The organism is Spiroplasma endosymbiont of Polydrusus pterygomalis (assembly GCF_964030635.1).
Taxonomy (GTDB): Bacteria; Bacillota_I; Bacilli_A; order Mycoplasmatales; family Mycoplasmataceae; genus Spiroplasma.
The window spans coordinates 115,343-173,013 of record NZ_OZ034909.1 but is presented as its reverse complement, the minus strand read 5'-3'; the positions used below and the strand labels follow the sequence as shown (position 1 = coordinate 173,013).

The 57,671-nt window shown below is 25.8% G+C and carries 68 protein-coding genes and 1 pseudogene (2 of these 69 running past the window's edge); 23 read left to right on the top strand and 46 right to left on the bottom strand.

What is annotated here, in order from left to right; all coding sequences use genetic code 4:
* The 4 genes from dnaK to ACQH23_RS01050 form a co-directional block, all read right to left on the bottom strand.
* On the bottom strand, positions 1-1,398 hold the 5' portion of the coding sequence (gene dnaK, locus ACQH23_RS01065) for a molecular chaperone DnaK (protein ID WP_425378596.1). The gene continues 387 nt to the left of window position 1, outside the view; the window shows 1,398 of its 1,785 coding nt (coding positions 1-1,398); its start codon is at positions 1,396-1,398; its stop codon lies off the left edge, out of view.
* 29 nt (positions 1,399-1,427) lie between these two features.
* A complete protein-coding gene (locus ACQH23_RS01060) occupies positions 1,428-2,060 on the bottom strand; it encodes a nucleotide exchange factor GrpE (protein ID WP_425378595.1) in 633 nt (210 codons plus the stop codon).
* On the bottom strand, positions 2,053-3,108 hold the full coding sequence (gene hrcA / locus ACQH23_RS01055) for a heat-inducible transcriptional repressor HrcA (protein WP_425379276.1): 1,056 nt from the start codon (positions 3,106-3,108) through the stop codon (positions 2,053-2,055). The genes ACQH23_RS01060 and hrcA overlap by 8 nt, the downstream gene beginning before the upstream one ends.
* Positions 3,109-3,201: 93 nt before the next feature.
* On the bottom strand, positions 3,202-5,346 hold the full coding sequence (locus ACQH23_RS01050) for an ATP-dependent Clp protease ATP-binding subunit (protein WP_425378594.1): 2,145 nt from the start codon (positions 5,344-5,346) through the stop codon (positions 3,202-3,204).
* A 201-nt stretch (positions 5,347-5,547) separates the two neighbouring features.
* Between ACQH23_RS01050 and ACQH23_RS01045 the strand changes: the two genes are divergently transcribed.
* From ACQH23_RS01045 to ACQH23_RS01030, 4 genes are all read left to right on the top strand, one after another.
* The gene (locus ACQH23_RS01045; protein ID WP_425378593.1) at positions 5,548-5,910 is read left to right on the top strand and encodes a hypothetical protein; all 363 of its coding nucleotides are present in this window, start codon (positions 5,548-5,550) and stop codon (positions 5,908-5,910) included.
* Positions 5,911-6,143: 233 nt separating this feature from the next.
* The gene (locus ACQH23_RS01040) at positions 6,144-6,668 is read left to right on the top strand and encodes a hypothetical protein (RefSeq protein ID WP_425378592.1); all 525 of its coding nucleotides are present in this window, start codon (positions 6,144-6,146) and stop codon (positions 6,666-6,668) included.
* Between the two features lie 1,481 nt (positions 6,669-8,149).
* Complete coding sequence (locus ACQH23_RS01035; protein ID WP_425378591.1) at positions 8,150-10,564, top strand: ETX/MTX2 family pore-forming toxin; 2,415 nt, start codon at positions 8,150-8,152, stop codon at positions 10,562-10,564.
* A 31-nt stretch (positions 10,565-10,595) separates the two neighbouring features.
* Complete coding sequence (locus ACQH23_RS01030) at positions 10,596-11,087, top strand: hypothetical protein (protein ID WP_425378590.1); 492 nt, start codon at positions 10,596-10,598, stop codon at positions 11,085-11,087.
* Between the two features lie 45 nt (positions 11,088-11,132).
* Here the strand turns inward: ACQH23_RS01030 and ACQH23_RS01025 are convergent, their stop codons facing one another.
* From ACQH23_RS01025 to ACQH23_RS00990, 8 genes are all read right to left on the bottom strand, one after another.
* A complete protein-coding gene (locus ACQH23_RS01025; RefSeq protein WP_425378589.1) occupies positions 11,133-13,367 on the bottom strand; it encodes a spiroplasma phage ORF1-like family protein in 2,235 nt (744 codons plus the stop codon).
* Positions 13,368-13,379: 12 nt separating this feature from the next.
* Positions 13,380-13,616 carry a hypothetical protein gene (locus tag ACQH23_RS01020; RefSeq protein WP_425378414.1) on the bottom strand — a complete coding sequence of 79 codons (237 nt, stop codon included), beginning with the start codon at positions 13,614-13,616 and terminating at the stop codon, positions 13,380-13,382.
* Positions 13,616-13,996 (bottom strand): hypothetical protein, encoded by a 381-nt coding sequence (locus tag ACQH23_RS01015; protein ID WP_425378588.1) that lies wholly within the window; start codon positions 13,994-13,996, stop codon positions 13,616-13,618. Before ACQH23_RS01015 ends, ACQH23_RS01020 begins: the two co-directional genes overlap by 1 nt.
* A 1-nt stretch (position 13,997) precedes the next feature.
* Positions 13,998-14,819, bottom strand: coding sequence for a hypothetical protein (locus ACQH23_RS01010; RefSeq protein ID WP_425378587.1), 822 nt, complete (start codon positions 14,817-14,819; stop codon positions 13,998-14,000).
* A gap of 318 nt (positions 14,820-15,137) precedes the next feature.
* Positions 15,138-15,386 (bottom strand): hypothetical protein, encoded by a 249-nt coding sequence (locus ACQH23_RS01005; RefSeq protein ID WP_425378586.1) that lies wholly within the window; start codon positions 15,384-15,386, stop codon positions 15,138-15,140.
* A gap of 186 nt (positions 15,387-15,572) precedes the next feature.
* On the bottom strand, positions 15,573-15,776 hold the full coding sequence (locus tag ACQH23_RS01000; RefSeq protein WP_425378418.1) for a DUF2649 family protein: 204 nt from the start codon (positions 15,774-15,776) through the stop codon (positions 15,573-15,575).
* Between the two features lie 230 nt (positions 15,777-16,006).
* Complete coding sequence (locus ACQH23_RS00995; RefSeq protein ID WP_425378585.1) at positions 16,007-16,237, bottom strand: hypothetical protein; 231 nt, start codon at positions 16,235-16,237, stop codon at positions 16,007-16,009.
* Positions 16,237-16,386 (bottom strand): hypothetical protein, encoded by a 150-nt coding sequence (locus ACQH23_RS00990; protein WP_425378584.1) that lies wholly within the window; start codon positions 16,384-16,386, stop codon positions 16,237-16,239. Before ACQH23_RS00990 ends, ACQH23_RS00995 begins: the two co-directional genes overlap by 1 nt.
* Before the next feature lie 647 nt (positions 16,387-17,033).
* Between ACQH23_RS00990 and ACQH23_RS00985 the strand changes: the two genes are divergently transcribed.
* From ACQH23_RS00985 to ACQH23_RS00935, 11 genes are all read left to right on the top strand, one after another.
* A complete protein-coding gene (locus ACQH23_RS00985; protein WP_425378583.1) occupies positions 17,034-17,312 on the top strand; it encodes a hypothetical protein in 279 nt (92 codons plus the stop codon).
* A 231-nt stretch (positions 17,313-17,543) separates the two neighbouring features.
* Entirely contained in the window at positions 17,544-17,717 is a 174-nt protein-coding gene (locus ACQH23_RS00980) for a hypothetical protein (RefSeq protein WP_425378582.1), read from the top strand.
* 262 nt (positions 17,718-17,979) lie between these two features.
* Positions 17,980-18,219, top strand: coding sequence for a hypothetical protein (locus tag ACQH23_RS00975; protein WP_338955090.1), 240 nt, complete (start codon positions 17,980-17,982; stop codon positions 18,217-18,219).
* A 516-nt stretch (positions 18,220-18,735) separates the two neighbouring features.
* Entirely contained in the window at positions 18,736-19,053 is a 318-nt protein-coding gene (locus tag ACQH23_RS00970; RefSeq protein ID WP_425377632.1) for a hypothetical protein, read from the top strand.
* Between the two features lie 9 nt (positions 19,054-19,062).
* Positions 19,063-19,230 (top strand): hypothetical protein, encoded by a 168-nt coding sequence (locus ACQH23_RS00965; protein ID WP_425377670.1) that lies wholly within the window; start codon positions 19,063-19,065, stop codon positions 19,228-19,230.
* Between the two features lie 13 nt (positions 19,231-19,243).
* Entirely contained in the window at positions 19,244-19,534 is a 291-nt protein-coding gene (locus ACQH23_RS00960) for a hypothetical protein (RefSeq protein WP_425377634.1), read from the top strand.
* Positions 19,527-19,673 (top strand): hypothetical protein, encoded by a 147-nt coding sequence (locus ACQH23_RS00955; protein ID WP_425377635.1) that lies wholly within the window; start codon positions 19,527-19,529, stop codon positions 19,671-19,673. The genes ACQH23_RS00960 and ACQH23_RS00955 overlap by 8 nt, the downstream gene beginning before the upstream one ends.
* 2 nt (positions 19,674-19,675) lie before the next feature.
* Positions 19,676-20,452, top strand: a complete 777-nt coding sequence (locus ACQH23_RS00950; protein WP_425377636.1) for a hypothetical protein — start codon at positions 19,676-19,678, stop codon at positions 20,450-20,452.
* A 2-nt stretch (positions 20,453-20,454) separates the two neighbouring features.
* Entirely contained in the window at positions 20,455-21,321 is an 867-nt protein-coding gene (locus ACQH23_RS00945; protein WP_425377637.1) for a recombinase RecT, read from the top strand.
* Complete coding sequence (locus ACQH23_RS00940; RefSeq protein ID WP_425377638.1) at positions 21,306-21,776, top strand: hypothetical protein; 471 nt, start codon at positions 21,306-21,308, stop codon at positions 21,774-21,776. The genes ACQH23_RS00945 and ACQH23_RS00940 overlap by 16 nt, the downstream gene beginning before the upstream one ends.
* A 4-nt stretch (positions 21,777-21,780) precedes the next feature.
* Positions 21,781-21,960 (top strand): hypothetical protein, encoded by a 180-nt coding sequence (locus ACQH23_RS00935; RefSeq protein ID WP_425377639.1) that lies wholly within the window; start codon positions 21,781-21,783, stop codon positions 21,958-21,960.
* A 25-nt stretch (positions 21,961-21,985) separates the two neighbouring features.
* On the opposite strand, the gene ACQH23_RS00930 is transcribed toward ACQH23_RS00935, so the two are convergent.
* From ACQH23_RS00930 to ACQH23_RS00905, 6 genes are all read right to left on the bottom strand, one after another.
* Positions 21,986-22,318 carry a hypothetical protein gene (locus ACQH23_RS00930; protein WP_425377673.1) on the bottom strand — a complete coding sequence of 111 codons (333 nt, stop codon included), beginning with the start codon at positions 22,316-22,318 and terminating at the stop codon, positions 21,986-21,988.
* Between the two features lie 88 nt (positions 22,319-22,406).
* On the bottom strand, positions 22,407-23,060 hold the full coding sequence (locus ACQH23_RS00925; protein ID WP_425377674.1) for a hypothetical protein: 654 nt from the start codon (positions 23,058-23,060) through the stop codon (positions 22,407-22,409).
* 15 nt (positions 23,061-23,075) lie between these two features.
* Positions 23,076-24,098 (bottom strand): hypothetical protein, encoded by a 1,023-nt coding sequence (locus ACQH23_RS00920; RefSeq protein WP_425378581.1) that lies wholly within the window; start codon positions 24,096-24,098, stop codon positions 23,076-23,078.
* On the bottom strand, positions 24,088-25,005 hold the full coding sequence (locus ACQH23_RS00915) for a hypothetical protein (protein WP_425378230.1): 918 nt from the start codon (positions 25,003-25,005) through the stop codon (positions 24,088-24,090). Before ACQH23_RS00915 ends, ACQH23_RS00920 begins: the two co-directional genes overlap by 11 nt.
* Positions 25,006-25,011: 6 nt before the next feature.
* Positions 25,012-26,418: a hypothetical protein gene (locus ACQH23_RS00910; RefSeq protein ID WP_425377644.1), complete on the bottom strand. Its 1,407-nt coding sequence runs from the start codon at positions 26,416-26,418 to the stop codon at positions 25,012-25,014.
* Positions 26,419-26,434: 16 nt separating this feature from the next.
* Positions 26,435-26,896, bottom strand: a complete 462-nt coding sequence (locus ACQH23_RS00905; RefSeq protein ID WP_425377645.1) for a hypothetical protein — start codon at positions 26,894-26,896, stop codon at positions 26,435-26,437.
* Positions 26,897-27,207: 311 nt separating this feature from the next.
* Here ACQH23_RS00905 and ACQH23_RS00900 point away from each other — a divergent pair, with 311 nt between their 5' ends.
* Both ACQH23_RS00900 and ACQH23_RS00895 read left to right on the top strand, forming a co-directional pair.
* Positions 27,208-27,861 carry a hypothetical protein gene (locus ACQH23_RS00900; RefSeq protein ID WP_425378580.1) on the top strand — a complete coding sequence of 218 codons (654 nt, stop codon included), beginning with the start codon at positions 27,208-27,210 and terminating at the stop codon, positions 27,859-27,861.
* 96 nt (positions 27,862-27,957) lie between these two features.
* Complete coding sequence (locus tag ACQH23_RS00895) at positions 27,958-28,476, top strand: lipoprotein (RefSeq protein WP_425378579.1); 519 nt, start codon at positions 27,958-27,960, stop codon at positions 28,474-28,476.
* 192 nt (positions 28,477-28,668) lie between these two features.
* Here ACQH23_RS00895 and ACQH23_RS00890 read toward each other — a convergent pair whose 3' ends face one another.
* Genes ACQH23_RS00890 through ACQH23_RS00870 form a run of 5 tightly spaced genes read right to left on the bottom strand, consistent with a single transcriptional unit; the run spans position 28,669 to position 35,404 of the window.
* Entirely contained in the window at positions 28,669-31,887 is a 3,219-nt protein-coding gene (locus tag ACQH23_RS00890) for a hypothetical protein (RefSeq protein WP_425378578.1), read from the bottom strand.
* A 3-nt stretch (positions 31,888-31,890) separates the two neighbouring features.
* The gene (locus ACQH23_RS00885) at positions 31,891-33,282 is read right to left on the bottom strand and encodes a hypothetical protein (RefSeq protein WP_425377952.1); all 1,392 of its coding nucleotides are present in this window, start codon (positions 33,280-33,282) and stop codon (positions 31,891-31,893) included.
* Positions 33,275-33,553, bottom strand: a complete 279-nt coding sequence (locus tag ACQH23_RS00880) for a hypothetical protein (protein WP_253301740.1) — start codon at positions 33,551-33,553, stop codon at positions 33,275-33,277. The genes ACQH23_RS00885 and ACQH23_RS00880 overlap by 8 nt, the downstream gene beginning before the upstream one ends.
* Positions 33,553-35,013 carry a PBSX family phage terminase large subunit gene (locus tag ACQH23_RS00875; RefSeq protein WP_425377683.1) on the bottom strand — a complete coding sequence of 487 codons (1,461 nt, stop codon included), beginning with the start codon at positions 35,011-35,013 and terminating at the stop codon, positions 33,553-33,555. The genes ACQH23_RS00880 and ACQH23_RS00875 overlap by 1 nt, the downstream gene beginning before the upstream one ends.
* Positions 35,006-35,404 carry a hypothetical protein gene (locus ACQH23_RS00870; RefSeq protein ID WP_425377651.1) on the bottom strand — a complete coding sequence of 133 codons (399 nt, stop codon included), beginning with the start codon at positions 35,402-35,404 and terminating at the stop codon, positions 35,006-35,008. Before ACQH23_RS00870 ends, ACQH23_RS00875 begins: the two co-directional genes overlap by 8 nt.
* Positions 35,405-35,706: 302 nt before the next feature.
* On the opposite strand from ACQH23_RS00870, the gene ACQH23_RS00865 reads away from it, so the two are divergent.
* Positions 35,707-36,687, top strand: coding sequence for an IS30 family transposase (locus ACQH23_RS00865; protein WP_425377684.1), 981 nt, complete (start codon positions 35,707-35,709; stop codon positions 36,685-36,687).
* 429 nt (positions 36,688-37,116) lie between these two features.
* Here the strand turns inward: ACQH23_RS00865 and ACQH23_RS00860 are convergent, their stop codons facing one another.
* Positions 37,117-38,310: an amino acid permease gene (locus ACQH23_RS00860; RefSeq protein ID WP_425379275.1), complete on the bottom strand. Its 1,194-nt coding sequence runs from the start codon at positions 38,308-38,310 to the stop codon at positions 37,117-37,119.
* Entirely contained in the window at positions 38,225-38,581 is a 357-nt protein-coding gene (locus ACQH23_RS00855) for a hypothetical protein (RefSeq protein WP_425379354.1), read from the bottom strand. The genes ACQH23_RS00860 and ACQH23_RS00855 overlap by 86 nt, the downstream gene beginning before the upstream one ends.
* A gap of 189 nt (positions 38,582-38,770) precedes the next feature.
* Between ACQH23_RS00855 and ACQH23_RS00850 the strand changes: the two genes are divergently transcribed.
* The 3 genes from ACQH23_RS00850 to ACQH23_RS00840 all read left to right on the top strand — a co-directional run bounded on the left by ACQH23_RS00850 (position 38,771) and on the right by ACQH23_RS00840 (position 40,132).
* Entirely contained in the window at positions 38,771-38,998 is a 228-nt protein-coding gene (locus ACQH23_RS00850) for a hypothetical protein (RefSeq protein ID WP_425378577.1), read from the top strand.
* 190 nt (positions 38,999-39,188) lie between these two features.
* Positions 39,189-39,719 (top strand): transposase, encoded by a 531-nt coding sequence (locus ACQH23_RS00845; RefSeq protein ID WP_425379274.1) that lies wholly within the window; start codon positions 39,189-39,191, stop codon positions 39,717-39,719.
* A 197-nt stretch (positions 39,720-39,916) separates the two neighbouring features.
* Positions 39,917-40,132 (top strand): YneF family protein, encoded by a 216-nt coding sequence (locus ACQH23_RS00840; protein ID WP_425378576.1) that lies wholly within the window; start codon positions 39,917-39,919, stop codon positions 40,130-40,132.
* Between the two features lie 338 nt (positions 40,133-40,470).
* Here the strand turns inward: ACQH23_RS00840 and ACQH23_RS00835 are convergent, their stop codons facing one another.
* From ACQH23_RS00835 to ACQH23_RS00780, 12 genes and pseudogenes are all read right to left on the bottom strand, one after another.
* Positions 40,471-40,962, bottom strand: coding sequence for an IS3 family transposase (locus ACQH23_RS00835; protein WP_425378575.1), 492 nt, complete (start codon positions 40,960-40,962; stop codon positions 40,471-40,473).
* A 346-nt stretch (positions 40,963-41,308) separates the two neighbouring features.
* Entirely contained in the window at positions 41,309-42,181 is an 873-nt protein-coding gene (locus ACQH23_RS00830) for an IS3 family transposase (protein ID WP_425378574.1), read from the bottom strand.
* Entirely contained in the window at positions 42,162-42,428 is a 267-nt protein-coding gene (locus tag ACQH23_RS00825) for a hypothetical protein (RefSeq protein ID WP_425378573.1), read from the bottom strand. The genes ACQH23_RS00830 and ACQH23_RS00825 overlap by 20 nt, the downstream gene beginning before the upstream one ends.
* Before the next feature lie 517 nt (positions 42,429-42,945).
* Positions 42,946-44,544, bottom strand: a complete 1,599-nt coding sequence (locus ACQH23_RS00820) for an MATE family efflux transporter (protein WP_425378572.1) — start codon at positions 44,542-44,544, stop codon at positions 42,946-42,948.
* A gap of 206 nt (positions 44,545-44,750) precedes the next feature.
* Positions 44,751-45,554, bottom strand: a complete 804-nt coding sequence (locus ACQH23_RS00815; protein ID WP_425378571.1) for a TlyA family RNA methyltransferase — start codon at positions 45,552-45,554, stop codon at positions 44,751-44,753.
* A gap of 307 nt (positions 45,555-45,861) precedes the next feature.
* Positions 45,862-46,233 (bottom strand): phage terminase large subunit, encoded by a 372-nt coding sequence (locus tag ACQH23_RS00810; protein ID WP_425378570.1) that lies wholly within the window; start codon positions 46,231-46,233, stop codon positions 45,862-45,864.
* A 56-nt stretch (positions 46,234-46,289) separates the two neighbouring features.
* Positions 46,290-46,751, bottom strand: a pseudogene (locus tag ACQH23_RS00805) (IS3 family transposase); the annotation flags it as partial.
* Positions 46,752-46,794: 43 nt separating this feature from the next.
* Positions 46,795-47,391 carry a DDE-type integrase/transposase/recombinase gene (locus ACQH23_RS00800; RefSeq protein WP_425377606.1) on the bottom strand — a complete coding sequence of 199 codons (597 nt, stop codon included), beginning with the start codon at positions 47,389-47,391 and terminating at the stop codon, positions 46,795-46,797.
* A 260-nt stretch (positions 47,392-47,651) separates the two neighbouring features.
* Entirely contained in the window at positions 47,652-47,915 is a 264-nt protein-coding gene (locus ACQH23_RS00795; protein WP_425378569.1) for a transposase family protein, read from the bottom strand.
* A 44-nt stretch (positions 47,916-47,959) separates the two neighbouring features.
* On the bottom strand, positions 47,960-48,280 hold the full coding sequence (locus tag ACQH23_RS00790) for a hypothetical protein (RefSeq protein WP_425378568.1): 321 nt from the start codon (positions 48,278-48,280) through the stop codon (positions 47,960-47,962).
* 48 nt (positions 48,281-48,328) lie between these two features.
* Entirely contained in the window at positions 48,329-48,883 is a 555-nt protein-coding gene (locus ACQH23_RS00785; protein ID WP_425378567.1) for a hypothetical protein, read from the bottom strand.
* A 16-nt stretch (positions 48,884-48,899) separates the two neighbouring features.
* Positions 48,900-49,361, bottom strand: a complete 462-nt coding sequence (locus tag ACQH23_RS00780; RefSeq protein WP_425378566.1) for a hypothetical protein — start codon at positions 49,359-49,361, stop codon at positions 48,900-48,902.
* Positions 49,362-49,680: 319 nt separating this feature from the next.
* Here ACQH23_RS00780 and ACQH23_RS00775 point away from each other — a divergent pair, with 319 nt between their 5' ends.
* Together ACQH23_RS00775 and ACQH23_RS00770 are read left to right on the top strand one after the other, a co-directional pair.
* Complete coding sequence (locus ACQH23_RS00775; RefSeq protein WP_425378565.1) at positions 49,681-50,625, top strand: hypothetical protein; 945 nt, start codon at positions 49,681-49,683, stop codon at positions 50,623-50,625.
* A 114-nt stretch (positions 50,626-50,739) separates the two neighbouring features.
* Positions 50,740-51,255 carry a lipoprotein gene (locus tag ACQH23_RS00770; protein ID WP_425378564.1) on the top strand — a complete coding sequence of 172 codons (516 nt, stop codon included), beginning with the start codon at positions 50,740-50,742 and terminating at the stop codon, positions 51,253-51,255.
* An 80-nt stretch (positions 51,256-51,335) separates the two neighbouring features.
* Here the strand turns inward: ACQH23_RS00770 and ACQH23_RS00765 are convergent, their stop codons facing one another.
* The 9 genes from ACQH23_RS00765 to ACQH23_RS00725 all read right to left on the bottom strand — a co-directional run.
* A complete protein-coding gene (locus tag ACQH23_RS00765; RefSeq protein ID WP_425378563.1) occupies positions 51,336-52,358 on the bottom strand; it encodes a hypothetical protein in 1,023 nt (340 codons plus the stop codon).
* A gap of 327 nt (positions 52,359-52,685) precedes the next feature.
* Positions 52,686-54,074, bottom strand: a complete 1,389-nt coding sequence (locus ACQH23_RS00760; protein WP_425378562.1) for a hypothetical protein — start codon at positions 54,072-54,074, stop codon at positions 52,686-52,688.
* A 57-nt stretch (positions 54,075-54,131) separates the two neighbouring features.
* Complete coding sequence (locus ACQH23_RS00755; protein WP_425378561.1) at positions 54,132-54,509, bottom strand: hypothetical protein; 378 nt, start codon at positions 54,507-54,509, stop codon at positions 54,132-54,134.
* 3 nt (positions 54,510-54,512) lie between these two features.
* Positions 54,513-55,343 carry a hypothetical protein gene (locus ACQH23_RS00750; RefSeq protein WP_425378560.1) on the bottom strand — a complete coding sequence of 277 codons (831 nt, stop codon included), beginning with the start codon at positions 55,341-55,343 and terminating at the stop codon, positions 54,513-54,515.
* 36 nt (positions 55,344-55,379) lie between these two features.
* Entirely contained in the window at positions 55,380-55,904 is a 525-nt protein-coding gene (locus ACQH23_RS00745; protein WP_425378559.1) for a hypothetical protein, read from the bottom strand.
* Positions 55,897-56,175, bottom strand: a complete 279-nt coding sequence (locus ACQH23_RS00740) for a hypothetical protein (RefSeq protein ID WP_253301740.1) — start codon at positions 56,173-56,175, stop codon at positions 55,897-55,899. The genes ACQH23_RS00745 and ACQH23_RS00740 overlap by 8 nt, the downstream gene beginning before the upstream one ends.
* The gene (locus tag ACQH23_RS00735) at positions 56,175-56,477 is read right to left on the bottom strand and encodes a hypothetical protein (RefSeq protein ID WP_425378558.1); all 303 of its coding nucleotides are present in this window, start codon (positions 56,475-56,477) and stop codon (positions 56,175-56,177) included. Before ACQH23_RS00735 ends, ACQH23_RS00740 begins: the two co-directional genes overlap by 1 nt.
* Before the next feature lie 132 nt (positions 56,478-56,609).
* A complete protein-coding gene (locus ACQH23_RS00730; protein WP_425378557.1) occupies positions 56,610-57,635 on the bottom strand; it encodes a PBSX family phage terminase large subunit in 1,026 nt (341 codons plus the stop codon).
* Positions 57,628-57,671: the 3' portion of a hypothetical protein gene (locus ACQH23_RS00725; RefSeq protein ID WP_425378556.1), read on the bottom strand. Its footprint extends 355 nt past the window's final position; 44 of the gene's 399 nt are visible here — the last part of the coding sequence; the start codon falls outside the window, past its right edge; it ends in the stop codon at positions 57,628-57,630. The genes ACQH23_RS00730 and ACQH23_RS00725 overlap by 8 nt, the downstream gene beginning before the upstream one ends.

Here is a 57,671-nt window from a genome sequence, read left to right as displayed (position 1 = left end):
TCCTTTATTTGTTTTTAAATCTTTTGCCGCAACCGATACGATTCCGTTAACATCAATTGAAAACTTAACTTCAATTTGGGGAATTCCTTTTGGGGCAGGATCAATCCCTGATAATTGGAAACGACCCAAAGTTTTATTATCCTCTGCCATTTTACGTTCCCCTTGTAAAACATGAATATCAACGGCAGGTTGATTATCAGCGGCCGTTGAAAAAACTTGTGCCTTTGATGTTGGAATTGTTGTATTACGAGGAATTAAGACTGTTGAAACGCCTCCTAATGTTTCAATTCCTAATGATAATGGTGTAACATCTAATAATAAGACATCTTTAACATCACCAGCTAAAACTCCCCCTTGAATTGCGGCACCAATTGCCACCACTTCATCTGGATTAATTGTACGATTTGGTTCTTTTTCTAACTCATGTTTAATAACTTCTTGGACAGCCGGAATTCTCGTACTTCCTCCAACTAGTAAAACTTGATCTAAATCACTTGGTTTTAATTTTGCATCAGCTAAGGCTTTTCGAACTGGTTCAATTGTTCGTTGCACAAGTGATTTTGTCATTTCATCAAATTTTGCTCTTGTTAATGTTAAGTTTAAATGTAATGGATTACCATCACGCGCAGTAATAAATGGAGCAGCAATTTCAGTTTGTAATTGTGAAGAAAGATTTTTTTTCGCTTTTTCTGCTTCTTCTTTTAACCGTTGCATTGCCATTTTGTCAGTTTTTAAATCAATCCCATTATATTTTTTAAATTCATCAATCATTCATTGAATAATAACTTCATCAAAGTCATCTCCTCCTAAATGATTATCCCCCGCAGTTGACAAAACTTCAAATGTTCCATCTGCTAAATCTAAGATTGAAACGTCAAAAGTTCCTCCTCCTAAGTCAAAAACTAACACTTTTTGTTCTTTATCAACTTTATCAATTCCATACGCTAAGGCAGCAGCAGTTGGTTCATTAATAATTCTTTCAACATCTAACCCAGCAATTTTCCCAGCATCCTTTGTTGCTTGACGTTGTGCATCGTTAAAATATGCTGGAACAGTAATAACTGCTTTTGAAATTTTTTGTCCTAATTTTTTTTCAGCATAATGTTTTAAATAACGTAAAACTTCCGCAGAAATTTGTTCAGGAGTATAATCCTTATTATTTACATGAACTTTTTCCGCTGTTCCCATTTTTCTTTTAATTGAACTAATTGTATTTGGATTTGTCACTGCTTGTCGTTTAGCAGCATCTCCTACAATAATTTCTTCATTTTTAAATGAAACAACTGATGGTGTTGTTCGTTGTCCTTCTGGATTTTCTAAAACTTTAAATTCTTTCCCTTCCATCACCGCAACACACGAATTTGTTGTTCCTAAATCAATCCCAATAATTTTGGCCATAATATAATTTCTTCCTCTCTCTAATTTAGTTATTTTGCAACTTGAACTGATGCATGACGTAAAACACGTTCATGAATCATATACCCTTTTTGTAAAATTTTAACAATACATCCTGATGAAACATCAGATGTTTCGATCGTTTCGATTGCCGCATGGAAACTATAACTAAAGTGTTCGCCTACTTTTGTTTCCATTGCGGTAATTCCTTCTTCTTCAAAAACCGTTTTAAACATACGATAAATCATTTCAAACCCCGTTAAAAAGTTTTTCACTTCTGGTGTTAGATTGGTAACTTGTAAAGCACGTTCAAAGTTATCTAATGTTGGCAATAATTTCTCTGCCATCCCAGCTGCCCGATAACGTTTAATATCTGCAACTTCGTGATGAATTCTTTTCTTTAAATTTTCACCATCAGCTAAAGCTAATAATTTCTCTTCCCGCAATCGTAAATTGTCTTTTAACAATGAATCAATTTCTTGTTCTAAATCCTCAATAATTGCTAAATTATTTGCTTCAACTGTCGGTGACACTGTTTCTGTTTTTTCCGATGATGAATTAGCCGTTTGATTGTTTGCTAATTCTTTCCGTAACTGTTGAATTTTTTCTTTTAATTGGTTTGGTGAAGATTTGTCTTTTTTTTCACTACTTTTTTCATTACTCATTAATCTCATCCTCTCTCTCCTCTTTTTGATATGCTTCTTTAATCCGATATGCTAATCATTCTAAAACTTCATAAAGCTTATCGTATTCTAACCGCTTTGGTCCTAGCAAAGCAATTCCTCCTTCTTGCACATCATCAACCTTATAAGTTGTTGTCAATAAAGCCATATCATCATTGTTAAAGCCTGTCTCATTCCCAATTTGAATTGAAACAAGATATTCATTTGGATTATTTTGTTGTTTTTTAAAATAATCAAACGGAGAAATTGTTTCAATAAAACGAATAACTTGTTTAATTCGTTCGGGATTATTATATTCTGGATTTCGCAGCATATATTGAATCCCATGAGTTGAATAACTCGGTTTAACAAGCATTGTTAAAGCATTAACAAATTGTTTTAAAATATATTCATAACATTTTACTTGTTTTTCTAAAATTGGCCTAATTACCTCGAATTTCGTTGGAATATCAGTTATTTTAGTATTTTCCAATCGATTATTAAATAATTCAACTGAAATTTGTAAATCACCCATTGAACTATTTTCATTAATTATAAACATTTTATTTTCAACATGACCATTTGCTAACACAAAGACAACAACTGCTTGTGTTGCAGAAATTGGTAATAACTCAATTTTCTTTAATAATTCCTCTTGAAAATTTGGCCCAACAACAACTGTTGTTAAATTTGTCATCTCGCTTAAAATTTGGCCAGTTTGATCAATAATATCACTAATTGACATATTACGATTAACAAATAAAGCTTCAATGGGGTTTTTAATATCATCAATATTTTTTTCAACCATCAAATTATCGACATAATAACGATAACCTTTTGTTGATGGAATTCTTCCCGATGAAGCGTGTTCTTTTTCTAAAAAACCTTCTTTTTCTAAAATTGCACATTCATTACGAATTGTTGCAGAAGAAGAATCTATTAAGGATGAAGCAATAATAGCTTTACTTCCTACGGGTTGTGCTGTTTTTGTGTACTCTTCTACAATTATTTTTAAAATACTTTCTTGTCGTTGACTTAACGTTATCAGCATCACCCTTCTTCAATTCTAATAAATATTTGGCAATTAACACTAAATAGTGCTAACAATTAATATTATAAATTTATCATTTATAGAATGCAAGTGCTAATTTAATTTTGTGCTATTTTTAATAACCATTTCATTCTTAACAACGTCAATTGTATAAGATTTTCCCTCTTGCACTTTTTCAGCAATAATAGCATGAGCAATTAAAGATTCAAGGTTTCGTTGAATATATCGTTTAATTGGTCGTGCCCCAAATTCGCGGTTATAGCCTTCATTTAAAATTTTCTCTAACACTTTTTCAGAATAACTAATGCGAATATTTTTCGTATCCTCAATCCGTTGTGTTAACTCAGATAATTCTTTTTCAATAATTTCTTTAATAACATCTTTTGATAAAGCATTAAAGGTGATAACATTATCAATTCGGTTTAAAAATTCTGGTTTGAATTTTTTAGCTAATTCTTTTTGAATTAATAACCTAATGCCTTCATTATTTTCATTTAATAAATACTCTGATCCAATATTAGAAGTCATAATAATAATTGTATTTTTAAAATCAACTGTTTTCCCTAATGAGTCTGTTAAACGACCATCTTCTAAGATTTGCAATAAAATATTTAGAATATCGGGATGGACTTTTTCAATTTCATCAAATAAAACTATTGAATAAGGATTACGACGAACAGCCTCAGTTAATTGTCCACCTTGTTCATGGCCAACATAACCTGGCGGGGCCCCAATTAATTTACTTACTGAATGGCGCTCCATATATTCTGACATATCTAAGCGAACCATTTGTTTTTCTGAGTTAAAAAGAATATCTGCTAAACTACGGGCAACTTCGGTTTTCCCAACCCCTGTTGGTCCTAAAAATAAGAAACTACCAATTGGTTTATTCGGATCTTTAATTCCACTGCGGCTACGAATAATAGCATCCGCAACAGCTTGAATTGCCTCATTTTGGCCCCGAACACAACGCCGTAAAATATTATCTAGATTTAATAACTTTGCTTTTTCAGTTTCCACTAAGCGGTCAACGGGAATTCCTGTTCATTTTCCAACAATCGCCGCAATTTCACGTTCAGTAACATCTTCTTTTAATAATAGTTGCGAACCAGATGCTTGTTTTTCTTGTTCATGTAATTGTTGTTCTAATTTTGGTAACAAGGCATATTGAATTTCACCAGCACAATTAAAGTCGCCACTTAATTGTGCTTGTTCTAATTCTTTTTTTAACTGTTCAACTTGAGACTTTAAGTCTTTTAATTTTTTAATACTTTCTTTTTCTGAATTTCATTGAATATCTAATTTTTGTTGTTTTGTTTTCAATGGTTTTAACTCATTCTCAATATCAACTAACCGTTCATTTGATCCCTTATCCGTTTCCTTCTGTAAAGCTGCTTTTTCAATTTCTAATTGAACAATTCGCCGATTTAAATTATCTAACTCCGTTGGCACAGAGGCAATTTCTGTTTTAATTGTTGCAGAAGCTTCATCAATTAAATCAATTGCTTTATCTGGTAAAAATCGATCAGTAATATAACGTGACGATAAATTAACAGATGCAACTAAAGCACTGTCATGAATTTTAACCCCATGAAAGGTTTCAAAACGTTCTTTTAAACCACGTAAAATTGAAATACTTTCATCAATTGTGTTTTCACTAACGACTACTTTTTGAAAACGGCGTTCTAAGGCAGCATCTTTTTCAATATATAAACGATATTCATCTAATGTTGTTGCTCCAATACAATGTAAATCACCACGAGCTAACATTGGTTTTAATAAGTTGCTAGTATCCATACTACCTTGGGTTTTTCCAGCCCCAACAATTAAATGTAATTCATCAATAAATAAAATGATATCTCCATTTGAATCTTTAACTTTGTTAAGTACTGCTTTTAGGCGTTCTTCAAATTCACCCTGAAATTTAGCGCCGGCAATTAAAGCCCCCATATCTAATTCATAAATTGTTTTGTTTTGTAAATTACTAGGAATATCACCTTTAACAATTCTTTGTGCTAATCCTTCTACAATGGCTGTTTTCCCAACCCCTGGTTCACCAATTAAAACCGGATTGTTTTTAGTTCTGCGCGATAAAATTCGAATTACCCGATTAATTTCATCTTCACGGCCAATAATTGGGTCTAATTTTCCGCCAATAGCTTCTTTATTAAGATTTTTGGCAAATTTTTCAAGCACCTTAAAATCTTTGTCTGGTTCATATTGTTGTGTTAAATCCATGATACCTGCCTCCTTATTTTTAGCACTCTATGTGCTTATCTGCTAATTTCATAATTATATATTATCATACTGCTTAGCAAAGTCAATCAAAGTAATCATTTAATGTCCTTATCTTGTGATAATTTCGTAATAGTTATCTAGCAAAAATTTCGCAACCATTTAAAATTAAAGATGGTGATAACAATGGAAAGAAAACTAACAATGAAAGAACAACATAAATACAAAACAATTGAAAAAATTATTAACAATAAAATATCAAAGCAAAGAGCTGCAAATATTTTACACTTATCAATTCGTCGCATTGAACAACTTATAAAACTTTATGATCCACAAAATAGTCAATCATTTGCTCACCATTCTCGTGGAAGGATAGCTCACAATAAAACAAATCCACAAATTTGTGAAAAGATTATAAATTTGTATAAAACTAAATATATTGACTTTAATTTTACTCATTTCAAAGAAAAATTAATCGAAAATGAAGGAATAAACATTTCATATTCAGTTTTATACAAATTAATGTCCTTAAATCAAATTAAAACAACTCGAAAGCAAAAAAAATAAAGAAAAAAGATAAAACACACCCTTTAAGAGAACGTCGAAAATGTTTCGGCGAACTATTACAAGCTGATGCCAGTGAACATCATTGATTAGGACCAAATGGTCCAAAATGATTTTTACATGGCGCAATTGATGATACAACAAATACGGTTGTTGGATTATATTTTTCTTATCAAGAAACATTACAAGGTTATTATAATGTTTTACATCAAATTTTACGAAATTATGGAATTCCCATGACATTTTATACCGATAAACGAACAATCTTTACATACCAAAAAAGTAGTGATAAAACCGAAGAAAAAGACACCTTTACTCAATTCAGCCGATGCTGTTATGAATTAGGTGTCGAAATCATACCCCAAGCAAAGGGACGAATCGAACGTTTATGAGGCACTCTACAAGATCGCTTGAAAAATGAATTAATTCTCGCAGGAGTAACCACTATTGAAGAAGCAAATACATTCTTAAAAGAATTTATAACCAAATTCAATAAACAATTTGCCATTCCTATTGATTATAACAATTCTGTCTTTGTTGACGCTCCTAATAATGACAAAATTAATTTATTTTTATCAATCACTTCAACGCAACAAACAGACAATGGTTCATCAATTAGTTATAACAATAAAAAATATATGGCTTATAATAATAAAAAGTTAAAAGTCTTTAATTCAAAAACAAAAATTACAGTAATTAAAGCATTTGATGAAACATTATATTTAAAATATAACAATCAAATATATAATTTATTAGAATAAATTCCGGTTCCTATTAAAAATATTGAAAACAAAGTTCCCAAATCTAAAGCACATAAACCAAAACCAAATCATCCTTGAAATAATCAATATACATTACAAACATTATCAATTAAATAATTTTTCGAAATTTTTGCTAGATATTGACAATTATTTTCGATAAAAAATAAAAGGCATTAATTTTACTGGGGAGTAAATTAATGCCTTAAAAAAGAAAGGAGGATAAATCTCCTATGAATATTATAACACTTAAAAAAATATACAATAGACTTATAGCGATACCTTGTTATTTATGCTTAAAAAGCAATTAAAATTTTTAAAAATAATTATTTTAAAGTTTAATTTAATTTTTTTTAATTTGTAATTTTTTTATTTTTGTTAGTATCGCAAGAAGTCTAATATAAACCAAAAAAACTCGCTTCGCTCGTTTTTTGCTTCGCAAAACAAAATTATTTTACTTTACCTTATTCGGATAAATAAAAAAAGGCACGACATAAAGTCTCCGTGCAATTTTTTATTTCCCTTTTTGTTTTTCTATTTTATCTTTATTTTAAAAATATTTATTTTTTCTTTTATAACTATTTACTATTTCATTTTTTTATACTATAATATATTTAATTAAGAAAACTTAAATTTATAAGTAGTTCTTAATATTTAAAATTGTTATAAATACAATTCATGAATCACTAAATATTAATATTAGTTATAAATTTAAGTTTAAAAAGACTAAAAATAATATTTACGCGGATTAACTGTACTAATAACAATCATCCGTTTTTTATTTATTAAAAAACATAAACAACTTCATATCTAAGTGAATAAACACTATAAAAAAGCCGGCCGAGGCAATGCGCATTATTAGGGCGTGAGGAAACATGTAAATCGGCGCTGGTTATATTTAAACTAAGCGATAGTCGTGATAAGTGCAAGGTCAACATCGAACGACAATAAAAATAGAGATGGCCACTTTATAAATAAATTTGCGATAGACATTGTCCCATCGAGGATGGCAGCGGTTCTACAAACCACAACGCCAGCACCAGGCTCTTCAAGGTGCAAGTGAATTTATTTTAAAAACTGAACGTTTTGACTTGAAATAGTGCGGAATAAGAGGAATAGCTATACGGCGTTTTCTGTCAAAATACGAAGTAAATAACCTAATATCAACAAGACAAAAACAAATACTTTACCTTATTGAATTACTTATTTCTCGCCTTAACACTTTTATTTGGCCAGTAAGGACCACCATCAAGTTATATTATTTGTTTTTCTATCTCAACTTTACCTTGCTAAAATTATTTGAGAGCGCACACACCCCTTCTCTTCTTTCTTTTCTGATAAAAAACATAATTAATTAACCTAAATAACAAAACACTACTTATAATAAATTAATTATGTAGGGAATAGCTCTATTGATAAAAGATATTAAAAGATATATAATTCACTTGATTAAAATAAAAATATCTAAAAAAGGAAATAACGAAATGAAGAAATTACTTACCTTATTAAGTATATTAACAATAAGTATGGGCGCACTACCAACAGTAATTGCAATAACACCAAATAATCAAAGAGAAAAAAATAATCAACATAAAAATTTAAAACGAACTAAAAGAGAAAACATTCAAACATTAGACCAACAAAAAGTTGTTATTAGAACAAATGGCTATGTTGCTTCTTCTGGTGTTGTTTTTAACAATAAACTATATTTTGGTTCATATGACAATAATGTCTATGAATACGACCCGATAACAAAACAACAAAAAATTGTTATTAGAACAAATGGCTATGTTGCTTCTTCTGGTGTTGTTTTTAACAATAAACTATATTTTGGTTCATGAGATAATAATGTATATGAATATGACCCTGTAACAAACCAACAAAAAATTGTTATTAGAACAAATGGCTATGTTGATTCTTCTGGTGTTGTTTTTAACAATAAACTATATTTTGGTTCATATGACAATAATGTCTATGAATACGACCCGATAACAAAACAACAAAAAATTGTTATAACAACAAATGGCGATGTTGATTCTTCTGGTGTTGTTTTTAACAATAAACTATATTTTGGTTCATGAGATAATAATGTCTATGAATATGATCCGATAACAAACCAACAAAAAATTGTTATCACAACAAATAACATTGTTGGTTCTTCTGGTGTTGTTTTTAACAATAAATTATATTTTGGTTCATATGATAAAAATGTCTATGAATACGACCCGATAACAAAACAACAAAAAATTGTTATTAGAACAAATGGCTATGTTGCTTCTTCTGGTGTTGTTTTTAACAATAAACTATATTTTGGTTCACACGATAATAATGTATATGAATATGACCCTGTAACAAACCAACAAAAAATTGTTATTAGAACAAATGGCTTTGTTGATTCTTCTGGTGTTGTTTTTAACAATAAACTATATTTTGGTTCATGAAATCATAATGTGTATGAATATGACCCTGTAACAAACCAACAAAAAGTTGTTATTAGAACAAATGGCGGTGTTGATTCTTCTGGTGTTGTTTTTAACAATAAACTATATTTTGGTTCATGAGATCATAAAGTTTATGAATATTCAGTTTTATATAATTTAGAAAATTTTATTCAAAAAAGACAATTAAATAAAATCAATAATAATAATGATAAATCGCTTTTGAATGAACTAAATTATTTATATCCCGAGTTAGATATTTCACAATTAGAAGTAATTAATAAAAAAAGAACATTTGTTACTATAAAAGCAAAAAATACAAGTGATAAATATTTTGGAGAAAAGAAAATTTATTTTAAAATAGATAATGAAGATAGTAAAAATATTATTTTATATGATTTAATTAAAAAAGCAATCTTTTTTAAATTTAGAGATGATAACCCTAATTTAGAATTTTCAAAAATTAAAGATATTGATCTTAGTTATTTACAATATTCAAATATTGAATTAAAAGAAACACTTAAACCAAAAATTATTGTTTCTACTCCTATATCTAATTATTGTATTGGGGATTCAATTTTAAGCAATAATACTTCGTTAATTCAAACAGTAGAAACAAGGGAATGTACTATATCTTATGACATAGAAAAAAGAATTCAGTTATCAAATGGTTTAATAAAATCTAAAAGTTTAGAACAAGGACAAACAACCGGAAGAGAACAAATGGCTTCTTCTAGTTCTAGTGTTTCGAAAACCAATACGAAGTCTTTAGAAGTTGTTGATGCTTTTGAAAACATTGATGTTAAACAATCATCAGAATCAAGTGGATGACATGCTGAACTTAGCGTTAATGCCGATGCTTCATTTAATGTTGGTTTTGCTAGTGGCGGTGTTTCTACAACATATTCAGGTGGGTATAACAAAAATTCTGAAACTTCGCAAAGCAGTTCTTCTGGGCATACAAATTCTAAATCTACCGGGAATGTTGACAGTAATCAAAGAGAAGAAAGCAAAACCAACATTATAACAAATAATAATAGTAGTTCAAGTTTTAATTCTGCTTCAAAAAATATTAGTTTAGAAAAAACTGAATCAAACACTGGAACACAAACAATAAAATTTACATGACCTTCTCAAAAAATTAAAGTTAATCCAAATAAAAAAGTTATTGTTAATTTTATTATTAAAAAAATTACGGGTGAAATTGTTTTAGATTTAAAACAAGATATCAGTGGCGACATAATCGTTAAAATTAATAATAACAACAATGAAGAACAAACTATTGATTTTTCAATTGGAGAATTAATGCAAAAATTAATTAAATATAAACTTTTACCATCCCAAATTAGTATTAGTGAGTTTGATGAAAAAGATATTTATTTTGAAGGAAAAATCAGATTTTTAATTGAAAATTATCAACGAGAAGATATAAAATTGGGTAAAGAACAAAAATTAGATTAATAATAGTTTATCAGAAAGAAAACTATACAAAATGAAAAAAATATTATCAATATTATCAACAATATCTTTATCTACTATAATATCAACCAATATTATTGGTTGTAAAACATCAAATACAAACAATGAAAATAACAAATCAACAGAACCTAAATTTATCATACAACAACCACCAGAAAATAGTAATTGAAAATTAATTGATTATCCAACATCTAAAAATATTATTCATAATTTATTTAAAAATCCAGACAATAAATGATATATAGTAAATTTATTTACTGTACAAGAAGGAAATATTATAAGAAAATTTAAATTTACAAATGAAATTAAATTAATTAAAAAAAGTGATTATGATGAATTTACTTGAGAATATAAATTTAAAGATTATGAAGGTTTACCAAATGAATTATTTGGATATTATAGATATATTTATCAATGAAACGGAATTAATGAACCTTTATTACCTAAAATTGATAATTCTGGTAAAATTACAAACTGAAATGAAAAAATAGAAACTAAAAAATAAATATATAAACTTTTCTTTACATATTCAAAAATTCTATTTTTATTTTTAAAACATTCTAATAAATTTCATAAAGATAATTAATAAAAATGTATTAGTAATGACAATATAAAAATCTAAATTAAATTTTCATATTTCGAATGTTTGTGCAAAAAAATTATATGTCGTTTGAAATAATTTACCCACCCCGCTTGCTAATTCATTTGCCTGTTTAATTCCCGGGATATTATTGACAATTCAGATTGAGCCATTTTTGATATGACAAACCATATCGTATCACTTACAATTTTCAATTTGTTCATTTCATCATTGTCCTATTGGTTTGTCAACAAGACTTGTTAAATCTTTTCAGTTATAAATCCCAAAATTAAAATCATAATAATGGTAAAACTCATTTTCTTTTTGGGCTTGTAATTCAAAAACACCGTATCCTACTTTTTGAATTGATAAATCTTTAACTCGTAATGGATAAGTAACTGTTCTATCATAAAACAAATAATCAGACGTACTATCAACTTTAAAATTATTAAAAACAGAATAATCAAAGTTAAAAACTCGCCCATACTTTGTTTGATAAAATTTATTGGCGTGGGATGAATAAATTTTGACATCTAAATTTTTATACTTATCAGAAAAATAAAAATACTTTGGAAAAATTTTAAAACCATTAATTACTAACAAACCAAATTTTTTACTATATCCTTGAATATAAGTTTCACCTTCTAAATCAAACATTACCCGTAAATAATTTTTATAAAAGTCATTCATAATTTTAAAACTACTATTCAAAATATTTTTTCATTTTAATTTATAATTTATTTTTTCTTGCTCGCTATTTAAATTTTCTAAGTTAACAACTGATAAAAAATTATCGGCTTTCAATCCTAAAAAATTAACAACTACCGTATCATATGTTAAAAAATCTAAATAACTTGCTTCCATAAATGCTCCACGATTAGTAAACATTGGCATCAATGCATTTGAAAAAAATTGTTTTAAAAAAGCATTAATATCAATTAACCCGTTTAATTCTTCCATTATAATTTTATTTTGCTGTTGATAAAGATAATTTTCAATTCTAAAATTTCATAATGCTTTACCATTTTTATCAATTAATCTGCTTTGTGTAAAATCAAAACTAAAATTTAATTTATCAGTATCATATTGATCATTTACATAATGTATTAAGGTTAAATTACCTGCTCGAATAATTTGCTCCTTATTTATTGTTAAAATCATCCGATAGACTACTTTTTTCTTTTCATCTAATTCATCAATAATTTCAAAATCAAAAATTATTCGTTGCGTTCCGTCAACATCTAACTTTTCATAATTAGCACTACCACCTTGTTCTACCCTAATATTTTCTTTTATTACTTCATCAAAAATATTAAATAAAAAACTTCATTCATCACCAGATTCTCAATCTGTAATTTTACCAGAATTATCAATTTTAGGTAATAAAGGTTCATTAATTCCGTTTCATTGATAAATATATCTATAATATCCAAATAATTCATTTGGTAAACCTTCATAATCTTTAAATTTATATTCTCAAGTAAATTCATCATAATCACTTTTTTTAATTAATTTAATTTCATTTGTAAATTTAAATTTTCTTATAATATTTCCTTCTTGTACAGTAAATAAATTTACTATATATCATTTATTGTCTGGATTTTTAAATAAATTATGAATAATATTTTTAGATGTTGGATAATCAATTAATTTTCATTTATCTTCATTAAATTTTACTTGCTCTAAATTTTTAATACTTTGTTGCATTTTTCTTGCTTTGCCAGTACCATCATACTTTTCAAAATATGTATACATAAAATTTGTTAAATCTTTTAAGAAAAATTTTTTATCAACACTATAAAATCGATCTAACTTATATTGCTTAACATAATTATCTCAATTCTGATATACTTCTAAAAATTGCTCACTTGGTTTATCAAACACAATTCCAGAGGCATAACTGTCTTTTAAAAAGTCTAGATATCAGTTTTCATTATAAGTTAAGGACTTTGAGGTTTTTAAAGTTGGGTTAACAAAATAATTGGTATCACTTCAATTTTCAAAAAAACTGCTGCGTAAAAACATTGTATTAATAAAATCTTGTTCCCTGACTTCAAAATTACTACTTCGCTTTTGTCGATTAACATTTTGAATAGGTGTCTCACTCGCTTTTAACGGCTTTAACGCCGTTAAACCATAAAAAGGGATAATTATTGTAATGAAAATTATTATAATCGCTCATAAGCCGCTTAATGACTTTCTCACTTTATTAACCTCCTAACTATATAATGTTTTTGAAATAATAAAGCCAACAAGATAAATTCCCGAAACCGTTTGCATAACTTGATGCGAAAACAGAACGGCCAACTTACCAATTGCTTTTAACAATCAATCATTCGAACTATATAAATCCATAATAATATTTGTGGCACCAGATAACTGATTAATAAGAACCGTAATAAATCCTGTTCCAAATATCGCCACAGCGACAACTAATAAAATCAATTTAATCATTATCTAATTCCGCTCTTAATCTTTCCTTGCGCTCTAACATTTTGTCTTTTAACTTCTTTTTTTGCCTGTTGTTTATTACTATTTTGATAAGCCTTTTTACCTGCACCCATCCCTTTTCTAACAGTTGATGAATATACTTTTGATACACCACTTTTAACTGTTGAACCTAAGTCGTTATAATTAGTTGCTGTGCCATTAACAGCATAAATTGATAATTCAACAATCATCGTAAAAACCAAAATATAAAAAAGCGAAACATTAGTTAAAGGCAATTTTATCGCCATAATCAAATCAAAAATATCCATAAAACAACCAATCACAAATGAAAAAACATTACTTCACGGATCACCACTTATTTGTTCAACTAAAAAATTAATCATCTTATTTTTTTCCTTTCTGATATTTTGCTTTTTCTTTGTTTGGTTGTAAATTTTCTTTTAAAATATCAATATCAAATAAAGCTAAGCGTTGCTTATTAGTTAATTTAGCAATGTCCGTTCAAAAATACTCTTTTTTATTAACAACTTCATCATTTTTTAAATCACGGACAAAACTTAATCAATAGCTATCATATTTATTGGCGTATTCTAACGGAATAATAATTTTAAAAAACCGCACCCCTAAACTATCACTTGATTTATAACGCGTTCGTTTACCATCCGCCAAGCGTTCCACTGATTTTTCTTTTCACGCTTGATAATCAACAACATCTTGAAAAAAGGCCAACTTTAAAATAAAACACTGATTAAAAATTGCCAAAAACTTTTTATTATTTCGCAGCGGTTTTTTTAACGCTAACGGAATAAAAATCCCATTGGCTAAATTACGAATATTATTTCATAACATTCCTTCACGTTGAGCGGTAAATATTCCTCTATTTTTAAATTGTCGCGCTAAAACAATTCACGGATTTTTACCGGCATGTTTTGCTTTTTCTTTATCGGGACTTGTCCCATCCAAATATAAAAAACTTTCATCAAATAAAATTAAACTATCGTCTGGTGGCACTAATTTTTTGCGATCCTTAAAATCTAAATTATTAAAAGTTAAAACTTTAACCGTCTCATCGGCAATCGGATAATTACTATAAATATTTTCCGCTAACAATTTCATAACTTGTGATAAATAAGTTAACAACAATGTTTTTCCCGTTCCTAACTTACCAACAATAATTGACAACGGACAATCTCACACCAGCCGCACTAACTTAAAAGTGTTACATTGATAAACAATATGTTTGTATAATCAAAAAATAAAATAAGCACCTTGCAAGGCAAATAAACAATAAAAAGCAAATCCCTGCGTAAATCTTAATGATAATAGAAAAACACTACTATAAATTAAATTTCAAAACAACAAAGACAAATTGATATAACAAAAATTTTTTATCATAAATAATAATTTTAATATTTTAATTTGTTTTTGCTTTTTCATATCCATAATTCCTTTACAAAATAAATTATTAAATTATCCTTTTATAGTTTTGTCTCCCCATAAATTTAATTCCTAAAAATGTTATAGTTAAATTGCATAAAAAATATAAAATAAAAAGGAATTAATCATAAAATATGATAAAAGAATTCTTAAAATTTTTTTAAAATACGGATGACCAATCATAGAACTAATTGGTTTTATAATAAATCCATTTAGAAAAGCATTTTTAGTATTAGATTGTTTAATATGAATAGGTAACAATATTCCTACAATAATAATCGGAAACATACTATGAACAATAATAATACTTGGTTTCATAACTAAATTATTAATCATTCCACTCTTAAAAAAATATTTTTTTAAATTTATGGGGAGACAAAACTATAAAAAGATTTAATTTAACTACTAAATCATCGTTTATAACGCATCGAAATAATGTTAATAACATAACCATTAAATAAAAACAATTAAATTAACGCAAATAAGAAATCAAAATTTTTTATCTTCCATTTTTTATGTTCTTTAAAACATTCGTAAGAATTTAAAAGTCATTCATAAGACAAATCATGTTAAAAACAAAATTACAATTCAAACACCAATCATGCAAACAAAATAATTGGTTTGCGTTAAAGATCTTGCCAGAAACTTTTCAATTTGGGTTTGATTAATAAATAAGAAAATATTGACAAATAACTTCTGTAATTGTTCTCAATGTTGATTTATCATCGACTACTCACCATTTTAAAAATTAAACAAATAACTTTTAAAAACAACCCAAAGAATAAAATGATAAACAACACAAAAGAGATTGTATATAAAAACTCCGGGGCGTCTTTTCCGACGATATAAGCAACAAATTGAACTCAATATTGATATAAACTCATTTAATTAATTAACCTTCCTTATTAATGTCTAATATAACGCTAGAGGGATATAAAAAATCCCCTGGCAAGTTATTAACGATTAAATCTAAAAATTCGCATAATAAAGCTGAAAATTCAAGTTAAAATTGCGAAACCAATGGGAATTAAAATAACCCAAACTTCGCCCATAAACGACATCATTTCAGGCATTATATTATATAAGCCGTCTTTAATTTGGATCATCGCTTTACCAATGCCTTTAAACATCGTCAGCACACCATCACCGACTGATTTAGTAGTAACTACCTCTGTTAATAAGTTCATTATTTGTTAACCTCCTTTACGTTGTTTTGTTGTTCTAAGCACAACTTTTCTTTCTTAATCTTTTTAATTTCAATTACGCGCCGATAGATTGACAAACCAATCGAAACTAAACTAGCAATTGTAATAGTCACAAAAAATATTCATGCCACTCACGACATTGATATTCCTTCTTTCTAAGGGTGTAAATTTTATACACCTAAAATATCATGCTTAATTATTTTTCCTTTTTAATTTCAGCAATATTATTAATATGTTCTAAAATTCCTTGTACTTTTTCAAATCCATATTTCTGATATAAAGTTTTCAAAATATAAAAATCTTTACTATTCATCAATAACATTCCTCCATAATGAAAAATAATGCAAATAAATTGCATAAATACAACTTAAACATATCAATCAATTAATATAATTTTTTAATCAATATTATTTATCCAAACAAATTTATTTAATATAAATAATTAAATAAAAAATTAAACTTATAACTAATATTAATATTTAGTGATTCATGAATTGTATTTATAACAATTTTAAATATTAACAATTAACTATAAATTTAATTGTTAATAACAATATTATAACATAAAATAAAAAAACATCAATTATGAATCACTAAAATTGATGTTTTTTATAGTATGAGTTACATACCTACTTACATTATAACAATAAATAAAACATATACAACTATATTTTAATTTATGTCCTTATCTTATGATAATTTCGTAATAGTTATCTAACAAAAATTTCGCAACCATTTAAAATTAAAAATGGTGATAACAATGGAAAGAAAACTAACAATGAAAGAACAACATAAATACAAAACAATTGAAAAAATTATTAACAATAAAATATCAAAGCAAAGAGCTGCAAATATTTTACACTTATCAATTCGTCGCATTGAACAACTTATAAAACTTTATGATCCACAAAATAGTCAATCATTTGCTCACCATTCTCGTGGAAGGATAGCTCACAATAAAACAAATCCACAAATTTGTGAAAAGATTATAAATTTATATAAAACGCTGAATTATACTTGTAAGTGCAAGTATAATTCAGCGTTTGTAAACCCATAATTATTAATTAATTCAGAGAAAGGGCAGCATCTTAAATTCTTAAAATAGAAACTTTTTATCACAACTTTAAGTTAACGAAAAAAGTTGTATTACACATTTATTAAATATCTTAGAAATCTTTACAAAGTGTACCTTTTTTTCTCCAATTTTAAGGTGTTGTCCTTTCTCTGTTTTAGTTAATTAATTTGGCTAATAAATAAAAAAACTTAATATCAAAGAAAGGAGTAAGTAATGGAAATTAATACGCAACAAACAATATGTGATGTTGATAATTGCTATAAATCAATATCATTCATTACCGAAGAATTTTTATCAAATAAAGTTTTATGAACTTGTGATAAACACAAAGTTTTATTAAAGGCATCGTGTACGATGAACCTCCAAAAAACAACTCTTGTTAAATAAAAAGGGTTGTTTTTTTATTTGTAAACCCATAATTATTAATTAATTCAGAGAAAGGGCAGCATCTTAAATTCTTAAAATAGAAACTTTTTATCGCAACTTTTTCGTTAACTTAAAGTTGTTTACACATTTATTAAATATCTTATAAATCATTACAAAGTGTACCTTTTTTTTCTCCTAATTTAAGGTGTTGTCCTTTCTCTGTTTTAGTTAATTAATTTGGCTAATAAATAAAAAAACTTAATATCAAAGAAAGGAGTAAGTAATGGAAATTAATACGCAACAAACAATCTGTGATGTTGATAATTGCTATAAATCAATATCATTCATTACCGAAGAATTTTTATCAAATAAAGTTTTATGAACTTGTGATAAACACAAAGATTTATTAAATCGTACAAAAGATAAGAAACAAAAGCGATTTTATCAAAAAATAGAAAATTCAAAAATTATCTTTGATTGAGAAACTGGTTATTTTAAACTTTGATTTTATAAAACAACTTAATGCAGTGTGGGACGGTTATTTTAAATAACTAAGTGCTTCCATAAGAACATGAGTTTAAGCTCATTTCCACAGCCAGCCGAGGCAAGTACTGAAATAGTGTATGAGGAAATATGTAAATCGGCGCTGGTTATATTTAAACTAAGCGATAGTCGTGATAAGTGCAAGGTCAACATCGAACGACAATAAAAATAGAGATGGCCACTTTATAAATAAATTTGCGATATATATTGTCCCATCGAGGATGGCAGCGGTTCTACAAACCACAACGCCAGCACCAGGCTCTTCAAGGTGCAAGTGAATTTATTTTAAAAACTGAACGTTTTGACCTGAAATGGTGCGGATGAAGAGAGAGAATTCTCTGGCTTTACCTCATAAAAACAACTGTCTATTATCTAATAATAAACAAATATTAAATATATTATCGCCACCGCTCACCCCTAGTGAAGCGGATGGCGTAGTAAATAAATAGATAAATACTTATATAACTAATTCTCGCTTTGGAACTTTCACTTGGGAGTGAGTGCCAGCAAATTAAAAATAGGAGGAAATATAATGGAATATAAAAGTTTGTATATTAATAAAACTTGAAATGAAATAACAACATTATTTGATTGAGTGAATTGTCAACCTGTTAATTGTCGTATTTCTCATCATAAAAATCATTATGATTTACAGTGTTTAGAATGAGCAAAAATGTACTTAAATTTATTTGAAGATAAATGAGATGTTATTGCTTCTTATATGCAACATTACAAAATTAACGATATTTTAGATTTAGCATCAGATGGTTGAAAAATATTACAAATTGAGAAAAAAATCAATCAAATAATTTAGGATTTTTATATGAAAAAGTTAAATAAAATTTGTCTTAAAAAAAGATATTGAGGTTATTGTTTTCATAAAGAATGCAATAAAGAAAATAAATTGAATGAATTAATGCTTAAAAGTTATTCAGTATCGCAAGAAGATATTACGGATGAACATTTAGCATTAAACAATAAAAATAATTAGGAGGAATAAGAAAATGTCATATTGTATTAGTGATTACTTAAATGAAAAATGAATTAATAATAACGCATTAAAAATTAGTAATAAAGATATTATTTATGCACAAATTGATAGTGACTATGATATGAGTTGAGAATTAAATTTATATCTTAAATTTGGTAATGAAGAGCGACATGTAGGTAATATTTCATTGCCAAAAGATTTTGATTTAAATTTAAAATGATATGAAATTGATGAGGTTAAAGGTTTAATAGATGATTATTTAGAAGATGAAGAAGCAGACTACGAAGTGATAAATTATGAATAATATGTGAAAAGATGAAAGTGGTTATGTTTATAGCGAAGAAGATTTATTTAATATCGCATTAGAAGAATGTTGTTCAGAAGAGACTGCTTACGAATATATTGATAATTTAATTATGGATATGAATTTGGAGGAAATTTAATTATGGCAGATTTAAAGTTAAATAATCAAATTAAAAATATTACCTATCCATTTTATTTAAAAGGTAATGATTTTAAAGAATTAAGTTTAAAAGCATTACCGATTAAAAATTGAATTGATAATCACGGTAAAGAATTAGCAGAGTTTATCTATCGTCATCTTAATCATTATGCATTAAATGGTTATCAAGATATACATTTAAAAGATATACCCAGTGCTATTAGTAAAATTGATTTTGTTTTTAGAGAACCATTAGAATTAATAAAAGATTTTAAAGATGAATTAAATCGAATTAGAGTTAATATTATTAATTTAGAAAAAGTACTTCAAAATAATAAAATTGAAATTAAAAATAGCCTAATACAAGTTCAATACTTAAAACAACAACAGTTTATTCAAACTAAAAAACAAGAACAAGAAAATAGGGTTGAATATGCTAATAACTTAACGCCTGATATGGGGTTAGACATGGACCAAATTGAAGATGAACAAGTTCGTGTTATGGAAGATGTAGCAAAAATAGAACAAGATTTAGAAAAAACTACTAGTAAATTTCGGAAAGAAAAAATATTAATTAAAGATATTGATATTTTGGGTGTTAATGATGATTTTTTACAAAATGCTGATAAATTAGAACTTATTAATTTAATTAAAAATTATTTAATTGTTGATGAACAAATTGTTAAAAACGAAATTAAAAAACAATGAGATAGTAATAAAAACATTAATACTATTGGTGTTAATGGAATTAAATTCAAAATAAATAAAGGAGAGAAATAATTATGAATAATCAAATGGGAATAAAAGAATTAGTAGCAACAGCAGTTAAAGCATATGAATTAAATGTTAATGCTAAATATTTACAAGAAAATTTAATTTCTTTACAAGAACTAAAATTAAAAAATAATCAAAGTTATATGAATTTAGTGGGTAATGCTGATAATGGAAAAATTACAGCCTTAGGAATTATTAATTTAAGTAATAAAGGTTTAATATTCGGAAAAGATTTTAATATTATTCCATTTAAAAATAAATTAACAACTATTATTGATAGTAGTGTGTTTCAAAAAAGAATGGAACAAGAAAATTGAATGTTAAAACGAGGAATTATTTATAAAAGTGAAAAATTTGTATGAGATACCGATTTACAAAAACCAAAATTACATGAAATAGATTTTATGACAAATACCAGTCAATATGAAAATATTATTGGTGCTTATGCTTTTGGAATTAATCGTTTAACTGGTGAAACAAAAGGAATTTTATTAAGAAAAGCCGATATTGACCGTTTAAAAAATAGTAGTCCAAGTGGAAATAGTGAATATTCGCCTTGAAATAAATGACCAAAAGAAATGGTTGAAGCAAAATTATATCGTAAATTAGCCCAAGAATTAGGTGTAGATATTACTGACATTGATTTAGATGAAAAAGAAATTAAAGAAGATGGTAATTTTGATTATATACCTTTTAATGATATTACTGTCGCCAAAAATAAGGGGCATATGAGCGATGAACCCTTATCAAACAATATAAATACCTCATCTTATATAGAAATAGCGGATACAAACAATAATGTAGTTAAAGAAGAAGATATCTCTAATGTAGTACCAACAGTTAATAATAATGATGAAGAATGAGCAACTTGATAAAAATAGGTATTGACCCATCAGGGACTGGTACTACTGCTATCGTTACTTTTAAAGATAATAAATTAATTGATAAATCCGAATATACACATTATGATTGAATTACACAACCCGATATTATTTTAGATGTATTAAGACCAGATGCAATTATTAATATTGAAGATTGTTTATATACATCTGCTAATGCAAGTAAAGATAGGGATGATTTATTAAAAGTAATTGGAACAGTTAAATACAATACAAAAAAAGTGCACAATATTAATTGAGTATCACCAAAACATACTAAATCAATTGTTAAAAATATGGAAAATTTAAGTAAATATAATGATAGTTGTATATGAGAATTTGATAAAGATAGTAATTTAATTTATCAATATGGTAAAGGTTGAAAATATAATAATGATAAGATAAGTAATCATTTACGAGATGCCATTATTATTGCTAATTATGAGGTTTAATATTATGAAAGAATCATATAATCAAAAAACAGGAAAATATTATTCTTGTAAAATTCGAAATGTTAATATTTACTTAAATAAAAATGAAGAAAAAATTTGAAATAAATTATCTAACTTTGATACTTATTCACAACGAATAGAATATCTTATTAATTTTTATATAAGTCACAACAAAGAAAAATAAAAAATAACCTTAATTGGTTATTTTTTTAAATACTATTTGTTAGTTGTCTAATAGCATCTTTTTGTGCTTGTTTTTTGTCGTTTACTTTAACTTGTTTTTTAACATTTTTAATTTGACCTGTTTTAAGGGCTAATTCTGTTGCATAATCAGGTCCTCGTAAATGTTTTTCGTGGGCAATAACAGCAGTTCTTAATTCTCTAAGTTCTGCTTTATATTTTTTAATTTTTTTAGCAGATAATCCAAGAATGCCAATACTACCCATTCCACCAGCGCCAGCTAACACAAGTAAAGCAATCATTAATGTTTCATTCATTTTTTTGCTTCCTTTCTTATCCTTACTTAAACAGTGGCCATCCATTTTTTCAGAACAAAATAATTTATAAATTAAGCTATATAACCACCCAAAAATATCTACCACCCCTATATATAGTCTATTTTAATAAAATTTAATTATTAGTTTCATAATTATTATTTATATTTAATTTTTTGTTATTTTCTTCTTGTTTTTGTTTTTTAATATTTTCGTTTTGTATATTTTTAAATATTTCTTCTGTTATACCATCTAAATTATTTCATTGTTTTGCTATTCTTGGTTGAATAACGCGCGGATTAATCCGACAATCTAAACAATGTCTTAAATGGTCTTTTTTTCATTTTGATTTATCAATTCCAATAATAATTAAAGAAATAATTAAAGTAATCAAAGGTAAAGTTGTAAATAATAATCCCATTTTAGAAACTTTTAATCGTGGAATATCAATTTTCATATCTACTTTGGGTTTACTACTAGCAACAAATATACCTTGAATTCCATGGGTAAATAAAGGTGTTAATAAAATGGCAATCCCATTGCCTCAATATTGACCATAATTATATCAATCAATTTTTCCTTTAATTGCATCAATCATTCCATATTCCAATCAACAATTTAATGCTAAAAATATTAAAGTATAAAAACTAACTACTCAACTCCTAATTTTATATTTTCTTTCTCATTCTCTAATATCTTTATGAGTTCAATTATAAGTTGGAATAGGATCTTTTTTAAATCAATTTCAAGGTAATGCACCCTTTAATCAAGTTGTTTTATCTTGCTTCATTAATTAAACCCCTTTCTAACTTACTTTTTTTCTTTCAATGTGTAAATCAGAAAGTGTTCCATCTGTCCCACCAGTACGTATAGCAATAATTCCATCACCTTCTAATTCTACACGATGAGAAAAAACGTTTCCTAATTCAAATGAACCAACAGTTATTTTTCCCTCAAAATTTTTGTATGTTGATAAATAATAATGATTTTGATTACTTGTTTTAATTCAAATATTGTATTTATAATTTTCTTTGTTTCAATTTTGTATTTCATAATCAAACCTTGTATTATCTAAATCACTGGTATCAACAATTTCTCAATCTGAAATATTTGTTTTTCAAACCCCATTATCATAATAAATCGTATCATTATCAAACGGAACAACAAGTTTAATATATTCATTATAATCAATTTTACTATAATCGATAATTGTTGGATGAGTAATATTAATAGTGTTATCAGTTTGAACGCGTTCTTTTAAATAAAATAATAAACTGTCATAAAATGTTTTTTTCGTAATATATTTATATTCTTCTTCTCAAGGATGAGCATAATTCCCTAAATGATAATTATATGGTCTCGTAACTGTTTTACTAGATATAATATCAATTATTTCACCAGCTAATTTTAAAGCATTTTTAACATCACGAGTAATATTTTCATTTGCTTCAGGGTCATTAGTTTGTGAATAAGCAACTCCACCTTGTGAAAATGAAGCACTACCAGTTAAATCATTAACTCCTTTTGGCAAATATCAATTCATAACTGCTAATAAACAAGCAGATTGAATATAACTTAATCATTTATCATATTCAATTAAACCAGTATTATCTTTTTTAACTCAGGGAAATAAATCTTTTTTATTAATCTTATCTGAAATTGTCCCACCTGATAATCTATCCATTCATAAACTAGTTTTTAAAATAGCATTATAAATTAAATTATCATTATAAGCAGATTGCTTACGGTCATTAATAGGTTGTCAAAGTTTACTTTCTTTAACATCTTCAACTGTTATAAATAACAAATTATTTAAATTACTTTCCATATAATACACCCCTTAATTGATTACGATATTTATTTCTTAAATTAGATAGTTTATAACTATTAACTTTTCTTTGTACTTTTTTAATTTTTTTAATAGTTTGATTAGTTTTATAAAACATACTTTTAACTGGTGTTTTATATAAATTCTTAATATTTTTAACATCGCTTTTTCGCTCTCGATACCATTTTTTATTATTAATTTCACCAGCAAAATTGAAATTAAAGTGTCCAATCTTTAAATTATTAATAAACGTTTTAATTTGTTGTAATTTTTGAATATGTGGTAATGTTAATTTAATATTTCCTTTTGGGTATTTTTCTTTTAATTCTTTTGGTAATCGTTTTTTAATATAATCTCTTAAATGACTAGGTAATCATTTTCTTAATCAATAACGCCAAAATAAAGTTCCTGCATTAGACACAGCATTACTTAATAATTTTCAAATTTCAACTGGAACACTAGGATAAACATATGGACCATAAAACTTCGGGTGTTTTGCTGTTTTTGTATATATTAAAATAGTTAAATTACCTGTTAAAGTTAACTTATTTGTTATATTAAACATACCACTATTAAGCCAACTACTATTTAAAGGTTGTCAATTAGTGTTTAGATAATTTTCTTTTTTAAATTGTTCTCTATTTTTAATATTGTTATCTTTTTCTAATTTACTTAATATTTGTTGAATTTCTTTTTTATGACCTTTTTTAATTAAATTTAAATAAGTAAATGGATTTAATCATTGATAAATATCTTCAATTTTATTTGTAATCTTTTGAAAAGGATTAGCATAATATGAAGCAAACTTATTAACCTTATTAATTAAATTAACAAACTTATTTATTAAAGGTTTATTTCCTAAATTTTCTGTTAATAAAGTTAAAATTCGTAATATTAATAAATTCATTGTTTATTAAGAATTTTTAATTACTACTTCAATTGACTTTGTTTTACCAGTTGCTTTGTTTTTACCTTCAATTAAAACTTCAACAATTTTATCATTTGTAATATCAATTGGTCAGTCTTCACCTTTAGGATTAATAGAATAATCAAAATCATTTTCAGTTAAAGAACTATCTACAGTTTTAACTGCTTTTAAAACAACGTCTTTAAATTGTGGTTTTAATCATCCATCACTAACATCTTTGGGATCTGGTAAATTAATGATTGGTTTATCTAATTTATTTATTTTACTAATATCTATTTTAGCAACATCTGGTGTTAAAATTACATTAGATTTTGTTGTATTTATTGGTGTAGAAATTTCATAATCAACCGGCACTCTAAATGTTTTATTTAAATTACTTTTAGCAGTATTTATTTCTTCTTGTGTTGGTTCTTTTTCTAAAATAATCTTACATGTTTTTGGATATAAAATTGTTGGTGTTGCATATTGTACTTTACCAATTCATTTAGGGTTAGCAGTATCATTATCTAAAACTTGTTGAATAGTATCCATATTAATTGGATATGCTCATACTTGTTTATTAATAAGTAAACCATTTATATTAGTAAAATTATAACCTTTATCTCGGTTAACTTGTCCTTTTGTATATGTTTTTTCTAAATGAAAACTTTTTGATACCGGAATACCCATTGCGGTATTTTCATATAATTCACCGTTAACCATTGCTTTTAATTGAGCTTGTGAACCAATTACTTTTAAATAAGCAGGTGTTAATCCTAAATAGGATCTTCGTCCTAAAACCATAAACATTTTATCGGTTGGTAAACCAAAATATAAATTACTAATTTGATTTGTTAATTCAATCAAAGTTTCATTTAATGTAAAGAATGCTTTATTTGCATCATCAGCATTATCTGCTGTATAACCACGAAATGGAATTACTTCATATTGACCATCTGCTAAACAATAATCATAAATAGCCTGAATTAATTCACATTCTAAATTAACAAATTTATTCTGTACAACACTAGCAATAGCATCAGCAATAACACCATTTTTAATATTTTGTTCTATCATTGCTAAGTCAAATGCTTCATTCATTAATTTTAAATTAAATCTTTTATTAATAGGCACCGGAATTCTTGTTAATCCCATTGTTTGAGTTGCCCCACCATTTGGTAATGAATAATCATCTTGTCATACCACACGATGAGTTAAATTATATAATGCTTGTCCTGCATTAGGTAATCAAGCAACTTGTTCAGCAGTTGCAGTTGCATATTGCATAATACTTGCATGCTCATTCATTAATGGTCCTCTTAGCATAGCGTTAACCATATCAACATAGGCTTTTTGACCTGTTGTATTACCTTGTAATGTAAAATGTACTTGCGGCAAATTAATTGTTGCCATAATATTCACTCCCTTATTATCTAAGGTTTTTAAGTGTATAATCAGTTAATTTCTTAATTTCTTCTGGAGTATATGCTCCTTTTTCTTTAATAGTTTCAATTTCATCATTTTTATTTTCAACCGAATTTTCAATCATATCTTTAATTAAATTAGTTGGTGAAACTGATGGTTGTTCTTCGACAAACAAATCAGGTTTTAATTCTTTTAAAGTTTGCATTTTTTCAAATAAAGAACTACCACTAACTTTTTCTAAATTAGTTTTAATATCTTCAATTTTAGTAGATGGAACATCTTTAAAGGCTTTTAATTCATCTAATTCATTAGATAATTTAATAAAGTCTTCTTTTGATATAACATCTTCGCGTTTTTGCACACTTTCTCTAATTTGCTTTGCTTCATTATTAAACTGATTTAAGATATTTTCTGCAATTTCTTCACTTAAACCTTGTTCGATTAATTGTTCTTTTATAAGTGCCATTTTATAAACTCCTCTTTTTTTATCCTTGTCCGATTAACAAGTCAGCGTAACTCTTTTTTACGGAAAAAGATTAAACCTATGCCTTCATTATATACTATTATTTTACTAATACAACACTTTATGTAAAAATAAATAAACTTAATATCTTTGATTGCTAATTTACCCCTTAAAACGTGTATTAATAGCTTTTTAACAAGATAAAAGTTTTTAAAATAATTACTAATTTTGCTTGTATATATATATATATATATATATACTGGGAATAGATCTTGATAAAAAGTTTCAAGATTAAGAAACGGAGAAAAACAAGTATGAAAAAATTACTTAGTTTATTAAGTGTATTAACTATTGTTGGAACTGCTGTACCAACAACAATTGCCGCTAGTCCATATCAAAAAGAAAATAGTAAATTAAATCGAGTTAAAAGAGACACTCAACCTCAATATTGACAACAACAATATAGTCCGGCAGAGTGTTTTTATAATCCGATAGATTTTAATCGCACCGTACGTTATAATAAAAACGGCACTTGAGAATATGACAATATTACTCAAAGTGAGAGAAATTGTTTATGACAAAAAGGTATTAGAGAAGCAAATTTTAGAGCACAACAAAGAATTCAAGAATGAAATAGTTATTATGAAAAACAAAGAATTGAACAACAACAACATAATTATAATCAACAAGTTAAGAGAGAGTGAGAAAAAGAACAACTTCTAAAATTCAAAAACGATTTAATACAAGCAGAAAAAGAAGGAGCAAACTTAACTGATGATTTAAGAGCTGCTTTTAAAATGCACGGACCTAAAGTTATTGGTGCTGGAACAGGTGCTTTAACGGGGGTAACTATTGGTCTTTTATGTGGCCCCGGGGCACCCGTTTGTTCTGCTGTTGGTTCAGTAATTGGAGCAATTGTTGGATCGATTTCTGGTGGTGTTGCTTATGAAATAATAAATAGAATATAATAAATAAAATTATTATATTTATGGAAATAATATAAAAGTTATTTCCTTTTTTAATTAAATTAACAAACTTTATAAAAATACAAAGGAATTAAAAATATGAAAAAAATATTAAGTATCATAGGTGTAATATCATTAATTGGAGCAAGCATAACAAGTTTAGTTGCTTGTAATACGCCACAAGAATATACACCCGAAGAATTAGCAAAATTAAAAGAAAAAAACAAAATAGATACTATTAATCAAGAAATCAGAGATAATTTAGAATGAATAGAACCTCAAGAAAAACCATTTAATAAAGGAAATCAAAAATTATATTTTGTAATATGAAAACATGGTAATGATTGAATATTAACTAAATTTAAAGATAGTTATATTGTTGGTAATATTAGTTTGTTTACAGAATTAGATAAAAAATCATCATTTAGTTTAAAAATAAATAAAATTTTTAGCGAATTGGGTGTAGAAAATAATAATACGAAAAAAATAACTACTTGAAGTTCTAGTTGAAAAAATAAAGATCCGATTAAATCAGTTTATCGTTGAAATGGTAAAGAAAAAAAATTACCTAATTTATATATTAATGAAAATTGTAATGTAAAAGTTAGTGGTGAATAGAAAAAGAGATTTATTAATAATGTGCAATGTTTCTTTTAACTGAGATATATAAATAAAAATGTTTCTAGATTATTATTAATATATAAAGTTAGGAGAAACATTTTTATTTATATATCTCAGTTAAAAGAAACATTGCAGATTTATTAATAATGTTAATTTTAATTGACATTATTAATAAATCTCTTTTTATTTTTATCTTGGTTTTATTGTAATTTTAACTGGATTATTACTTTTATTTCTAATACCTAATACATTTGGATTGTTTACATCTATTGTTATATCTTTATCATTACCAAAAAGATAATGATATGAATCAGAAATAACAAGTGATAATTGAACAAATAGTACTTTTTTAAATCTAATTTTTAATTTCATATCATTAGTATAATATGCTTGCAAATAAGCTTCTTTAATTTTATCATTATCATTATTAGATAATTTTGTTATTTGAAGTAAAAATTTAACTAATAAAACATATTCATTTATATTTCCAGCAAGATAATTATTTTGATAATCTCCATTTGGTAAACCATTAGTTTTAAAAGTATCAAACGTTTTAATATCATTATTTATTTCTTTTGTGTCTATTGTAAAAATATTTGGAAAATTAACATTATCAGTTTGTGATAAACCCTCTTGTTTTAAGTGTAAATCTGATAATGAGTCTAAACCATCATTACAATCAAAAGCACCAGTAGATAAATCAACATTTCTATTAGGGATAAAATATTCTATTTTTGGTTGCCGACATTCAACTTGTATATTATTAAGATTACTTATTTCAATAGTTTTATAAGCATCTTGAAATTTACTTATGCTTTGAATTGTGGGGTCAATTTGTTTTAAATCAATTTCAATATCATAATAACCATAATTAAATTCATCATTAAATAAATTAATTTCTGATTTTCCTAATTTTTTTCTTTTACATTGTGCTGGTGCTGTAATTTTAGTTTTTAATGGTAGTATTACATCAGAAGGCATAATATCTTTTGTATAAGTTTTATAGTTATATGGAACTGGTGGTAATACATATTGTGGATAATTAAATGTTGGTATTTCATAGTCGTGTGGTAATAAGAAACTAGTTTTATAATTAGTTGTCATATCGCGTAAATAATTATTTAATGTACTTTTTGTTTTTCCACGAAAACTCCATACTGATAATCTTAAATAATCTTCTTCATTATTGGTATATGGGTTATCAGCATAAAAGATAATTTCAAAATTACCTTTATATAATGCTTGTATTGAAAACATATCAATAATATAACTACAATTTGTCCCATCATGTGTTTGTAAGAATTCACAATCATTATCTTCTTCACCGTCACTAACTGGTGTTTGAGCATCTACTGCTGTTGTAAGTTCATTAATTAAATAAATTCGGTTAGTTTTTTGATTTAATTGTTTTAAATTATATGTTGAATATACTAATTCACTTGTTGGTGAACCATCTTTAGTTAAAATAGTACCTTGTATTTTATCAGTTAATAAAGTAGTAAAACCAAAACTAGTAGCATTTGCACCAAATATAGCACCAACTTTATCATTACCTTGTTCTCTAAATATTTCAAATGGTAAATAGCATTTACCTTTTGATTTTTCATACCAAAAAGCATCATTATAAAAACTATAAATATTAGCACTCATAAAGCCATTAAGTCATTGAAAATTAGGTCAAGTTTTTTCATCTTGATTAATAACTCAGCCCCAAGGAATACCAAACGAAATAAAGTTTAGGAATTTACCAACACCACCCGGTATCGTAAAAGGATTAAAAACTAACTTTTGTGTATAGTTTAAAGGTAATATTGTTATTTGACGGTTAATAAAATTATTCATATTTAAAATATCTCAAACATTACATGAACCCATTTTATTGTATTCAATTTGAACACTACCAACAGTATTACCAAATTCATCTTTTCTTCTAAAATATGATGATGCTTGGGTACTAATAATATTATCAACCTTACCACCCTTTACCTCTATTTGACTTGGTGGCGTTATTTTTCAATCTTTTGATCAATAAAATTTAGAGTCCTTATTTTCTTCATTAATAGTTGTTCCAACAACGGGATTAGTTGCTGTTGAACTTGCATTATCTGTTATAACAATACCTTCACTATTTTTTTGCTTTCAAAAATCATATCTACTTTCCATATCTTTTTTTCAATTTTCATAACCGGTTATCATTGTTGGTTGAATCCCTTGAATGTTATATCAACTTACTTCTGGTGATGCATAAGTATTTACTTTATCAGGCGGACACGGATACATGTTATACATTAATAAATCTAGTGAATTCATTACTTTTGGATTAAATTGACCTTTAATAATTGGCCGGCCAATAACGGGCATATCAAAAAATATCGGATTACCATAAAATTTAACTGCCATTGCTCTAACACCGGGGTCTTTTAATAACATATCATCTAATTCAATAGTTGATGTATTTGTTTTCTCATTATAAGTTATTTTAGGAAAACAATAACCTTCCCCAGGTGCTGATGTTTGAATAAATTGTCGTACTGATAAACCACTATTACTAATTTTGTCATTAATACTTGAAAAGGTAATTTCTTGTCATAAAAAACTACCATCTCATGGTGAATAATAATTAATAACATTTGATGGATATAATCATTGTCTATCTTGGGGAGCAATATTTATATTACCCCCACCAATATTTAAACCATGGTCATTAAATACAGTATAAAAATTATAATAATCATTAATATTTAATTTACTTGCATCTTCATCTAAAATTAATAAAGTATATTGTCTTTCAGTTGATTGCTGAGTAAATACTTGTTCAAATTTAGCTTCACCAAATTGAATCGAACTTCTATCATCAATCATATAAGCATCTCAATGTTTACCAACTTTAACTTCTTTTGTATAAAAATTATCAGCTTTATTATCATTATTAATAAAATAACTTAATTTATATTGCTTTAAGTATGCTAACATTCTATTAATATCATAAATATTTTCCCCATCAATTAATTTTCAATAAACATTATTATTTTCATCTTTTAATTTTATCGCGAAAGGTGTTTCGTTATTGGCTCATATAGTTGAATTAATTGATTGTTTACTAAAATCATCAATTGTTAAGATATTAATTTCTTCACCTTTATGTTTTTGAACTATTTTTAAACTATCTTGTCATTGAGCAATCGTACTTTCCATATTATCAAATATTCTTGAATAACTACCATAATCACTAGGCTTTGCGTTATTGGGTTTTCAACCTGTTTCAGTATCAGGAATATATGAACTATAAACATTAAAAGGAAATACCATTCAATGTCTATTATCTTTTATATTTTCTCTTATATCTATTAAAGTATCGTGGGCTTGTCTTCTTAGTTCTTCGATAACTCCTGGGTTAATTCTACTCATTTTTTAATTCTCCTTTATTTCTGTTCTACCTTGCAAGGTATTTTGATTATTACCAGTTTCATCATATTCTAGTAATTTATTATTATGTTCGATTTCTTTGGCTTGCATTTTATTTTGTCATGCTTCTACTTTCTCAAAATATTTTGTTGCTTCTAATTCATCAATATTGTCATATTCAGTTATAGCTCTTATTGGTTCCATTGTGCCATTATCTAATCTAGCAGTAATTAATTCATTTTGTCGCATTTGGTCAACTAAACTAGCACTAATAAAATCAAAACCATAAGGTCGTTCACCAATACCATCTCATAAACCATAATATTTTAAAACAGTATCAAACATCTTAGTATAATATTGCTTACGATATGCTTGTAAATATGCTTGTTTTTCTAAGTCTTTTGTTTTAGTTAATAATGACTGTGTTTTATTCTGGTCATTATCTGATTTATCACCAAAAGGACTAGAAAAATGACATGCTAAATATACTTGCTCAATAATTGATTTTTGATCTTCGGTATATGTTTCTAATGTTGGTGCACCTTGTACTACTTGTAAAGATTGTGATGATGTCCCATCTGCTGCCGTTTGACCTGATTGAATGAAAATATCATCAAATACATCTTGTAATGCTTTTTTATTTCCCATATTGTAAGCATTCATTAAACCATCATCTAATACCCCATATCAGTGCGTACGATTAGCTCATCGTTCTTTTGATTTAATATTAAAACTATCTTCTAAATCAAATTGTAATTTATAACAATTTGCCATCGTAGGTCATGGATTTAATGTAGTTGAAGTTGATAAGAACAACGGATTAGGTTCATTAATCATTTCTCAAAAAGGTACTATACCTAATTTATTTTTAAATTCTTGAACTAAAATAGGTCTAACATCATCTTTAATTTGTGTTTTACTTTGTCCAACAACTACCTCATTATTTTTTGGTCAACCTTTAATAACTATTTTATCTTTGGTACAAATTAAATTTAAAATAAAACCACTGTCTGATTGATGATAATTTAATCAAATGTCGGCCCCTTGTTCAATTTCATTTATTTTACTTACACGTGATGTAAAGTTAAAAGGATTAATTCATAAATCAATATTACCATCACTAGTTTCTAATAAACCAAAAATAGTTTTACCCATTAAACTTGCTGTTAATTCGTTTTTATCTAACTTTTCTTTTATTTTATAATTTTCATATCATCAATTTAATTTTTCTAAAATGTCTTTACGATGAGACTTAAATAAAATATCTTTACCATTTATTAATCGCATTTGATGACGAGCAATAATATTTGCTAAATTAATTGTTCAATCATAATTATAAAATTTTAAAACACTATTAATATCACTTAAGTTTGGTAAACTAGGGAAAGTATTATTCATGGTTATTTTGCTCCTTTAATTTTAAGATAAGTGCATAATTAATAATATTTACTGTTAATAAATTTGGCTCATTTGCTAAAACTTGAACACATACTTTAACTTTTTGATATTTTTTAATATATTCGTTATATAAATTTAATTTACATATTGCGATATTATCTTTTTTTAATTCTTGACAAAGTCTTTTTTTAACTTGTCCACAAACAGACATATAAGGTCTTTTTGCATTTATTACACGTTCATCATGGATTACATAAATATCTTTTTTCATTAAGTTATTCACTCCCTTTGTTGTCATAATTTATAATCTGCTGAATTATTATGTTTAACCATTGGTATTAATTCAAAATGTAAAGCATAAAAATCACTATCAAATGTATCATCATATAAGTCTAACATTCGTTCTTCTCTGGCATCTGGTTTATCTTCTCATTGAATTAATTCATATTGGGTTTTACTGACAGGACATTTTTCTCATAATCATTTTAATTGGTTTGTATTTATTAACATTGTAAATGCTTCAATCCGATGTCTTATTTTAAATTTCTGTTTTTGTGCTGGTTTAAATGTCATATATTGCCCAAAAGTATAATTATATTTTTCTCTATTTAAACTTTGTAATGTTGAATATGCACTATCATCAACATTTATTGATATACCTTGTTGTATTAAATTAAAATATTGATTTAATTGATTGTTATAAAACTCTAAAATATCTTTTACTTGTTCTAATTCTGTTTTAAATTGCTGTGTAGCATTTGAATGCGTATACTCAGAAGCTTTATAAGCTTTTTTATCAAATGAATTATATAGTCAAAAACTAGCTGATGTTGTATGTCCCTTAGGACTGGTCGCGTTAGCAATATCAACACCACCTAATAATTTCGTTGGTTGAATAATATCTGTTGCTTGCATAATATCAATATATCTTGCAAAAATTGAACCACTAGTATTACCGGGCAATCCTCAACTCCATACTCTTGCTCTTTCAATATCTAATTGTTCTAATCTTAATTGTTCATTAACTTTATCTTGTGGTAATTTATAATTAAGTCTTCAACTAGAATAATGAATAATAATTTTCATATTTCATTTTTCAATATATTTAATTTGTTCATATTTACTACGCATTATTTCTTCATTAAAAGATAATAATTCATTACAATAACCAACAATATATCTTTTTAAACTTTCAGGATTACACGTATTAATTGTTATTTTATTTTGATAACCACGAATAGCAAACTCTAAATCACTTAAATCTTTTTGTTGAAATTGGTCACATTCTTCTCTTCAATCAATTACTAATTTATACTTATTCAAATCAGCAAAGGCTTTTAATTTTTCTTTTCGACTTGGTGAATGTAAACCTTTACAATATATTTTGCTACCATTTGATAAAGTAAAAGTAAAATTTGATAAATTAATACTATAAGGAATATTATTTTCATCTAACATATTTCATATATTTTGAAATACACTATCTTTTAAATCTTTACTCCAATACATACTAGCAATTATACAAATTGGTTCTTTAATTAATAAACTAATTTTTAATAATTCACCAAACATTTTAATATTTGATATAGTCTTACCGCTATATCGTGTTCCAATTTGATTAATTTCATTAACTAATTCATATTTCTTAACAAATGGATATTTATTACCAATATTACTATTTTGTAATAACCAATAAGGCGTTTCTAATAAATAAGTAAAATGATTAAGCATTATTTTCAGTTTCTTTTTTAATATCTCTAATATCCGTTTGTAAATTAACAATTATTGGTTGTTGATTATTTAAGTTTAATTCTTTTTCAAGTTCTTTTTCTTGCAGTGAATATTTATAATTAAATGCACGCTGTCAATATAACCTAGTACCTTCTGGCGTTTTAACCATTTGTTTAATAAGCTCACTTTCTATTTTATCAACTTGTTTTTCAAGTAAAGGAACTATCTTCTCGCTCGCGTAACTATCATATCTTCACTTGCGAGAAAGATTTAATTTATTGGTTAAATCATTCAAAGTATAGGGGATATTAGGTGATTTATCACGTCAAAACTGCTCTATTTTACGATAAAATGTTCGTAAACTTGCTGTTTTTGGATTAAATTCTTTCATTTTTACTCCTTTTTGCATACTAAAATTGCTATTATTTAATGAATATGATTAAATAAAAGAGTAATTAATAACTATAAAATGTAACAAAGAACCATCGCGGTTCTTTTTTATTATTTATATTTTACATCAAAATAAAAAAAAGTAAAGTAATTTACTTTTTATTTTAGTATACAAGCATAAAGAGATACAAATTCGATACTTGTTACATTATAATAATATATCTTTAAAATTATTTGTCAATACCTTTTTTTAAAAATTCGTGTATAAATGAATTTAAACAAAAGAAATGGATGTACAAATATATGCAAGATTATACACATGTAAAATTTGACGAACGAAGATTTATTAAGGATTTATTGTTATCTGATAGTTGCAAAAAGAAAAATGGAACGATTAATTTATCTGAAATATCAAGGCAAACGGGAAGAGATATTAATACTGTTAAAAGAGAAATTAATAGATTTAAAAATATAGAAGATTATGATGTTGGTAAAGCACATAATGATTATTTAAAAAAACGAAAAAAATCTATTAAAAAGCCCCCCAAATTCACAGAAGAACAAAAAGAATGACTAAATTTACGATTTAATATTCTTCATAATTCACCAGCACAAATTATTCATCGATATTTTATAAAGTTTGGTGTTAAATTTCCTGCTTGTGTTAAAACTTTTTATAAATGAATTGACTTAAAATTATTCGGTTTAAATAAACAAAATTTACGCCATCATGGTAAAAAATATAAGAAAAAGGGGGAATATGATAATCGTGGTAAATTAAATAATTTTAAATCAATATTAGATATTGAAAATAAGCAATCTAATGTTGGCTGATTTGAAATGGATACCGTAGTTGGAAAAGACCATCAATCTAGTTGTTTAGTTTTAGTAGAACAATCAAGTAAAAATTACTTTGTAATGAAATTAAAAAATCATACCGCTAATGAGGTTTTAACAAAATTTAAAGATATGATTGTAAGTAATAATTTAATGGGTAAAATGAAAGGAATAATAACAGACCGTGGGAAAGAATTTAGTAAATGAAGAGAAATGGAAATATTTGCTGAAACACAAGTTTATTTTTGTGACCCTGCTTCACCACAACAAAAACCATTAATTGAATATATGAATGGTGAATTTAGACATTGATTTAAAAAAGGAACTGATTTTAATAATGTTAGTCAACAAAAAATAGATTGAGTAGTTGATGTTATAAATGATAAACTTCGACCGTGTTTAAACTGAGTAAGTGCAAAAGAAATATTTTTACAAAATATTAAGTAAATTTTTATTAATTAAATTTAATAAATTATTTTTTAGTGTGTCAAAATATGTTCAAAATAATAACAATTTATAAATAATTTATTTTTTTTAAAAAATAGTTGCATTTATTTTAAATAATGTTATTATCAATTTAACAAGAGATACAAATTTGGAGCTTGTATCTACACAATGCCAAATCATACAAAAGATAAGAAACAAAAGCGATTTTATCAAAAAATAGAAAATTCAAAAATTATCTTTGATTGAGAAACTGGTTATTTTAAAATTTTATTTTATGAAACAACTTAATTGCACAGTTTTAGATAACTGAGAATTTTAATTAAAAAATGCCACCACTTCAATATGAAATGAAAGCATTTTTTAATTAAAATTCTCAGTTATCTAAAACTGTGCACACCTCCTTTAAAGTTTAGCAAAGACTTTTTTTCTTTACTTACTTTTTGAGGTGCAGTCTAAACTGATAAAATTCTTACTTATAACCCAATTGATTAAAATTATTAATCAATTGGGTTTTTTAATATTGTTTTGTCAGGGAAAAGGAGTCCCTTTTGTACTTAATAATAGTTCATTAATTCCTCACATTATTAAGGTTCCTCCAATAATAATCAATAAACTATATAAAGTCTTATGATTACTACTAAAAGCAAAGAAACTATACATAATATAACCAATTGAACCAATTAATAAGAACAAGGAAAACCCAGCATAATAATACATTTTTGTTACTTCCACCCGTTTCGTATAGCGATTAACACAAACAGCAATAATTAAACTAATATAACAAAGAAATGCCGTAAAACTAACTGCATTAGAAGAAAGGTCTAACAAGTACATTGGATCACCAATAAGTCCCAAGCTAAGTCCCATCAATAATAAGTTAAAACTAATCGTAATCCCCATTTGAATCAAACCAATCTGTTGATAACTTAATTCCTTTTTACCAATATAAATTAGATTTTCTTCTTGGACTGTATGGCCTAACGAAGGAGCTACAAAAGTTAATCCATTAATACTCATTAATGCTGTCAACATAATAAATCACATTAAGATTTTAGCAACGGATCCTTCAATAACATTTTTAAATAAGGTAAAAACAATACCATCATTTGTTCCTAAGAACAATGAAATAACTTCTAAAATATAAAAGATAGTAATAAATAATATTGCTGTAAATAATGCTTTTGGCACAACGTTTTTATTAGAAACTTCTTTTTGTAATCCAGCAGCATAAATGAACCCATCAAATGAAAATAACACCGGTAATAACCCCATAAAGAAATTACCAAATTTTAAGTCTTTATAAGTATCAAAGACATTGCCATTAATTGGCGCAATAAATCCCACAACTAAACTAACTAATAGTGGAATAAACTTAATAAAAGTTCCAATTGTTTGAACTCATTTCCCAACATTTCGTAAGAAAATATTTAATAAGAAAAACAAAATTAAAATAACAAGACCAACACTAATGGCAATTATGTTTTGTGTTCCTTTACTAATACTTTCAATTGCTAATGCATCAAACATCGCATTAATACTAAAAATTGGGAAAAGGCCTAATAAAATTGGAAAATAAAAAAAGATATAAAGCAACGATATTAAACTGCCAACTTTGCGGCCAATTAAAACATTCGCCCACGATGCAAGAGTGCCATGACCACTTTTTGTTTTGACAGATGTGACCTTCAATAAAAACCATAATCATTGCCATTCCTAAATTCCCAACTAAGACTCATAACCCGATTGCTAAATAAGGATTTTGGGTAAAATATAAAACATGGCCTTCTGAAGTATCATTTTTCAAATAAATTCCAATTCCGATTGTAATTCCAATGGCAGTTGAAAAAACAGTCAGAAATTCAAAAAATTTAACATGCTTTTTAGTTTTTCCCATTAATTTTTTCCTCCATTTTTAATAAACTATTAATAACCTATTTTTAGTAAAAAAATAATTAAATAAATTATAGCATATTTTATTTTATATTTTCATAATATTCCCTTTAATTTTGTAGAAAAATCTTGATATTTATAAAATATATCTAAAATTAGGTATATTTTTAATATAAAGATAGGCAAATAATTGATGGAAAAAATACTTGCAGAATTAATAAATAGTTTAACAGATGATCAATTTTTAGAATTTTATGAAAAAGTTAAAAAAGAAGCAGAATTAATCAAAAAACAAAAACGCTTAAATGAAATTGATCAAAAATTTAGTGATAAAGGTATTAAATGCCCTAATTGCAAATCTTATCATTGTGTTAAAAATGGCCATAATCCCGAAGGAAAACAGCAAAAAATGTCGGGCTAGTTTTGATGCTTTTCGTCATCATTTTACTTATTGAAGTCATTTAAATTATGAACAATGAAATTTGAATTAATAAATTTCATTGTTAGGACAATCTAGTAAAGTAATTTCCCGTTTTATTAAAACAACACCCAAAACAGCTTGATATAATCGTCAAAAATTAATGCCATCAAAACAATTATAAAATACTCAATTAAAATTTAAAAAATTAAATGGCCAAATACAAATCGATGAAACATTTATTAAAGAAATCCATAAAGGTAATTTTAAAGATAAATTTGATAAACGAAAAACTCATCTCGATCCATTTTCCACTAACACTAAATGTTGTATTCAAATGGCAGTTGATACTAATAATAATATTTTTGTTCAATCCACTAATACCAAACGATTACAAAAACAGTGAATTATTAAAAATATGAATACAAAATTAATTAACAAAAATTCCATTATTATTTCTGATATGCAACCATTATATTTATTAGTAGCAAAACAAACAAATTCTACTTTATATGCCACTAAAACTAGGACAAATCCTGATGCCAGTTATCGAAAATTAAATAAAATTAGTAAATTACAAGCAAGTCTTAAAGAAGCCTTGGTTCATTATCATGGTTTAGGTTTTACTAACATTCAAAATTATTTAAATCTCTGAAAATGAAAATACCAACACAAAGGTTTAACACCAAACCAACAAGCAACGGTATTATATTTTAACATCTAAAAAAGTTAAAGAACAATAATAATCTTCCATCAAATTCGTTTTCAAATTGTCATATTGATTATTTTTTTTATTTTATCAAGAGTTTTCGACAAAATTAAAACGGAGAAATAAGACTTATTTTAAAAAATATGTTACAATATTATAAGAACTATTATGATAATTACTTAATTATTAGGAGAAAAAGGAGGACAATAAAAATGCCTTGATGAGGAGGACTTATTATCGGGATTGGTGCTTTAGTTATTGGCGGGGTTTTAGGATTTTTAATTACTAAAAAGATTGTTCAAAAACAATTACGTGATAATCCCCCAATTACTGAAAAACAAATTCGGGCAATGTATATGCAAATGGGGAGAAAACCTTCGGAAACAGATATTAAAAAAGTTATGAACTCAATGAAACGAGCAAAATAGGTTATTGCCAATAATACAACACATCTTAGTTCATTTGTAATGACTAACATGTTTTTTTATTTTGTCAAAATTACCTTCAACGATAATTTAACTAAAGTTTGCAAAAAATTTACAAATAGCTCATTTAGTACCAAAAAAAGGAAAACAAATTGCAAAGCATTAAGAAAAAAATAAAATCAGAATAGGCATATTAAAATATATTATGTTGATTTAAAATGTTAGGATTAGACCTCGTTTTTTAATTCTAACAAGATGATAATTAGCAAGGAGGGATGAAACTGTGCATTAAGATATTATCAATGATTTTATTTTTAAATTCATTACCCCGATAACGTAATTTAATTTAATGGTCTTGTAATTGAATAAAAGACTTTTTGTCCTAGTTGGGCTGTTTTGTTTGTCCCGGCACTATAGCCAATTATTTCACGATTAAACAAGTCAATTAATAAACAAATATAATGTCATTTAGTACCAACTTGAACATATGTTAAATCACTAACAACAACTTCATTTAGTTGTTTATTATTAAATTCACGGTTTAAAATGTTACTAATTTCGTCGTTATTAACCATTGACTTATGATTACGATATTTTAATTTGGTGTATTTAGATACTAACTGATTTTTAATCATAATTTGGCGAATTTTTCTTCGCGATAAGATAATATCTTTTCTGGTTAAAATAGCTTTAATTTTACGAGCTCCATAAATTTTGCGACTAGCATTAAATGCACTGATAACTTCTTGTTCATAATTATTAACATCAACCGTAGCGTATTTATTAATTTGATAGTAATATGTTGATTTTGCTATCTTTAATATTTGACCCATTTTTCGCACGAAATATTTTTCTTTATTATTGTTAATAATTTCTATTTTTTGCCGATTATCAGTGCCGTTTGCTTTAAAATGTCGTTTTCCATTCGTAATTGGATTAATTCTTTCTGCAAGGCAATCAAGTTAATTTTCTTCAACAGTGCGGTTATCTTTTGCTTTAAAAGATCCAGAATTATTTAATTTTTCAATTCACTGATATACGGCTGATTTTGACATCCCATATTCCTTAAAAATTTCAAGAATGGTTTTACCATTTTGATAAAGTAAAACAATTTGTTTTTTAAATTCATCGGTGTATTAATTAGACTGCACCCTGTTTAGTAAGTATTAATAAAAAGGTTTACAAACTTTCATTTATTATATCTTTTTCTTTTTGGTTTGAATATCATTTATTTCATTTTTTAACATCATTAATATATTCATTATGAGATTTATAATTTTTATTATGGATTGTTCCTTTTTTAAGTAATGAATGAAAACTTTCAATAATAATGTTGTCTGCACAATGATAATTTTTACCCATTGAAATTATAATTTTGTTATCTAAACATTTACTATTATAATCTTTAGATGTATATTGATATCCGTGATCTGAATGAATTATTGTTTTATTTAGATCTTTTTTTATTTTTTTAATTTTATTAATTGCAGCATTTAAATTATCAATTACAAGTTTGTTATTATTAAATTTTGATCATTTTACATCAATAATTTCTTTAGTATATCCATCAAGTATTGTTGATTGATAATGTTTTTTACCATTTCAAATTAAATAAGTTACATCAGTAAATAAAATTGAAAATCTTTCTTTAATATCATTAAAATTACGATTTACTAAATCAGGATATTTAATTATATTTTTATTTCTATTTTGTTTTATTAATATTTTTCTACGCATACGCTTTACATATTCAGCTTGAATATTATTTTCTTTCATAATTCGTAATACTTTCTTAGCATTATAAACAATGCCATAATCTTCTTTTAAATATTTGGTAATTCGACGATAACCAAATTGTTTTAAATTTTCTTCATAGACTTTTACAATATTTTTTAATGATTCGCTATCCTTACCATTACTTGAATAATTTTTATATTTATCTCAATAACTACGCTTTAAATCTGTTACATCAAGTAATAAATTTAGTGGATATTTATTAATGTTTTCTTTGATAAAAAATACAATTTTTCTTTTATTTAATTGTAAAGTCATGAAGCTTTTTTAGTAATTCATACCTAACTTTGTAATAGTTTAAATCTCTTTTTTCAAATGATTCTTTTGGACCTTTATTGGTGTTTAAAATCCCTTTCTTAAAATTTTCATACCATGAAGCAACAGTTTTTTTATTAATTGCATATTTTTTTGCAATAAAACTTATACTATTATTTTTAACCTCTTGTCCTATCCTTTTTCGAAAATCTGCTGTATATTTATTAAATTTTTGTCCTTTTCTTGCCATATAAAAATGCACCTCCTTTAAAAGTTTAGCAAAGACTTTTTTCTTTACTTACTTTTTTGGGTGCAGTCTAAATTTCTTCCCATTTTTATATTCCTACTTTCTTCATAATTATATTTTATTTGAAAGTCCACATAAATATGGTCCAACTTATTGTAACCTATCCAACTTGCTGGGTAAAAAACATTAATAAATAAATATTTTAATGATAAAACAATTATTAGACTTCTTGCGATACCTTATTATTTATGCTTAAAAAGCAATTAAAATTTTTAAAAATTCTTATTTTAAAGTTTAATTTAATTTTTTTTATTTGTAATTTTTTTATTTTTGTTAGTATCGCAAGAAGTCTATTGTGTTATTTCTCTTTTTTTAAATTTGGATTTTAACACAATATTTTTATTTGTTTAACTGTCCCATTTAATTTTACAATTCATGAAATAAAAAGAATATCTTTCAATAAATTCTTAACCATAGTTTATGTTTTATGGCTTAATTTTATCTGCGATATTCAATCTACTTAATTTTTATTTTTGTGATTTACTTTTACAACTTTTTTATTGCGTAAATCATCTTGATGTTCATTAAAATATGGATCTGGTTCATCAACCAATTTTATATGATATTTTTTTCAAAAATAAACTAAAATTGGAATAATAATTACAGCTGAAATTAAATCATTTAAACCAATAAAGACATAATAGAAAATTGGATTACCAGTGGACTGGCTAACCCCATAATACCCAATTCCAATTAATGGTAAAATAACTAAAATTGAGCGTAAACTACTAGTAAAGGTTGCTAAAAACGAACGATTAATTCCTTGGAACAAAATTAGCGAAATATATGTTAATGAACAAAACGGATAAGTCATAAAGTTTAAAACAAGTCATCAACGATATTTAGTTGCCGTTTCTTCTGGTAAAGCAAATAATATCATCATATCTTTCCCAAAAATAATAAAGACAACTAACATTAACGAAAATCAAATAATAATTAATAAACTAACGCGTTTTAAAATTTCTCAAATCCGGGCATTCTTTTTCGCCCCATAATTATAAGCAATAATACTGCGGGCCCCTTGCGTTACACCAACTCCCGCTGATAATACTAATGTCATTCATGGCACAATTGAAGAATAAAGTTCTTGTAACACGGCAACTCCATTGTGCTCGCCTTGATTTGGCAACTGAACAATAAGGGATGTTGCAACATATGAAGTAACAACTAAAGCAGCATTATTAATGAAATTTGGTAACCCTGCTTTGGCAAAATTCGCAATATTTTTCCCTTCAATATGAAATAAATCACTTCAATAAAATTTTAAATAACTATTCTTTGTTTTAAAAACAATAATAAATCCTCAAATTACTTGCACTGTTCACGAAAAAACAGTTCCTAACATTGCTCCTGACATTCCAAGATGACAAACTCGCATAAAGAAAATTGCAGCAGCAGCATTAATTAATAATGAACTTAAAATCATAATTATTACTCATTTCATTCGTCCTTCATTACGAATTAATGAAATAAAATAATAACTTAAAAACAAAATTGGCGCCGCTGCTAACATTGGAAATGAATATTCCCAACATAAACTTTCGGTAATTGGATTATAATGTTTACCCATTTGTGAAGTAATAAAAATATCATTTCATCCTGGAAAAACAATACAAAAAATAAAAAATGCTACTAACATTGAAAAAAGAAATGTTACGGAAGAGCCATTCCCAGCAATTCGACGCATCGCTGGAATATCACGTTGCCCATAAGAAATTGAAAAGTTCATTGCACAACCCATTCCAATCATAATACTAAATGATCATTGTAAATTATATGTTTGTGAAGCGTATTGGGTCGCAACATTAATAAATGAACGCATGTCCGCTAATGGTATTTCTGTAACGTTAATATTTTTTAAACGATTATATGCATCAATATAAAACTGATCGTGAATTAAATCCGGTGCCGCAAATGATAAAGCTAAACTTTTATCAACAATATTATATAACCCTTGTATAACCATTATAAAAACTGTGGGAATACAAAAGTACGCTATTGTTTTTCAAGGTTTTTCAAATCGTAATTTTTTTTCACGAATCGTTAAAACTTCTGACAATTTAATTTCCCCCCTATAAAAAAAATAAAAAACCTTACAATGTAAAGTAATTTTTAAAAATACATTAATAATCCTCATTTATAATTATAGCTCAAAAAAATATTTTACGTAGGTTTTCTTCTTTAATTTTGTCGAAAAATCTTGATATTTATAAAATATACCTAAAATTAGGTATATTTTATAAATATCAAGATTTTTCGACAAAATTAAAGAATATTTCAAGCATTTTCAATTATTGTCGTAATCATTTGATCAGAAAGATGATTAATTGGTTTTGTTACTCGTTGTAATAAACAAATAAATTCAATGTTTTTCTTCTTATTTCCTAAAATTGGGGAATAATCACAATTAATAACACTAAAACCATTATCAAGGGCTAAATGAAAGATTTTCTTAATAACATCATAATGAACTGTTTTTTGATTAATTTTCCCTTTATTAACCATTTCTTTGATACTCTCAAACTGGGGTTTAATTAAAAAAAAAGCATAATGGTTTAATAACAAAATATCTTTTAACGGGGGAATAATTTTATCTAATGAAATAAATGAAACATCACAACAAACAAATTCAATTTGATCAGGATCAAATAATTCTTTCGTAACATACCGAAAATTGGTTTTTTCTAATGAAACTACTTGCGGATTACTTCTTAATTTTCAAGCTAATTGATTTGTTCCAACATCAACCGCATATAATTTTTTAGCATGATTTTGTAATAAACAATCAGTAAAGCCACCCGTTGATGCGCCAATATCAAGACAAATAAGATTATTAACTGTTAAGTTAAAGGCGGTTAAACCTTTTGCTAACTTTTCCCCCGCGCGAGAAACATATTTTAATGGCTCACCGCGTAAGGTAATAATACTATCGTGTTTGACTAATTCACCTGCTTTTAAAGCAGGAACATTATCTACTAACACATTATTAGCTAAAATCATCGCCTTCGCTTTTTCCCGGGAAGGGGCTAAATTATTATTAACCATTAATTGATCTAATCGCATTTTCATTCAAATTTATTCCCCTTTTCATTTACTTTTATTAAAAGCACGTTGGTTTTGATAATGTATATTGTAAACCAAATGCAACACTTTATGAAAAATAAAGTGTTGCATTTGGTTTTTGTTAAAAAACATAAATTTATTTGCATTATTTATCGGATAGTATCTTTAAATTTAGAACTTTTATTGGCGTCCTGTGCTATGAACCGGCAAAAAACAATTCTTGTGAGATTAGACATCTTGCGATACCGGCTTTTCTTATTAATTATATTTTATAGAAATATTCTTAATAAGAAAAGCCGGTATCGCAAGATGTCTAATGAATAATAATTTTCATATTTCATTTTTCAATATATTTAATTTTTTCATATTTACTACGCATTATTTCTTCATTAAAAGATAATAATTCATTACAATAACCAACAATATATCTTTTTAAACTTTCAGGATTACACGTATTAATTGTTATTTTATTTTGATAACCACGAATAGCAAACTCTAAATCACTTAAATCTTTTTGTTGAAATTGGTCACATTCTTCTCTTCAATCAATTACTAATTTATACTTATTCAAATCAGCAAATGCTTTTAATTTTTCTTTTCGACTTGGTGAATGTAAACCTTTACAATATATTTTACTACCATTTGATAAATTAATAGTATAAGGAATATTATTTTCATCTAACATATTTCATATATTTTGAAATACACTATCTGGATTGGCAACCCTTTTTAGGACACTTTTTATATGGACTGTTGTTTTATAAATTCAACAGGTGTTAAATAATTTAAACTACCGTGAATTCGAATATTGTTATATCAATCCACAAAGTCAAATAATTTGTATTTTAATTGGGTTAAATTTATAAATTTTTGCCCCTTGATAAATTCCGTTTTAAAACTTTTGTAAGTTGTTGTTTCAGCCACAGCATTATCAGAAGGACAGCCTTTATTGCTTAATGATCGTTTGATGTTAAAAGTATTTAAGATATTATCAATGATTTTATTTTTAAATTCATTACCCCGGTCAGTATGAAATAACGTAATTTGATTTAATGGTCTTGTAATTGAATAAAAGGCTTTTTGTTCTAGTTGGGCTGTTTTGTTTGTCCCGGCACTATAGCCAATTATTTAACGATTAAACAAGTCAATTAATAAACAAATATAATGTCATTTAGCACCAACTTGAACATATGTTAAATCACTAAACATAGACTGCACCCCGTTTAGTAAGTATTAATAAAAAGGTTTACAAACTTTCATTTATTATATCTTTTTCTTTTTGGTTTGAATATCATTTATTTCATTTTTTAACATCATTAATATATTCATTATGAGATTTATAATTTTTATTATGGATTGTTCCTTTTTTAAGTAATGAATGAAAACTTTCAATAATAATGTTGTCTGCACAATGATAATTTTTACCCATTGAAATTATAATTTTGTTATCTAAACATTTACTATTATAATCTTTAGATGTATATTGATATCCGTGATCTGAATGAATTATTGTTTTATTTAGATCTTTTTTTATTTTTTTAATTTTATTAATTGCAGCATTTAAATTATCAATTACAAGTTTGTTATTATTAAATTTTGATCATTTTACATCAATAATTTCTTTAGTATATCCATCAATTATTGTTGATTGATAATGTTTTTTACCATTTCAAATTAAATAAGTTACATCAGTAAATAAAATTGAAAATCTTTCTTTAATATCATTAAAATTACGATTTACTAAATCAGGATATTTAATTATATTTTTATTTCTATTTTGTTTTATTAATATTTTTCTACGCATACGCTTTACATATTCAGCTTGAATATTATTTTCTTTCATAATTCGTAATACTTTCTTAGCATTATAAACAATGCCATAATCTTCTTTTAAATATTTGGTAATTCGACGATAACCAAATTGTTTTAAATTTTCTTCATAGACTTTTACAATATTTTTTAATGGTTCACTATCCTTACCATTACTTGAATAATTTTTATATTTATCTCAATAACTACGCTTTAAATCTGTTATATCAAGTAATAAATTTAGTGGATATTTATTAAGGTTTTCTTTGATAAAAAATACAATTTTTCTTTTATTTAATTGTAAAAGTCATGAAGCTTTTTTAATAATTCATACCTAACTTTGTAATAGTTTAAATCTCTTTTTTTAAATGATTCTTTTGGACCTTTATTGGTGTTTAAAATCCCTTTCTTAAAATTTTCATACCATGAAGCAACAGTTTTTTTATTAATTGCATATTTTTTTGCAATAAAACTTATACTATTATTTTTAACCTCTTGTCCTATCATTTTTCGAAAATCTGCTGTATATTTATTAAATTTTTGTCCTTTTCTTGCCATATAAAAATGCACCTCCTTTAAAGTTTAGCAAAGACTTTTTTTCTTTACTTACTTTTTTGGGTGCAGTCTACAGTATCATTATCTAAAACTTGTTGAATAGTATCCATATTAATTGGATATGCTCATACTTGTTTATTAATAAGTAAACCATTTACATTAGTAAAATTATAACCTTTATCTCGGTTAACTTGTCCTTTTGTATATGTTTTTTCTAAATGAAAACTTTTCGATACAGGAATACCCATTGCGGTATTTTCATATAATTCACCATTAACCATTGCTTTTAATTGAGCTTGTGAACCAATTACTTTTAAATAAGCAGGTGTTAATCCTAAATAGGATCTTCGTCCTAAAACCATAAACATTTTATCGATTGGTAAACCAAAATATAAATTACTAATTTGATTTGTTAATTAAATCAAAGTTTCATTTAATGTAAAGAATGCTTTATTTGCATCATCAGCATTATCTGCTGTATAACTACGAAATTGAATTACTTCATATTGACCATATGCTAAACAATAATCATAAATCTCGTGAATTAATTCACATTCTAAATTAACAAATTTATTATGTACAACACTAGCAATAGCATCAGCAATAACACCATTTTTAATATTTTGTTCTATCATTGCTAAATCAAATGCTTCATTCATTAATTTTAAATTAAATCTTTTATTAATAGGCACCGGAATTCTTGTTAATCCCATAGTTTGAGTTGCCCCACCATTTGGTAATGCATAATCATCTTGTCATACCACACGATGAGTTAAATTATATAACGCTTGTCCTGCATTAGGTAATCAAGCAACTTGTTCAGCAGTTGCAGTTGCATATTGCATAATACTTGCATGCTCATTCATTAATGGTCCTCTTAGCATAGAGTTAACCATATCAACATAGGCTTTTTGACCTGTTGTATTACCTTGTAATGTAAAATGTACTTGCGGCAAATTAATTGTTGCCATAATATTCACTCCCTTATTATCTAAGGTTTTTAAGTGTATAATCAGTTAATTTCTTAATTTCTTCTGGAGTATATGCTCCTTTTTCTTTAATAGTTTCAATTTCATCATTTTTATTTTCAACCGAATTTTCAATCATATCTTTAATTAAATTAGCTGGTGAAACTGATGGTTGTTCTTGTATAAACAAATCAGGTTTTAATTCTTTTAAAGTTTGCATTTTTTCAAATAAAGAACTACCACTAACTTTTTCTAAATTAGTTTTAATATCTTCAATTTTAGTAGATGGAACATCTTTAAAGGCTTTTAATTCATCTAATTCATTAGATAATTTAATAAAGTCTTCTTTTGATATAACATCTTCGCGTTTTTGCACACTTTCTCTAATTTGCTTTGCTTCATTATTAAACTGATTTAAGATATTTTCTGCAATTTCTTCACTTAAACCTTGTTCGATTAATTGTTCTTTTATAAGTGCCATTTTATAAACTCCTCTTTTTTTATCCTTGTCCGATTAACAAGTCAGCATAACTCTTTTTTACGGAAAAAGATTAAACCTATAATTTAATTATATACTAATATTTTATTAAATACAATACTTTATGTAAATAATATAAAATACTAAATTTAATATCTTTGATTGCTAATTTACCCCTTAAAACGTGTAATAAAAGTTATTTTAAAAGATAAAAGTTTTAAAATAATTACCAATTTTGCTTGTATATATATATATATATATATACAATGAGGATAGATCTTGATAAAAAAGTTTCAAGATTAAGAAACGGAGAAAAACAAGTGTGAAAAAGTTACTTAGTTTATTAAGTATGTTAACTATTAGTGGAAGCGCTATGCCAACAATAATTGCCGCTAATCCTTATCAAAAAGGGGACAATAAATTAAATATTATAAAAAGAGGTATTAATTCACAAAAATTAAATAATTTAATAGATATCAAAAATAACCTATCTGAAAAAGTAAAAGATATGGGTGAAAAAGTTATTGAAGAATGTCAATTAATGATATTACTTGAACGTGATTTAACGCTAAAATTACAAGAATTAGGAAATTATCTTAAAGAAGATTTATCAAAAAATATTAAAAATATTACTATAAATAAAAATAATATAAAACAAAGTATTCAAAATTTAGGACAAAATGTAAAAACTTTTGGAATAAAAATGAAAGCAGTTGGAGAATTAGTAAAACAAATAACTAATGGTTTAATTAAAAGTTTAATAAATGTAGAAGATTTAGGTAATGGTTCTATTTCTCAAGGAGAAATTTTAGAAAAATTAGGTGAAATTATTTATTTATATCAAAATGAAAATTTAACTACTGATAGTGTTAATATATCTAAAATAAATGAAAATATTAATATTATTGGTCAAAACATTAATACTATAGGTATAAAATTAACAATAGATGAGAAACTTAAATATTATCCAGACATATTACTGGGATTAAAAGATTATAGAATGATTGTAAAACCATGATTAACAAATGAATTAAACGGATATGTTTTAGGTAATAAATTAAAAAAAATAGGAGATAAAGTAATCAATATTCAAAAATATAATAATCAAATATCTAATCAAAATATTGAAGATTTAGGACAAAATATTGAAGATTTAGGTGAAGAAATAAAAAATGTTTCTTTAATAATAGAACAAGGTTATAAATCTACAAAAGCTTTTGGTTTTTCATTGATTGAATTAGGAAAATTTATAAAATCATCAGTATAATTAAATTGATATAAATAGTTTTTAAAATATTTTTAAATGAAAATAACCTAAGTTATTCTCATTTTTAATTAAATTAACAAACAAAATTATATAAGAATATAGAAATATTTTAAAATGAAAAAAATACTAAATATTTTATGATCAATCACTTTAATTGGAACAAGTACAACAAGTTTAATTGCTTGTAATACACAACAATATAGTGAAGATGAATTAGCAAAGTTAAAAGAAGAAAATAAAATAGATACAAAAGATGAAAATATTAAAAACAATTTAGAATGAATAGCACCACAAGAGAAACCATTTGAAGAAGTAAACAATAAGTATTTTTATATTGTTGGTAGAAATAGTTTAAATAATGTATGAAAAGTATTTAAATTAAAAAATGATGGTGAAAAAGGTAGCGGTTTAAAAACAGATTGAGGTGAAAGACCTGTTGGTTTTATTTTTACTATAAATAATGACATTTTATTAGCAACTGGTAATTTATTAGATTCTTCAACAGAATATATATGGGGTAAAGGAAAACATTATGAAGACTATATTAAATCAGTTTATCGTTGAAATGGTGAAGAACAAAAATTACCTAACTTAATTGCCGATGAAAATGGTAATGTAAAAGTTAATTAAGAATGGGAAAAGAGATTTAATATCTCTTTTTGTTTTATCTTGGTTTAATAGTTATTTTTATAGGGTTATTACTTTTATTTCTAATTCCCAAGACATTTGGGGTTAGAAACATCTATTGTAATATCTTTATCATTACCAAGATATGTTCATTTTGAAGGTTTTAAATCTTTACCTGATAATATTGCAATAATTTTTTTTGAAAATCTAATTTTTAATTTTACATCATTAGTATAATATGCTTGTAAATATGTTTCTTTAATTTTATTATCAACTTCATTTGACAGAGATGTTATTTGTAATAAAAATATAATATATGCTTCTTTATTATTAATTTTATAAATATTTTGATAATCACCATAATTTGGTAAACCATTAGTAAAAGAAGTAGCGAATGTTTTAATATCATTAGTTATATTATCAGTATATAAAGTTACTGTATTATAAAAATTAACCTTATCAGTTTGTGAACGACCGCTTTCTTGTAAAGTCATATTATTTAATAAACCAATATTATGGTCACATTTTTGACCCTCTAATAAATCAATATTTCTATTAGGAATAAAATATTCTATATCACATGGCCCACATTCAACTTGTAAATTAGCTAGATTACTTATTTCAATTGTTTTATAAGCATCTTGAAATTTACTAATACTTTGAATAGTTGGGTCAATTTGTTTTAAGTCAATTTCTATCTCATAATAACCTTCATTATAACCCTCATTAAATTCATTAGAAAATAAAGTTGCTGGATATTCAATTATATTTTTACATTGTGCTGATGCTGTAATTTTAGTTATTAATGGTAGTATTACATCAGAAGGCATAATATCTTTTGTATAAGGTTGATATTTATATGGAATTGGTGGCAAGACATATTGTGGGTAATTAAATGTTGGTATTTCATAATCATGTGGTAATAAGAAACTAGTTTTATAATTAGTTGTCATGTCACGTAAATAATTATTTAATATACTTTTTGTTTTTCCACGAAAACTTCATACTGATAAGCGTAAATAATCTTCTTCATTATTGGTGTATGGGTTATCAGCATAAAAGATAATTTCAAAATTACCTTTATATAATGCTTGTATTGAAAACATATCAATAATATAACTACAATTTGTCCCATCTGGTGTTTGTAAGAATTCACAATCATTATCTTCTTCACCGTCACTAACTGGTGTTTGAGCATCTACTGCTGTTGTAAGTTCATTAATTAAATAAATTCGGTTAGTTTTTTGATTTAATTGTTTTAGATTATATGTTGAATAAACTATATTATTTGTTGGTTTACCATCCTTAGTTAAAACAGTACTTACTAATTTATCAGTTAATAAAGTAGTAAACCCGAAACTAGTAGCATTTGCTCCAAAAATAGCACCAACTTTATCATTGCCTTGTTCTCTAAATATTTCAAAAGGTAAATGTTATTTACCTTTTGAGTTTTCAGACCAAAAAGCATCATTATAAAAACTATAAATATTAGCACTCATAAATCCATTTAATCATTGAAAATTAGGTCAAGTTTTTTCATCTTGATTAATAACTCAGCCTCAAGGAATACCAAACGAAATAAAGTTTAAGAATTTACCAACTCCGCCTGGTATCGTAAAAGGATTAAAAACTAACTTTTGAGTATAGTTTAAAGGTAAGACAGTAATTTGGCGATTAATAAAATTATTCATATTTAAAATATCTCAAACATTACATGAACCCATTTTATTGTATTCAATTTGAACACTACCAACAGTATTACCAAATTCATCTTTTCTTCTAAAATAAGATGAAGCTTGGGTACTAATAATATTATTAACGTCACCACTATTTACTTTTATTTGACTTGGTGGCGTTATTTTTCAATTTTTAGACCAATAAAATTTAGAGTCATTATTTTCTTCTTTAATTGTTTTTCCGACAGTAGGATTAGTAGCTGTCGAACTTTCTTGGTCAGTTATAACAATACCCTCACTATTTTTTTGATTTCAAAAATCATATCTACTTTCCATATCTTTTTTTAAGTTTTCATAACCAGTTATCATTGTTGGTTGAATCCCTTGAATGTTATATCAACTTACTTCAGGTGAAGCATAAGTATTAACTTTGTCAGGCGGACACATATACATGTTATACATTAATAAATCTCGTGAATTCATTACTTTTGGATTAAATTGACCTTTAATAATTGGTCGACCAATAACTGGCATATCAAAAAAGATCGGATTACCATAAAATTTAACTGCCATTGCTCTAACACCGGGGTATTTTAATAACATATCATCTAATTCAATAATTCCTTTATTTGTTTTCTCATTATAAGTTATTTTAGGAAAACAATAACCCTCGCCTGGTACTGATGTTTGAATAAATTGTCTAACTGATAAACCACTATTACTAATTTTGTCATTAATACTTGAAAAGGTAATTTCTTGTCATAAAAAACTACCATCATATGGTGAATAATAATTAATAACATTTGATGGATATAATCATTGTCTATCTTGGGGAGAAATATTTATATTACCTCCACCAATATTTAATCCATGGTCATTAAAAACCGTATAAAAGTTATAATAATCATTAATATTTAATTTATCTGCATCTTCATCTAAAATTAATAAAGTATATTGTCTTTCAGTTGATTGCTGAGTAAATACTTGTTCAAATTTAGCTTCACCAAATTGAATCGAACTTCTATCATCAATCATATAAGCATCTCAATGTTTACCAACTTTAACTTCTTTTGTATAAAAATTATCAGCTTTATTATCATTATTAATAAAATAACTTAATTTATATTGCTTTAAGTATTCTAACATTCTATTAATATCATAAATATTTTCCCCATCAATTAATTTTCAATAAACATTATTATTTTAATCTTTTAATTTCATCGCAAACGGTGTTTCATTATTTGCTCATATAGTTGAATTAATTGATTGGTTATTAAAATCATCAATCGTTAATATCTTAGTTTCTTCACCTTTATATTTTTGGACTATTTTTAAACTATCTTGTCATTGAGCAATCGTACTTTCCATATTATCAAATATTCTTGAATAACTACCATAATCACTAGGTTTTGCGTTATTGGGTTTTCAACCTGTTTCAGTATCAGGAATATATGAACTATAAACATTAAAAGGAAATACCATTCAATGTCTATTATCTTTTATATTTTCTCTGATATCTATTAAAGTATCGTGGGCCTGTCTTCTTAGTTCTTCGATAACTCCTGGGTTAATTCTACTCATTTTTTAATTCTCCTTTATTTCTGTTCTACCTTGTAAGGCATTTTGATTATTACCAGTTTCATCATATTCTAGTAATTTATTATTATGTTCTATTTCTTTAGCTTGCATTTTATCTTGTCATGCTTCTACTTTCTCAAAATATTTTGTTGCTTCTAATTCATCAATATTGTCATATTCAGTTATAGCTCTTATTGGTTCCATTGTGCCATTATCTAATCTAGCAGTAATTAATTCATTTTGTCGCATTTGGTCAACTAAACTAGCACTAATAAAATCAAAGCCATAAGGGCGTTCACCACTACCATTTCATAAACCATAATATTTTAAAACTGTATCAAACATTTTAGTATAATATTGCTTACGATATGCTTGTAAATATGCTTTTTTTTCTAAGTCTTTTGTTTTAGTTAATAATGACTGTGTTTTATTTTGGTCATTATCTGATTTATCACCAAAAGGGCTAGAAAAATGACAGGCTAAATATCCTTGCTCAATAATAGATTTTTGATCTTCAGTATATGTTTCTAAGGTTGGTGTACCTTGTACTACTTGTAAAGATTGCGATGATGTCCCATCTGCTGCCGTTTGACCTGATTGAATGAAAATATCATCAAATACATCTTGTAATGCTTTTTTATTTCTCATATTGTAAGCATTCATTAAACCATCATCTAATACCCCATATCAGTGCGTACGATTAGCTCATCGTTCTTTTGATTTAATATTAAAACTATCTTCTAAATCAAATTGTAATTTATAACAATTTGCCATTGTAGGTCATGGATTTAATGTAGTTGAAGTTGATAAGAACAACGGATTAGGTTCATTTATCATTTCTCAAAAAGGTACTATTCCTAATTTATTTTTAAATTATTGAACTAAAAAAGGTCTAACATCATCTTTAATTTGTGTTTTACTTTGTCCAACAACTACCTCATTATTTTTTGGTCAACCTTTAATAACTATTTTATCTTTGGTACAAATTAAATTTAAAATAAAACCACTATCTGATTGATGATAATTTAATCAAATGTCGGCCCCTTGTTCAATTTCATTTATTTTACTTACACGTGATGTAAAGTTAAAAGGATTAATTCATAAATCAATATTGCCATCACTAGTCTCTAATAAACCGAAAATAGTTTTACCCATTAAACTTGCTGTTAATTCATTTTTATCTAATTTTTCTTTTATTTTATAAGTTTCATATCATCAATTTAATTTTTCTAAAATATCTTTACGATGAGACTTAAATAAAATATCTTTACCATTTATTAATCGCATTTGATGACGAGCAATAATATTTGCTAAATTAATTGTTCAATCATAATTATAAAATTTTAAAACACTATTAATATCACTTAAGTTTGGTAAACTAGGGAAAGTATTATTCATGGTTATTTTGCTCCTTTAATTTTAAGATAAGTGCATAATTAATAATATTTACTGTTAATAAATTTGGCTCATTTGCTAAAACTTGAACACATACTTTAACTTTTTGATATTTTTTAATATATTCGTTATATAAATTTAATTTACATATTGCAATATTATCTTTTTTTAATTCTTGACAAAGTCTTTTTTTAACTTGTCCACAAACAGACATATAAGGTCTTTTTGCATTTATTACACGTTCATCATGGATTACATAAATATCTTTTTTCATTAAGTTATTCAATCCCTTTGTTGTCATAATTTATAATCTGCTGAATTATTATGTTTAACCATTGGTATTAATTCAAAATGTAAAGCATAAAAATCACTATCAAATGTATCATCATATAAGTCTAACATTCGTTCTTCTCTGGCATCTGGTTTATCTTCTCATTGAATTAATTCATATTGGGTTTTACTTACAGGACATTTTTCTCATAATCATTTTAATTGATTTGTATTTATTAACATTGTAAATGCTTCAATCCGATGCCTTATTTTAAATTTCTGTTTTTGTGCTGGTTTAAATGTCATATATTGCCCAAAAGTATAATTATATTTTTCTCTATTTAAACTTTGTAATGTTGAATATGCACTATCATCAACATTTATTGATATACCTTGTTGTATTAAATTAAAATATTGATTTAATTGATTGTTATAAAACTATAAAATATCTTTTACTTGTTCTAATTCAGTTTTAAATTGCTGTGTAGCATTTGAATGAGTATATTCTGCGACTTTATATGCTTTTTTATCAAATGAATTATATAATCAAAAACTAGCTGCTGTTGTATGTCCTTTTGGACTAGTAGCATTAGCAATATCAACACCACCTAATAATTTCGTTGGTTGAATAATATCTATTGCTTGCATAATATCAATATATCTCGCAAAGATTGAACCACTAGTATTACCGGGCAATCCTCAACTCCACACTCTTGCTCTTTCAATATCTAATTGTTCTAATCTTAATTGTTCATTAACTTTATCTTGTGGTAATTTATAATTAAGTCTTCAACTAGAATAATGAATAATAATTTTTATATTTCATTTTTCAATATATTTAATTTGTTCATATTTACTACGCATTATTTCTTCATTAAAAGCTAATAATTCATTACAATAACCAACAATATATCTTTTTAAACTTTCAGGATTACACGTATTAATTGTTATTTTATTTTGATAACCACGAATAGCAAACTCTAAATCACTTAAATCTTTTTGTTGAAATTGGTCACATTCTTCTCTTCAATCAATTACTAATTTATACTTATTCAAATCAGCAAAGGCTTTTAATTTTTCTTTTCGACTTGGTGAATGTAAACCTTTACAATATATTTTGCTACCATTTGATAAAGTAAAAGTAAAATTTGATAAATTAATAGTATAAGGAATATTATTTTCATCTAACATATTTCATATATTTTGAAATACACTATCTTTTAAATCTTTACTCCAATACATACTAGCAATTATACAAATTGGTTCTTTAATTAATAAACTAATTTTTAATAATTCACCAAACATTTTAATATTTGATATAGTCTTACCGCTATATCGTGTCCCAATTTGATTAATTTCATTAACTAATTCATATTTCTTAACAAATGGATATTTATTACCAATATTACTATTTTGTAATAACCAATAAGGCGTTTCTAACAAATAAGTAAAATGATTAAGCATTATTTTCAGTTTCTTTTTTAATATCTCTAATATACG